Annotated in this window: 37 protein-coding genes, 1 tRNA gene and 3 pseudogenes; 18 read left to right on the forward strand and 23 right to left on the reverse strand. The window is 38.9% G+C overall.

What is annotated here, in order from left to right; all coding sequences use genetic code 11:
- The 4 genes from B4U84_RS03660 to B4U84_RS03675 all read left to right on the forward strand — a co-directional run.
- A partial coding sequence (locus B4U84_RS03660; RefSeq protein ID WP_131118702.1) for a CHAT domain-containing protein occupies nt 1-2,526 on the forward strand: 2,526 nt, incomplete at its 5' end.
- Nucleotides 2,527-2,886: 360 nt separating this feature from the next.
- Entirely contained in the window at nt 2,887-3,228 is a 342-nt protein-coding gene (locus tag B4U84_RS03665) for a hypothetical protein (RefSeq protein ID WP_131115601.1), read from the forward strand.
- Between the two features lie 372 nt (nt 3,229-3,600).
- A complete protein-coding gene (locus B4U84_RS03670) occupies nt 3,601-5,001 on the forward strand; it encodes a hypothetical protein (protein ID WP_131115603.1) in 1,401 nt (466 codons plus the stop codon).
- An 11-nt stretch (nt 5,002-5,012) separates the two neighbouring features.
- Nucleotides 5,013-5,687, forward strand: a complete 675-nt coding sequence (locus B4U84_RS03675; protein WP_131115605.1) for a VOC family protein — start codon at nt 5,013-5,015, stop codon at nt 5,685-5,687.
- 6 nt (nt 5,688-5,693) lie between these two features.
- Here the strand turns inward: B4U84_RS03675 and B4U84_RS03680 are convergent, their stop codons facing one another.
- Complete coding sequence (locus tag B4U84_RS03680; RefSeq protein WP_131115607.1) at nt 5,694-6,278, reverse strand: RodZ family helix-turn-helix domain-containing protein; 585 nt, start codon at nt 6,276-6,278, stop codon at nt 5,694-5,696.
- A gap of 501 nt (nt 6,279-6,779) precedes the next feature.
- Between B4U84_RS03680 and B4U84_RS03685 the strand changes: the two genes are divergently transcribed.
- Nucleotides 6,780-9,905: an MFS transporter gene (locus tag B4U84_RS03685; RefSeq protein WP_131115609.1), complete on the forward strand. Its 3,126-nt coding sequence runs from the start codon at nt 6,780-6,782 to the stop codon at nt 9,903-9,905.
- 85 nt (nt 9,906-9,990) lie between these two features.
- Here the strand turns inward: B4U84_RS03685 and rpsU are convergent, their stop codons facing one another.
- The gene (gene rpsU, locus B4U84_RS03690) at nt 9,991-10,185 is read right to left on the reverse strand and encodes a 30S ribosomal protein S21 (RefSeq protein WP_017309722.1); all 195 of its coding nucleotides are present in this window, start codon (nt 10,183-10,185) and stop codon (nt 9,991-9,993) included.
- A gap of 121 nt (nt 10,186-10,306) precedes the next feature.
- Nucleotides 10,307-10,627, reverse strand: coding sequence for an RNA-binding regulator (rbp, locus tag B4U84_RS03695; protein ID WP_017309721.1), 321 nt, complete (start codon nt 10,625-10,627; stop codon nt 10,307-10,309).
- A gap of 437 nt (nt 10,628-11,064) precedes the next feature.
- Between rbp and B4U84_RS03700 the strand changes: the two genes are divergently transcribed.
- On the forward strand, nt 11,065-12,330 hold the full coding sequence (locus B4U84_RS03700) for an HhoA/HhoB/HtrA family serine endopeptidase (protein ID WP_131115610.1): 1,266 nt from the start codon (nt 11,065-11,067) through the stop codon (nt 12,328-12,330).
- Nucleotides 12,331-12,659: 329 nt separating this feature from the next.
- Here the strand turns inward: B4U84_RS03700 and B4U84_RS03705 are convergent, their stop codons facing one another.
- The gene (locus B4U84_RS03705) at nt 12,660-12,935 is read right to left on the reverse strand and encodes a hypothetical protein (protein ID WP_017309719.1); all 276 of its coding nucleotides are present in this window, start codon (nt 12,933-12,935) and stop codon (nt 12,660-12,662) included.
- Nucleotides 12,936-15,707: 2,772 nt separating this feature from the next.
- Between B4U84_RS03705 and B4U84_RS03710 the strand changes: the two genes are divergently transcribed.
- Complete coding sequence (locus tag B4U84_RS03710; RefSeq protein ID WP_131115612.1) at nt 15,708-16,967, forward strand: glycosyltransferase family 4 protein; 1,260 nt, start codon at nt 15,708-15,710, stop codon at nt 16,965-16,967.
- Nucleotides 16,968-17,192: 225 nt separating this feature from the next.
- Here B4U84_RS03710 and B4U84_RS03715 read toward each other — a convergent pair whose 3' ends face one another.
- Entirely contained in the window at nt 17,193-18,464 is a 1,272-nt protein-coding gene (locus tag B4U84_RS03715) for a dihydrolipoamide acetyltransferase family protein (RefSeq protein WP_017309716.1), read from the reverse strand.
- 282 nt (nt 18,465-18,746) lie between these two features.
- Here B4U84_RS03715 and B4U84_RS03720 point away from each other — a divergent pair, with 282 nt between their 5' ends.
- Nucleotides 18,747-19,271: a hypothetical protein gene (locus tag B4U84_RS03720; RefSeq protein ID WP_017309715.1), complete on the forward strand. Its 525-nt coding sequence runs from the start codon at nt 18,747-18,749 to the stop codon at nt 19,269-19,271.
- A gap of 204 nt (nt 19,272-19,475) precedes the next feature.
- Here the strand turns inward: B4U84_RS03720 and B4U84_RS03725 are convergent, their stop codons facing one another.
- Both B4U84_RS03725 and B4U84_RS03730 read right to left on the reverse strand, forming a co-directional pair.
- Entirely contained in the window at nt 19,476-19,925 is a 450-nt protein-coding gene (locus B4U84_RS03725) for a YlqD family protein (RefSeq protein WP_016864476.1), read from the reverse strand.
- 36 nt (nt 19,926-19,961) lie between these two features.
- Nucleotides 19,962-21,941, reverse strand: a complete 1,980-nt coding sequence (locus B4U84_RS03730; protein WP_131115614.1) for an AMP-dependent synthetase/ligase — start codon at nt 21,939-21,941, stop codon at nt 19,962-19,964.
- Nucleotides 21,942-22,215: 274 nt separating this feature from the next.
- Between B4U84_RS03730 and B4U84_RS03735 the strand changes: the two genes are divergently transcribed.
- A complete protein-coding gene (locus B4U84_RS03735; protein WP_072047168.1) occupies nt 22,216-22,461 on the forward strand; it encodes a hypothetical protein in 246 nt (81 codons plus the stop codon).
- Nucleotides 22,462-23,009: 548 nt separating this feature from the next.
- On the forward strand, nt 23,010-23,180 hold the full coding sequence (locus B4U84_RS30305) for a hypothetical protein (protein WP_017309713.1): 171 nt from the start codon (nt 23,010-23,012) through the stop codon (nt 23,178-23,180).
- 96 nt (nt 23,181-23,276) lie between these two features.
- Here the strand turns inward: B4U84_RS30305 and B4U84_RS03740 are convergent, their stop codons facing one another.
- The 4 genes from B4U84_RS03740 to B4U84_RS03755 form a co-directional block, all read right to left on the reverse strand.
- The gene (locus B4U84_RS03740) at nt 23,277-24,017 is read right to left on the reverse strand and encodes an amino acid ABC transporter ATP-binding protein (protein WP_131115616.1); all 741 of its coding nucleotides are present in this window, start codon (nt 24,015-24,017) and stop codon (nt 23,277-23,279) included.
- 1 nt (nt 24,018) lies between these two features.
- The gene (locus B4U84_RS03745) at nt 24,019-25,038 is read right to left on the reverse strand and encodes an amino acid ABC transporter permease (protein ID WP_131115618.1); all 1,020 of its coding nucleotides are present in this window, start codon (nt 25,036-25,038) and stop codon (nt 24,019-24,021) included.
- A 4-nt stretch (nt 25,039-25,042) separates the two neighbouring features.
- Nucleotides 25,043-25,960 (reverse strand): amino acid ABC transporter permease, encoded by a 918-nt coding sequence (locus tag B4U84_RS03750; RefSeq protein WP_131115619.1) that lies wholly within the window; start codon nt 25,958-25,960, stop codon nt 25,043-25,045.
- 67 nt (nt 25,961-26,027) lie between these two features.
- Nucleotides 26,028-27,077 (reverse strand): amino acid ABC transporter substrate-binding protein, encoded by a 1,050-nt coding sequence (locus B4U84_RS03755; RefSeq protein ID WP_131115621.1) that lies wholly within the window; start codon nt 27,075-27,077, stop codon nt 26,028-26,030.
- 39 nt (nt 27,078-27,116) lie between these two features.
- On the opposite strand from B4U84_RS03755, the gene B4U84_RS03760 reads away from it, so the two are divergent.
- The 6 genes from B4U84_RS03760 to B4U84_RS03790 all read left to right on the forward strand — a co-directional run bounded on the left by B4U84_RS03760 (nt 27,117) and on the right by B4U84_RS03790 (nt 32,736).
- Entirely contained in the window at nt 27,117-27,296 is a 180-nt protein-coding gene (locus B4U84_RS03760) for a hypothetical protein (protein WP_131115623.1), read from the forward strand.
- A 170-nt stretch (nt 27,297-27,466) separates the two neighbouring features.
- Nucleotides 27,467-28,108 (forward strand): cysteine dioxygenase family protein, encoded by a 642-nt coding sequence (locus B4U84_RS03765; protein ID WP_131115625.1) that lies wholly within the window; start codon nt 27,467-27,469, stop codon nt 28,106-28,108.
- Between the two features lie 237 nt (nt 28,109-28,345).
- Nucleotides 28,346-29,125 (forward strand): class I SAM-dependent methyltransferase, encoded by a 780-nt coding sequence (locus B4U84_RS03770; protein ID WP_044451630.1) that lies wholly within the window; start codon nt 28,346-28,348, stop codon nt 29,123-29,125.
- Between the two features lie 91 nt (nt 29,126-29,216).
- Nucleotides 29,217-29,948, forward strand: coding sequence for a hypothetical protein (locus B4U84_RS03775; RefSeq protein ID WP_131115627.1), 732 nt, complete (start codon nt 29,217-29,219; stop codon nt 29,946-29,948).
- Between the two features lie 580 nt (nt 29,949-30,528).
- Nucleotides 30,529-31,266 (forward strand): LmeA family phospholipid-binding protein, encoded by a 738-nt coding sequence (locus B4U84_RS03785; protein WP_131115629.1) that lies wholly within the window; start codon nt 30,529-30,531, stop codon nt 31,264-31,266.
- 237 nt (nt 31,267-31,503) lie between these two features.
- Complete coding sequence (locus B4U84_RS03790; protein ID WP_131115631.1) at nt 31,504-32,736, forward strand: DUF4336 domain-containing protein; 1,233 nt, start codon at nt 31,504-31,506, stop codon at nt 32,734-32,736.
- A 78-nt stretch (nt 32,737-32,814) separates the two neighbouring features.
- On the opposite strand, the gene B4U84_RS03795 is transcribed toward B4U84_RS03790, so the two are convergent.
- Nucleotides 32,815-33,321 (reverse strand): hypothetical protein, encoded by a 507-nt coding sequence (locus tag B4U84_RS03795; protein WP_131115633.1) that lies wholly within the window; start codon nt 33,319-33,321, stop codon nt 32,815-32,817.
- A gap of 251 nt (nt 33,322-33,572) precedes the next feature.
- Between B4U84_RS03795 and B4U84_RS03800 the strand changes: the two genes are divergently transcribed.
- On the forward strand, nt 33,573-34,589 hold the full coding sequence (locus B4U84_RS03800) for an SDR family oxidoreductase (protein ID WP_131115635.1): 1,017 nt from the start codon (nt 33,573-33,575) through the stop codon (nt 34,587-34,589).
- A 57-nt stretch (nt 34,590-34,646) separates the two neighbouring features.
- On the opposite strand, the gene B4U84_RS03805 is transcribed toward B4U84_RS03800, so the two are convergent.
- Nucleotides 34,647-34,731: transfer RNA gene (locus B4U84_RS03805), tRNA-Ser, on the reverse strand.
- 225 nt (nt 34,732-34,956) lie between these two features.
- On the opposite strand from B4U84_RS03805, the gene B4U84_RS03810 reads away from it, so the two are divergent.
- Entirely contained in the window at nt 34,957-35,628 is a 672-nt protein-coding gene (locus tag B4U84_RS03810) for a cadmium resistance transporter (RefSeq protein WP_131115637.1), read from the forward strand.
- A 216-nt stretch (nt 35,629-35,844) separates the two neighbouring features.
- Here B4U84_RS03810 and B4U84_RS03815 read toward each other — a convergent pair whose 3' ends face one another.
- The 10 genes and pseudogenes from B4U84_RS03815 to B4U84_RS31100 form a co-directional block, all read right to left on the reverse strand.
- Nucleotides 35,845-36,246 (reverse strand): DUF4112 domain-containing protein, encoded by a 402-nt coding sequence (locus B4U84_RS03815; protein WP_131115639.1) that lies wholly within the window; start codon nt 36,244-36,246, stop codon nt 35,845-35,847.
- 240 nt (nt 36,247-36,486) lie between these two features.
- Complete coding sequence (locus B4U84_RS03825) at nt 36,487-37,809, reverse strand: CO2 hydration protein CupA (RefSeq protein ID WP_131115643.1); 1,323 nt, start codon at nt 37,807-37,809, stop codon at nt 36,487-36,489.
- A gap of 7 nt (nt 37,810-37,816) precedes the next feature.
- On the reverse strand, nt 37,817-39,316 hold the full coding sequence (locus B4U84_RS03830) for an NADH-quinone oxidoreductase subunit M (protein ID WP_131115644.1): 1,500 nt from the start codon (nt 39,314-39,316) through the stop codon (nt 37,817-37,819).
- Nucleotides 39,317-39,598: 282 nt separating this feature from the next.
- The gene (locus B4U84_RS03835; protein WP_131115646.1) at nt 39,599-40,294 is read right to left on the reverse strand and encodes a carbonic anhydrase; all 696 of its coding nucleotides are present in this window, start codon (nt 40,292-40,294) and stop codon (nt 39,599-39,601) included.
- Nucleotides 40,295-40,335: 41 nt separating this feature from the next.
- Nucleotides 40,336-42,195 carry an NAD(P)H-quinone oxidoreductase subunit F gene (locus B4U84_RS03840; RefSeq protein WP_131115648.1) on the reverse strand — a complete coding sequence of 620 codons (1,860 nt, stop codon included), beginning with the start codon at nt 42,193-42,195 and terminating at the stop codon, nt 40,336-40,338.
- A 438-nt stretch (nt 42,196-42,633) separates the two neighbouring features.
- On the reverse strand, nt 42,634-44,298 hold the full coding sequence (locus tag B4U84_RS03845) for a serine/threonine protein kinase (protein ID WP_017309693.1): 1,665 nt from the start codon (nt 44,296-44,298) through the stop codon (nt 42,634-42,636).
- A gap of 534 nt (nt 44,299-44,832) precedes the next feature.
- A complete protein-coding gene (locus tag B4U84_RS03850) occupies nt 44,833-45,330 on the reverse strand; it encodes a pentapeptide repeat-containing protein (RefSeq protein WP_017309692.1) in 498 nt (165 codons plus the stop codon).
- A gap of 122 nt (nt 45,331-45,452) precedes the next feature.
- Nucleotides 45,453-45,692: pseudogene (locus B4U84_RS03855) on the reverse strand (hypothetical protein); the annotation flags it as partial.
- A 66-nt stretch (nt 45,693-45,758) separates the two neighbouring features.
- Nucleotides 45,759-47,606 (reverse strand): annotated as a pseudogene (locus tag B4U84_RS03860) (protein kinase domain-containing protein).
- A 370-nt stretch (nt 47,607-47,976) separates the two neighbouring features.
- Nucleotides 47,977-48,167, reverse strand: a pseudogene (locus B4U84_RS31100) (hypothetical protein); the annotation flags it as partial.

The raw sequence follows: 48,167 nt of genomic DNA on the forward strand, positions 1-48,167 counted from the left end.
ATCGCAGCTTATGAGAGTGCTTTAGAAGTTTATACCCGTGAAGCTTTTCCCCAAGATTGGGCGATGACGCAAAATAATCTGGGGAATGCTTACTTATACAGAATACTAGGAGAGCGAGCCAATAATCTTGAATATGCGATCGCAGCTTATGAGAGTGCTTTAGAAGTAAGAACCCGTGAAGCTTTTCCCCAACAATGGGCGACAACGCAAAATAATCTGGGGAATGCTTACAGTAACAGAATACTAGGAGAGCGAGCCAATAATCTTGAATATGCGATCGCAGCTTATAAAAGTGCTTTAGAAGTTTATACCCGTGAAGCTTTTCCCCAAGATTGGGCGATGACGCAAAATAATCTGGGGACAGCTTACGGTGACAGAATACTAGGAGAGCGAGCCAATAATCTTGAAAGTGCGATCGCAGCTTATAAGAGTGCTTTAGAAGTTTATACCCGTGAAGCTTTTCCCCAAGATTGGGCGATGACGCAAAATAATCTGGGAAATGCTTACTTATACAGAATACTAGGAGAGCGAGCCAATAATCTTGAAAATGCGATCGCAGCTTATAAAAGTGCTTTAGAAGTTTATACCCGTGAAGCTTTTCCCCAACAATGGGCGACAACGCAAAATAATCTGGGGAATGCTTACAGTGATCGAATACTAGGAGAGCGAGCCAATAATCTTGAATATGCGATCGCAGCTTATGAGAGTGCTTTAGAAGTAAGAACCCGTGAAGCTTTTCCGCAAAACCATGCAGAGACTTTATATAATCTGGGTATTCTGTATCAAGCGGAAAAACAGTACACCTCAGCTTACAACACCTTTGAATCAGCTATTGAAACAGTCGAATCTTTGCGGGGGGAAATTGTTTCCGGTGAGGAAAGCAAGCGCAAACAAGCGGAAGAGTGGAATACACTTTATCGCTGTATGGTAGAAGTGTGTTTGGCATTAAAAGAGGATACCCAAGCGGTTGAATTTATTGAACGCAGCAAAACCCGCAATTTAGTCGAACTACTATTTAATGATGAGTGCTACCCCAAAGGCGCAATTCCCGCAGAAGTCAAAAACCGACTGCAAGAGTTACAGCAAAAAATTGAAGTCGAGAAGCGACGTTTAGAAGCAGCACAGAAAAATCAAAACCAGGAAATCAATCGCAGTGAGTTACATAATTTGCGTCAACAGCGCGAACAACTGATGTCGAGAGTCATCGGTTTTCACCCCATCCGGTTTAGCGAGATTCAAAATTTGTTGGATGGCGAGACAGCAATTATCGAATGGTACATTTTTGCTGATTGTTTTCGCGCTTTCATCATCACCAGTGAGCAAGACAAACCAAAAATTTGGTCTTCCCAGGCTGAAGATTTAGAAAAGTTGAGAAAGTGGACTAGTGAATATCTCCAGCTTTACTCCAAAAAGGATAAAAACGGTAAAAATGATAAAGGTGAGTGGCGACATTATCTATATGATCAGCTAACACAACTCGCCGACCATCTACATATAAATGATATAGTCTCCCTTGTTCCCAGCAATTGCCAAAAAATCATTTTAGTTCCCCATCGTTACCTGCACCTGTTACCCCTCCATGCTTTACAGCTTGATTCCGGGGAATATTTAATAGATAAATATCCTGGTGGTGTGAGTTATGCACCCAGTTGTCAACTTTTGCGGTTTGCGAAAAATAAATCTACCCCACCCCCAACCCCTCCCCGCAAGCAGGGAGGGGTGACGCAACAAGACAATATATTCTCTGATCTCTTCGCGATTCAAAATCCTACAAGAGATTTAGAATTCACTGATATCGAAGTCGAGACAATCGCCAATACATTTCACCCACACCAAATTCTCAAACACAGCGCAGCGACAAAAGCAGCATTATTAGCAGAACAAGCAAACGCCGATAATTTCCGCAATGCTTCCTGGCTGCATTTTTCTTGTCACGGTTACTTCAATTTCAAATCTCCCTTAGAATCTGGTTTACAGTTAGCAGATACTCTGATTTCTCCCATTCCGGCTGATCTCGAACCAAGTCGCCTGTTAAAAATACGTGACGACGCGGCGATTAATTTAGATGACTCAGAACCAAATCTGACTTTAAAAAATATATTTAATTTAAGTTTCCCGAACTGTCGTCTTGTGACTATTTCTGCTTGCGAAAGTGGCTTAGTTGACTTTACAAATACCAGCGATGAATATATCGGTTTACCAAGTGGATTTATTCGCGCTGGTGCAGCCAATATAGTTAGCAGTTTATGGGCTGTTGATGATTTTTCGACAGCGATATTAATGATGAGATTTTATGAAAACTTGCAAACTCTAACTCCTAATGTTCCTTATGCGCTCAACCAAACCCAGAAATGGCTTCGCCAAGTTAGTCGAGAGGATTTAATTCTATGGATTGATAGTAAAACCGAGATGGATGCAAAGCATAAATGGAAAATTAGAAAGAGATTGCAGCAAAACTATTTACCAGAACAATTACCATTTAAACATCCGTGTTTTTGGGCGGGGTTTTGTGCAATTGGAGAATAATTTTAGTCCAATGCGCTTGGTGTTAGAGCCAAAAACTTTAACTCACATCTTGCACCAACCTTGTATCCCGCCTCAGAATTAATTCTGGAGGCTAATAGCATAAGTCCGTTAAAACGGACTCAAACATCGCCCTAGTCAGATTTATCTGACTTTAGCTATTAGCCAATAAATTTATTTATTGGCGGGATGAAAAGCTGATGCAAGATATGAGTTAAATTTTGTAGGTTGGGTTGAGGCTTTGCGAAACCCAACAAATACTTGAAAATGTTGGGTTTCCTTCGTCAACCCAACCTACAATTATCCTTAACTTAAGCGCATAGCACAGGCTACACCAACAAAAATAAAATAGGAGAATTAAATATGGAACCTGATAAATTAATTCAAGCTTTTACACAAGTGGTGGAAGAACAAGATTATGTTTTTGATCATGTAGCGGTTGAGGATATTTCAGCATTACGAAAGATTCTTGCTGATTTAAATAATCCCGAAACAGAATCCTTTGCGGAAGCAATTCGCTTGTGGTACATCAATCATGAATCTGTGAGAGATGCGGTATTAATTACGGAACGGGAAATTACGAAAGTTGAAAAAACTAATCCTGCTTCTCAGCAAAATACTTTAACGAATCAGTATCGAGTTATTGATGAGGGGTTGGAAAAGTTGGAAGATAAAAAACGGGGAGGGGAGGGAGATAAAAAATAATGATCATGATTTTGCATCTACCCTATATCTCGCTGAGAATAAATTCTCAGGCTAATAGCATAAGTCCGTTGAAACGGACTCAAAGAGTTTTCTAGTCAGATTTATCTGACTTTAGCTATTAGCCAAGAAATTTATTTATTGGCGGGTTCAAAAGTTGTTGCAAGAGATAAAATATCTTAGCTTGATTACCACTTTATTTGATGGTGCGTTAGGCTGAAGCCATAACGCACCCTACCAATACCCATTCAATTAATGATTGCAACACATCTTTGGTTCAAATTCGAGAGTTTTAGACGCGATGAATCGCGTGTGGTTTGAGTTTTAGACGCGATGAATCGCGTCTCTACAAGATGTATGATGACAAAATAATTTATGAAAATATATGCGCCTAATATTCATTTATTTGCTTTTCAACTTTATAAACCGGCAAATCTTGAGAAAATTAATCCAGATGAGCAAAATAAACTTTGGTACGGTGCAGATGCAATAGTTAAGACTATCCTGCACATAGATTTAAATCTCAGCCAGAATATCAGAGATGTTAGCAAATATTCTGATAGTCCGCGTGTGGATTTGCTCAAGGAATCAGCAGTCAAAGACGGTGATTATTCCCTAGCTTTTGAGAATAAGATTTCTGTTGATCATCAGCAAGATGTAATGATTAAAGGCTTTGCTTATCCTGGGCAATTACATGATAGTTATGGTTTGTGGCTCAATTTACGCCGTCCCGAAAAGGAAGCGGATGGTACACCAAGCGCAGATTTAGATATTAGTTTTCTCAGTAATTTAAATCCTCAGAATTGCCTTACTCTCTCGCCAAATAAACTCTTTCTCGGACAAACTTTATTAATTACGGTTTGGTTAACGGGCGCGAAAGATAAGAAATATTTGTATAAAATCGCCGAATCTTGTTTACAAGCTGTTTTTGCTGATGCTAAACAACGTCCCTCTTTTCATCGTCAGGGAGATTTATTTGGTAGTCCAATTTTTGAATATGGATTGTTTAGCGAATTAGCTAATTATCAGCATGTCCTGATTTGGATATTTGTCGATGAACAAGCAGATGAAAATCTCGGTTTAATCTATTCGGAATTATTAGATTTATTTTTCTTTCGTACTAAGGTTGTCAAAGCTTATCAAGATAGCCGAAAAACTTATAATTCATTAGATGAACAGTATAAAAATATAGAAAGACAACTTGATGATTTATCAAATCAGAAGAGTGATAATTTCAATCAAAAAGATTTAAATCAACTAACAGAAAAATTAAAATACTTAGCCGAATTAGCAGTTAAATACACTCGCTTACTACGAGATCTCGAAGATTATCAAAACACAATTGCGATTAATTCGGAAAATTATCATGACCGCTTACAACAAATTTCTAGTAAAACCCAGCAAGCTGATTTAAGCTTTTTAGAAAGTTTTTATCACAAGAATTCTGCTTTATTCCAAAAACAAATTAATTTCGATTTGGGTTATTTTAAGCACGGTACAGGATTATTAGAGCAAGTAATTTCCTCAATTCGTGGGATAGTAGAAATAGAACAAGCTAAACGCGATCGCTCGTTGGAACAAACAATCCAAATTTTCGGTGTCGCTTTGGGTGGTGGTGCGATTGTCTCTGGTGTGGTGACTCAACATATAGATAAACCCTTTGCACCGATTTCTGTAAAAAATCCACCGCATCCGATGATTTTATCTTTGTTTTGGAGTTTTGTGGCGATCGCTTTCCTGTACTGGGTGGCTAAGTTGTGGATTAAAAGAAACTAGAGGTGCAAGATATGCAACTAGAACTTGATCATGTCTTTATCTGTGTTGCTCCACAAGCACCGGAAGCAGAAGTTCTCAAAGCTTTTGGACTAAAACAAGGAAGAGGTCGCATTCATCACGGTCAGGGTAGTGCAAACGTTTGCTTTTTCTTTCACAATGCTTATTTAGAGTTACTCTGGCTGAATGATCCGAATGAAATTCAGTCTCCAGTTGTTCAACCTACAGGTTTGTGGGAACGCTGTCGTTGGAAAGAAACTCAAGCTTGTCCGTTTGGTATCTCTTTTCGTACAGCAACACTTGCTTCACAACTACCATTCCCAACCTGGGATTATCATGCACCTTTTTTACCAGAGGGAGCTGCTATCCCAATTATTACCAAACAGAACAATTTAGCAGAACCTCTGATTTTTGTTTGGACTGGGACTCAAAAACCTGCAAATTATCCACCAGACAAACGTCAACCTTTGGATCACCAACCTCCATTTAAGGAAATGACAGCAGTGCGAGTTTGTTTACCTGGAGAGCAAAACTTATCTGCTGAAGTGACAAAACTCATTGAGGAAGGATTGATCAATTTTTACTTTGGCTTTGGCGATCGCTACCAAATCGAATTAGAATTCGATCATGCCAAGGAAGGTAAACACCACAGTTTTGACTCAACACTGCCGCTAGTAATCAAATGGTAAATGTATCTATAACACTATATCTTTACCTTGCTCGGTGAAACGAACATCTTTAATTCCCCATTGGGGGTTACTTGTGAGAGTTTTACGCAAACTACCGAATAAAGCAAATTGTTCACAACTCGATAGAGAAGTGATTTGACGTTGGGAATTGGGAGTGAGTCGTAAATCTACTGTAGCGACACCATCTTTAATATTGACTCGATAACCAGAAAAGCTAAAGTCACCGTTATCCCGTTGATCTAAAATTTTACCTACCGCACCTGTCACAGGTTCTTGTGCTGGAACTGTCGTTTTTTGGGGGACGAGTTCTTGACATTGTGCATCGCTGGTGTATAGGGTGACATTTACAGTTTTATCTGTTTTATCTGTGGTAGGTGATCCACTGTTGGGTTGAACGTTAAGTCTAGCTGTACTTTGAGTTGGTGATTGTGTAGGGGTTGCAGTTGTTTGACTGTTTGGAGTTGGCGATGTTGTGATATTTAAGTTAGCTTCATCAGTAGAGTTAGAACTACAACTGCCAAGACTAACAGCGATCGCTACAAATATTACAGATAAAAAATATTTCTTGCTAGTGTCGATAATTTTGTTCATGATTTTTCGCCCTGGTCTCTTTTAGTAAATTCAGCCTGACTAGTAGGAAATCAGCATAAATTTAACAGAATAAACAGGAATTAACAAAGATATTTATCGTTTTTATTACTCTTTGATGAGTCGCGGGTGTTCAGATCCCCGACTTCTCAAAGAAGTCGCAATACGGTTCGGTTAAGGATTTTTCGTCATAATTTTGGTATGTAGAGACGCGAAATTTCGCGTCTCTACAGGGTTTAAATGTTGATCAATTTATCTTATCCGAACCGTATTGAAAGAAGTCGGGGAGCTTAGGAATGCTATAGCAAAAAACATTCACCACTAAATAATAAGTACTAAATTCTTAAAAAAAATAAATATAATCATTTGGAATCATACTTCGGGTAGAAGTGTTTATATCCAGAGGAAGTACCAGTTTAAAAAACTACTGGCTAGGGTGAAGAAGTAATCACATTTCCAGGACAAAAGGAAGTGTGTAATTGAGTGAAAGTGAGGGAAATATTTATGTTTACCATTACAGAATTGGCTCTGAAATGGTGTCCCTTGGATTTTGGATTAGTACCGATTAATTTTGCTCAGGCGGTTGTCATTCCAGAAGAAGCAACTCTTGTTTTTTCTGGGCCAAAGTTTTTGGTAGCATTCCTCGCAGGATTAATCATGGCGTTTGCTTTCCAATTACTATTAACAAACTTTTCTGTAGCTATAGGAATCTCATCGGGAGTAGATTTAAATGCTGATGAATCTGAAAGTTTGGGAGGTGCGATTCGCAAAGTAGAAGCGAAAGTTGGTTGGTGGGCGCTAATAACTGCAACGATTGCATTATTTAGTGCTTCTTTTTTAGCAGTGAAACTGAGTTTTATCAGTAGTGCATTTTTGGGAGCGATTATTGGTGTAGTCATTTGGTCTGCTTATTTTTCAATATTAATGTGGCTCGGTTCAAATGCGGTTGGTTCTTTAATTGGTTCTGTGATCAATACTGTGAATTCTGGTTTACAAGGACTGATGGGTGTAGCAGGTACTGCTATTGGTTCTAACGTGGCAAAAAACCAGATGGTTGCAACTGCGGAAGATATTACAGCTGCTGTCCGTCGAGAATTAACATCAGGTTTTGATCCTGACAGCATCCGCAATACATTACAAACTTCTTTAGCAACTGTACAATTACCACAATTAAATCTCAAAGAAATTCGTGAGCAATTTGACAAGCTGCTACGTGATTCGGATTTACAATCTGTTGCTAATAGTGATTTACTACAAAATATCAATCGTCAGAGTTTTGTCGATTTAATCAGTAACCGCACAGATTTTTCTAAAGCAGATATAAATCAAATTGCAGACCAATTCCAAGCAGCTTGGGAGCAAGTTTTAAATCGCAGAAATCCCACACAACAGGTAATTAATTTACTTAAACAAGCAAGTCCTGAAGAATTGAAATCTGAAAAATTGGGTGAACGACTTCAGGAATTGGTAACAGCAGGTGGAGGTGATGGAAAACAAAGTAATGGTTTAATCAAGCAAGCTATTCAATATGGCTTAACTGCTGCTGTACCTGCTGTGATCAACAGGGTAGATTTTTCCCAAATAGATGTGGATAAAATCAGCCATCAACTGGAAGATTTAAAAGATAAAGTTCAAGAAGTTGATGTTGAGAAAATTACTTCCCAATTAAAACAACTCAGAGATCAAGCAAACGAACAAATAGCTCAAAGATTACCAGGACTACCTTACAATACTATTAAGGCAGATGTAGAAGATTACATTTTGTATTCTTTACCCTGGCATTTCAATCGCATTACGATCGCAGATGAATTCAAAGATGTCATCTATGATCTAAATGCAGATCCTGGAACAGTCCGCCGTGAATTAGAGGAAATTAATCTAGAATATCTGACTAGCTTGCTTTCAAGACGCGATGATATTAGTGAAGCAAGAATTAAGGAAATTTCGGAACAACTGGAAAATATTCGCCAGGAAGTTTTAGAAACAGTCCGTCAAGCAGAACTACGGGAAAAATCCCAGGATGTGCGTACGCGCATTGAAAATTATCTGCGTTCTACGAGTAAAGAAGAACTAAATTCAGAAGCTATTGAGCGAGATTTTACAACGCTGTTGGCAGATCCAGAAGCTGATTTTGAAGAATTAAGTCAGCGCCTTTCCCCATTTAATCGTGATACATTAGTACAGCTACTCCAGCAACGTGAAGATATTAGTGAAGAGGAAGCAAATAATATTGTAGATCAACTCGAAAGTACTCGCGATCGCGTTTTGAATCGAGCTACAGAACTACAAGAACAAGCAAGAACCCAAGCTGATCAACTGCGACAAAGGGTAGAAGAGTATCTGCGAAACACCAACAAAGAGGAACTCAACCCAGAAGGTATCAAGCGCGATTTTAGAACGCTGTTGGAAGATCCGCAAGCCGGAATTTCGGCTTTACGGTCAAGATTATCGCAATTTGACCGCGATACACTAGTAAAATTACTGAGTCAACGGCAAGATTTGAGTGAACAGCAAGTTAATCAAATCTTGGATAATTTGGAACAAGTACGGGATAATATCCTGCAAGCACCGCAAAAATTAGCTGACCAAGCAAAAGAACAATACGCACAAACAGCAACAGCGATCGCCCAATATCTTCGCAATACTAATTTGGAAGAACTCAACCCAGAAAGTATCCAGCGAGATTTAGAAAAATTACTCGAACATCCCCAAGAGGGTGCTTTGGCTTTACGCGATCGCTTCTCGCAGGTAGATCGAGAAACTTTGGTCAAATTGCTGACTCAGCGAGGAGACTTGAGTGAAGAAGATGTGAATCGTATTATCGATCAGGTACAACAAACCATTGGTAATATTATCAGAGCGCCACGCCGCTTGGCAAGCCGCACTACTAAACAAGTTCTAGATTTTGAAGCCAATCTCGAAAACTATTTGCGGAACACTAATAAAGAAGAACTCAACCCAGAGGGTATCAAACGAGATTTACAATTATTGCTGCAAGATCCCCGCACAGGAGTTGGGAGTTTGAGCGATCGCCTAGCCAAATTCGACCGTTCGACACTTGTAGCGCTACTATCCCAACGTGAGGATATTTCAGAAACTGAAGCTAACCAAATTGTCGATCAAATCGAATCTGTTCGCAACTCGCTAGTCGAACAATACCAGCAACTCCAGCAAAGATTGCAATCGGTGATTGATGGAATTTTTGCTAGAGTCCGCAACTATCTTAATTCCCTGGATCGTCCCGAACTAAATTATGAAGCGATTCAGCAAGACTTTGCCAAATTGTTTGATGATCCTCAAGTGGGGTTGGAAGCGTTACGCGATCGCCTCAGTCAATTTGATCGTGATACCCTAGTTGCAATCCTCAGTTCTCGTGAGGATATTTCCCCAGAACAAGCTAATCAGATTATCGACCGCATCGAAGCGACAAGAGATAGCATCCTCCAGCGTGCTGAACGTATCCAACAAGAAGTTAATAAACGTCTTGCTACACTCAAAGAACAAACCAAAAAGCAAGCAACAGAAACGAGAAAAGCTGTAGCAGATGCAGCATGGTGGTTATTTAATACTGCTTTTACTTCCCTAGTTGCTTCTGCGATCGCTGGTGCTTTAGCAGTCACTCAATTTTAGATTTTGGATTTTGGATTGATCTTATTGTTCAGCTCCCCGACTTCTTTAAGAAGTCGGGGAGCTATGACATCTCTACTCAAAAATTTTACCTATGACGAGAACCACCGTTACGGCGTTGTTTGTGTCTTGCAATAGCTTTGCGCTTTTCTTTTTCTAATGGAGTCTCGAAGTGACGCTTTTTCCTCATATCTTGGAATATACCAGCTCTGGAAACTTGGCGCTTGAATCGTCGTAAGGCTGATTCAATCCCTTCATTTTCTCCCAATACTACTTGCGTCATTCTGATTACTCCTCGTATGGGTAGATATTGTACATCAAAAAAGAAAAAACATTCCAGCAGAGTTGAGCAATTTTTTTTGACCTGCTGGAGACTCTAAATTTTAAAATTTTTTATATAAGTATTAGTAACGGCGATTGTTGCGGCCAGTATTACCCCAATTTCCACCACCAGAAGAATAACTTCTTGGACCGCTTTTTTCTGGACGAGGTCTAGCTTTGTTAACTTTTAAATCTCTTCCCATCCATTCAGCACCATCTAATGCTTCAATCGCACGCTCTTCTTCTTCATCTGATTGCATTTCGACAAAAGCAAAACCACGCAGACGTCCGGTTTCACGATCTGTAGGTAGCTGGACTTTCTTAACTGTACCATATTCTGCAAAAACTTCCCTCAAGTCTTCTTCCTTAACCTGATAGGATAAGTTACCGATATAAATAGACATAGGGCATCTCCCAAATCATTTGCTATATAGAGTTAGATTCGGAGAGACACTTCTTCAAAATCAAAACGAAATTCTCAGCCGAAAATAAATCCTGTTACTGGGAGTATAACAAAAAAATTCTATGGTCACATTGCCGAATAAACGAACGTACATCGGCAGAAAAGCTAGATTGGCTTAAGTTAATTTAAGCATATTTATGTGACTTCGGGAAAGGTTTGGTGAGAATTAAGTTTTATACAAGAACGCAAAGATGTAAAAAATATTAGATCAAAGGTCTCATCTTGCTGTTAACATTATCGAAGCTATTGATCTTTTGGCAAAAATATTTATTTGGCTCTGTTCAAAGAAGTTTCACATCAGCGCCACATTTGTGCAACAAAAACTTCACAATGGGTATCTAGATTGGAAGTAGCTTTTAGAAATACTTCCTACGAAAAATGTTACAAGAACCACGCGATCGCGACAATTTATCAAACAACTTTTCCTTGGATTCATCCACCGAAAAACCTCGTCGAATCACACCTTGGCGCAGAGCAGCTGTAAATTTATCGCTAGTATTGCTCGGTTCTGGAATGACCCTTGCTGGCGGATATGTAGCCAATAACCATCAGCAGATGTCCAAGGATGCAAGTAATTTGGCAGTAACTCCAGCGAATGCTGCTCTACCCCTACCAGCAAGCAACGATCCAAACTTTGTCACAAATGTTGTTCAAAAAGTAGGCCCCGCAGTAGTGCGAATTGATTCTGCCAGAACCGTAAGAACTCGCATACCAGAGGAATTTAACGATCCCTTTTTCCGGCGCTTTTTCGGCGGACAACTACCATCATCACCACAACAAAGAGTCGAACGTGGCACTGGTTCAGGTTTTATTATTAGTGGTGATGGTCGCATCCTCACCAATGCTCACGTCGTTGATGGTGCAGATACGGTAAAAGTCTCACTCACAGATGGACGTAGCTTTGACGGAAAGGTATTGGGTAAAGACGAATTGACCGACATCGCAGTTGTTAAAATTCAAGCCAATAATCTGCCAACCTTAACAATGGGCAATTCTGAGCAATTACAACCAGGACAATTAGCGATCGCGATCGGTAATCCCTTGGGATTAGATAATACCGTCACCACAGGAATTATCAGTGCCACCGGACGAAACAGCAGTTTAATCGGTGCTAGTGATAAACGAGTAGACTATATTCAAACAGACGCAGCAATTAACCCTGGGAACTCTGGTGGTCCCTTGTTAAATGATCGTGGTCAAGTAATTGGTATGAATACAGCGATTATTCAAGGAGCGCAAGGAATCGGATTTGCCATTCCCATCAACACAGCTCAACGCATCGCCGATCAACTCATCACCACAGGAAAAGCCCAACATCCTTATTTAGGAATTCAAATGATCGGATTGACACCAGAGTTAAAGCAGAGTCTCAACTCAGACCCCAACAATAATTTAACCGTCAATGAAGATCAAGGTGTACTAGTTGTGAAAGTTATACCTAATTCACCAGCAGCAAAAGCAGGTATACGTGCTGGCGATGTAATTCAAAAACTCAACGGTAAAACTGTCAAAAATCCTAGCAATATCCAAAAAGCAGTAGATGATAGCCAAATCGGTGGAAACTTAAGCATAGAATTACGCCGTCAAGGTCAAACCGTTAATTTAGCCGTACAACCAGGTGCATTTCCCACTGCGATGAATTAATTAAATTTAACGTAGGATCAATCCTTTCAAGGTGTAAACTGGGAAAATGAAAATTTCTTTTCTTGGTGTCTTGGCGTCTTGGTGAGTCCACTTGCCGTCTTGGCGGTTCCCGTCACGTAGACGCGCCAGCGGCTTCTCGTAAGAGTAGGCAAGGTGGCGAACCCGTAGACGCAAAGCGGCTTCTCTTAGAGTAGGGTGGTGAAAAAAGAATATTTGAAACACCAAGACACCAGGACACAAAGAGGAAATACAGCTTTTTCGCTGAGGTAATGCTTCTGTTTCTATCCACCTTGAAAGGTTTATAAACTGACTTACTTAAGGTAGGGGTGCTAGATTATATAAAACACTAATCCAAATGCAGAGATCGCAACCAGCACAGGAACCGCAGTGCTAAATTCAAAGTGTCTTGTTTTGAAGGTTTGTAAACAGTGCATGGGAATTACCAGCGGCCAGGAGAAAATAGCGATCGCCAACATGACTAAAGATAAGAATTTATCTTCGGGGGAATTAGCAGGATGACGTAAATGAAATCTTAACCAGTTCACTGAAAAGTAGCAGGTCATCAATAGGTAGCTAATAACCAAAGCTAATTGAACCTTGTTCATTTCAGATTCTCCTTTATTTATCTTAAAGTCAGCGAAATAAAATTTATTAATTACAGATAGGATTTATATTCTTCGTTCCCCGTTCCCCGTTCCCCGTTCCCTCTGAAAATAGTTTAATTGCCGTTAATTAAAAGTTAGAAAAAATACTGTTATCTTTATCACTTATATTCTAAATTAAAATTTTCTTCGTAGATAAATGTTAATAGAGTTACTCAAATAGATAAATCAGTACTTGTACTGAATTTTGATTTCTATAGATTTTGATTAGAAATGATACTACAGATATCACTATAGAATTGTCAAATATTATGTATAGGTAAAATACTTTTGGATGGGTGGGAGTATGGTATTAGTTAGTAAATCAACCAAGATCAAGTATTTGTCAGACCAAGATTAATGTATGAAAATTTTTAAAAATACAAACATAGTTAACCAGAGATTTGATGTATGTTTTAAGGAATACTACAAATTATCAAGATAGGGACTCAGATTTTTGTAAAAAGTTGAACTTAATATTATATAGTCTTCGATTTAATTTCAACAGGAATTGTTATTTATAACTACTGATTTACCGATTGATAGTAAAAATTTAGTCTAAAATCAGCAATTACTAAGATAATTGTATTTAAAGCTTTGTTAATCTCTGATTTTATTTGAAATACTCAATTTTACTGTGACACAATTACGATAGTTTTTACAAGTTGACAGAGTAGTCATTTAGCTTTCTATTGTGATTGAGCAAAAAAGTTATTTCATAGCAATCTTTAGTAATCATTTCCTCCTCTTTCCCTATCAAAAAAGTAATATCACGGTTGTCTGTTTTGTCATTAGTTATTCATGCTCTCTAGAAATTTTTAAAATGTTGCATATAAGTTTCATTTCAGTTTCATTTAAGTATCTCAATAGCATAATATAAGTAACCAGGGCTATAATAATTCTATATGATTTGTAAGAATTGCAAAGCTCAGATCCTTGACTTTTATTAAAAGTGCTGCATCTTGTCTCTACTAAATAGTCGGTTTTAAACCGACTTTTGCTATTAGCCTCAGAATTGATTATGAAGCGGTCTATATAAGCATGAAATAGTCCCTTCAAAACCCTAGTATTTGATGCCAAGCTGTACTACTAAAGTTCTTGATATTCTCAAGTCATAGCAGAATGTTGCATATGAGTTGCATTTAAGTATCTCAATCGTATAATATACATAACAATCAACTTGATAGGATAAGACTTCAAAGCCTCATGATATCAACTATATTCTTCCTCTTTTTATGTCCTAGGTCTCTATGATATTAAGTGTTAGATATAGTTGCATAAAAGTTGCATATATCTTGCTATTTAGCATATAATATGCTTATCTATCTAACTTGATGAAACAAAAAAAGAATCATAAAAAGCTAAATTTTGCAAGATTAAATCAGAAAAATAAAAATAAATATATCAAATAAATTACATAGAAAATTCTGAATAAAAATCTCTCTTAGTGTAGTTGTGCAATGAAGATAAATTTAAAATTTAATCATAAAAGCCATAATATTTATATTCAATAAAACAAATTTATATTGCTGTTGAGATAAGAAGAGCAGATAAATCCATAAATAATAAATTATTAGCTTGAAACAGCTTGTTTTTCTAGTTTTATTTGATTTCTGTTTTATATAAATAAATAATATCAACTAAGTAAAAACCCTAAATAATATTGAAATTAGAATTGACGAAAATTACTTATTTTTGTCATGGAAATACTTATTGATTTCATCAATGCTTTATTTGAAATATAAAATGTTGATAATTGTTTAGTATAAATTAAGAATATTGTTTTTTTAGCAAAGCTCTGATTTCGAGAAATAATTTTAAACAGTTTAGATAAAAATTGAATTATCATATAAAAATTAGTTTACGTGCGATCGCTTATATTAAATATAACTTTGTGATTGCAATTGATGAAAAGCTTTTGTATATATACTTTTTGTGAAAGCAAAGTAGAAATTTCCAATAAATTTGATTTCAGGTTTGATCAAAAACAATACAAGCTATTTAGACAAAAACACGAGACTCAAAAAAATCGTGGTTCCAATAAGCAGCCAAAGATTTTTATGGTAGTCTTGAAAAGTGTTGATAAATTATTTATATTCCTATAGCAACACATCAAAGACTTAAACATTGCCTACTTTTTGCAAAATAGTTTTCACTATCTACCTTCAGAGTGTGGTGTCTTTAATGTCTACCTAAGTTTTATGCTGCTGACTTAGAATTATTCAAGTTGGCAGTTAATCAAGCCTTGATACCATGAACTTTAATTGATGAATCATCCTTTTTGACAACAGAGGATGCAATTTCAACACATCAAATTAAAGTTTTTGCCTATCACTTATCATTAGATCTCTTGCATGAATACAAAACTTACCCTCATCCCCCAGCCTCTTCTGGTCAATTTTGACCAGAAGGGAAGCTACCCTCACCCTAACCCTCTCCCAAACATGGGAGATGGCAAAGATTCATGCAAGAAGTCTATTTTATCTCCAAAATTTAAAATTTAATGAAATAATCATTTTTTAGCTGGGTTGAGATCGTTTTTACTAATTTAAACCCTTTAAATGTCAATATCTGTGAAGCCTCTGGAGATAAATTGCAGGTAAAAAATGCTGCGAAATTTAAATTTTTTATAAATAACAAACATACAAACTTTGTAATTTCAGATTAGACAAACATTCAGCTATTGATGCAATTTAGCATTTGTTAATTTCCAATTTAGTTGGAGAGTATTAATCAATGAATCTACTGGTAGCACTTGAACATCGCTTTGAGAGGACGCCAGATGGGAAGGTGTGGACACTAACTATGTTTCCATATTCATTCTGGATACGTTATTTAGAAGTATTCGACCACGTGCGTGTGGTAGCCTGCGTAAGGGAAGTTTCATCGGTTCCAACTGGATGGAAACGCGCTGATGGCGAGGGAGTTTCATTTGTAGCTGTACCTTATTATGTAGGCCCAGTGCAGTATCTTTGGCGGATACGACAAGTTCAGCAAGCGATCGCTAATGCGTTGACTCTTAATGATGCTGTCATTCTACGTGTTTCCTCCCAAATGGCCAATCATTTTCTACCTATTTTACGTCGAAATCACTATCCTTACGGTGTCGAAGTTGTTGCCGATCCTTGCGATGCTTTTACCTCTGGTTCAGTTAGACATCTTTTAAAACGCTTTTTGTGTTGGTTGTTTTCCCCTCAGTTACGACGACTTTGTACTGAAGCTTGTGCAGCAGCTTATCTCACTGAACGTACGCTACAACATCGGTATCCACCAGGAATAAAGACTTTTTCAACTTACTTTTCAGATGTTGAACTCCCTAATTCCGCCTTTGTCTGTTTACCTCGCATTCTGACGCCAGCAAAAGATTTTGTGAGCCTCATCTATGTAGGCACAATGGATCAACTTTATAAGGCTCCTGACGTACTGATTGAAGCTGTTGCTAGATGCATCTGGGAGGGACTAAACCTAAAATTGGTCTTAATTGGGGATGGGAAGCATCGACCAGAATTGGAAACAAAAGCTGCGGTTCTGGGTGTGGGAGAGTATGTTAATTTTCTGGGTTGGTTACCTGCTCCTAATGATGTACATACTCAGTTAGATAAAGCAGATCTTTTTATTTTACCATCCCATCAAGAAGGTTTACCTAGAACAATGGTTGAGGCAATGGCCAGAGGACTTCCCTGCATCGGATCTACAGTAGGGGCTATTCCTGAATTGCTTTTGTGTGAAGATTTGGTACCACCCGGAGATGTAATTGCTTTAGCACGTAAAATTCGTGAGGTGGTAACTGATCCACAACGCATGGCTCGGATGTCAGTTCGTAACTTGCAAAAGGCAAAAAAATACATAGATAAAAGATTACGCGAGCAACGAATTGAGTTCTACTGCTACATCCGAGAAACAACCCAGGTTTGGCTGAATGAACAAAAACAAGAGTATTGGCAAGCACTAGATCAGCTGGAAAATAGAGCTTATTCAACGCGATCGCATTGGTAAATTAATTGATTGCTCATGGTATCAGTCGTGGCTTCCAGCCTGAGAATCAAAAAGACTTGGGGCTTTTAATCTCCAAGTCTTTCTTTTGCTGTTATGGCATTTCACGTTAATCGCGATACACATAAATTTTGTACCAGACGCGATATATCGCGTCTCTACGGGTCTGTATTTGTATCAGATTTTTTGTGAAATCGTATTAAAACAGGATTTTCACCTCAATTTTCCTTACATAGTCAACGATTGCGGATTAGTCTCAATCAACTTCGCTAAATCCTGTAAGAACGCCGCAGCATGAGCGCCGTAGATTATACGGTGATCACTAGTCATATTTACCTGCATTTGTTGTTTCACCCCAAACATCCCATCTGCTGTAGCCACGACTTGCGGGCGAGATGCACCGATCGCTAAGATTGAACCTTGTCCGGGCGGTAAAATTGCATCAAATCTATCGACGCCAAACATTCCTAAGTTTGACAGTGTAAATGTGCCGGTGCTGTATTCTTCTGGTTGCAACTTTTTGACTCTTGCTCTTTCTACCAAAGACTTCCAAGTACGGGATAAAGAATAAATATCCATCTGATCAGCGTTTTGCAACACTGGTGTGATCAATCCGCCATCATCCATAGCTACCGCGACAGCTACATTGATACTAGCAGGATAGACAATACCTTGGTCTGAGTAATTGGCATTGATTAGTGGGTGTTTTTGCAGTGTCACCGCTACGGCTTTTGCCAGCAGTGCAGTCATCGTCACACCCTTTGATTTAATTTGTTTATATAACTTGTCGAGGGCATCAGTAGTAATTGTGTAACCTACATGGATGACTGGCACTGATAAGCTAGCAACCATATTGCGTGCCACAGCACTTTGTAAAGTAGTCAAAGGCACTACTTGACCAGGAACTGCGGCAACTGCTGGCGTGGGAACCGCTGTTGGTTTTGTCGCTGGTGCAGTTGCTACTGGTGTCACAACTGTTGGTGGGGTGATAGGAGCCGCCGCCGCAGGTTGGGGACTAGCTTTACCGACTATTGCTTCTACATCTTCAGCAACAATACGACCGTGGGGACCACTACCAGAGATATTATTCAAATCAACTTTGAGTTCTTTGGCCAGTTTGCGGGCGCGGGGTGAAGCTACAACTCGCCCAGAGCGATGGTTGGAGCCGTTTTGAGTCGCCAAGACAGGTGTTAAGGAAGCGGCTGGATCTGCGGTTTTTGTGGAAGCAGTAGTAGCAGCCATTTCAGGTTTTGCAGTGACGCTACCTTGGGCTTGAGACTTGGCTGTTTCAATTTCGGCTTCAGTTTCTGCTAACAGGGCGATCGCAGCTCCTACTGGTGCAGTTTCACCAGCTTGCACAATGATGTTGGCCAGATATCCTTCATAGAAGGATTCCACATCCATATCTGCCTTATCCGACTCGACAACCACCACTGTTTCGCCTTTTTCCACTTTGTCGCCCGGAGATTTGACCCAGGAGACAATTTTTCCTTCGGTCATAGTGGAACTAAGCGCGGGCATGAATACTTCGTAAATGCTCATAATGGGGTTTGGCAAATCGATAAATTATAGACTTTAACAAAATTAATGCCAGATCGAATTGTATCTTGACGACCGACGTGAGGAACTATTCTATTACCTGGGAGTCTATTAATTTGTATTTCTTATCACGGCTGCTTACATCAGAATAATTACTCAAAAGTGAGAGGAAATAGAGTAATCCTTCAATCTAAAATGCAAAAGTGATAGATCAACTGTTTGAAAGTACTTTTTAACTCTTTTATGTCGGCAAAGTTGAAGATTTTGGTAATTTTGGTACTAAGTATCTTCGCCACTGCAATTGCTGGAGTGTATCTCAACAATCGCCAGCAAAATGCACTGTTGATCAATAGCACTAAACCACAGCAGCATTCTGCCGCCGTAGCTGCTGCTCAGGAGATTGTGACTAATCCTGAGCGAGCTAAGTATAAAACCATACCTTTAGACACGATTAAGTCTGTTCTCCAAGGTACTGATCCGGCTGCTCTGGCTCTTGATGCTTTTGATAACAGTGAAGCAGAACAAGCAAGGCGCAAGGTAGAGGTATATTACCCGCAACCGAACCAGGCGTTGGTAACTATCGTCCAAACTGATGATTCTGGCAACACAAAAGTCAGCACTGTCAAGTACCGAGTTGAATTGACCAGCTTCGGGCGATCGCTACTAGCTAGCTCTCCTCCTTTGTGGCAAATTGTTTGGGCTGGTTCCCAAGAGAAATGTTTCTCAAACCAGGGTCAACAAGATTTGATCAAGGTCATTTGTCAGTAGATAGGCTTACACGACAGCAGCGATCACAGAGCAGCAAGCAGTGAGGAGGAACCAAGTGTGGTGTAAGGAGTTTACAGTTACCAGTTTGCTAGAGACGCGATTATACTCTTACGAGAAGCCGCTCTTACGAGCGTCTACGCGTCTGTACAGTTACCTAGGTTGTTTGCTTACTGTTAACTGTTTACTGTTCACTCTTAACTGAGTTTAGACGTCGCCGCGAATTTCTTCTACAACACCATCGCGTAGCACAACTTCGACCTGCATTTTGCTAATTAAGTTATCTCCTGGTTCCACACGGAAAAAGCCTTCCATCTGAAATTGATTGACTTCTTGGTCTAACTCTAAAAGCTGCACTTGCTGGAGATTTTGCAGACTTTGATTTTTTTGCTCTAGCAGTTCGCTTTTCTTTTGGTTGACCTGGTATTGAATGCTCTCAATTTGTTGGAGGGCTTGGGGACCGGGCGGTTGCAGAGTTTGCTTTTGTACTTCTGCTACTGCCCGTTGCCCTTGGATGTCCAACTGTTGCAATTGCTGGTCAATTTGATTAATTTGCGCTTGCAGTTGCTGTTGCACTTCCTCTTTCCACAAGGGAGTGACAATGGCTTTAATGTTGACGACGCGCTTTAAAAGCAGTTGAGGTTTGGAGACATCCATAAAAGAGTTCACGTTTTTTGATAGTTTGCAGTGGACTTATGAGGCAAACATTCCGTTAATAATATCGTGATAATGCTGCATCACGACATGCCGCTTGATTTTCAGAGTTTGGGTCATCATGCCATTTTCCATCGAAAATGGCTCAAGAATCAGCCTGAATGGGCCGATGCGATCGTCTGGTCTGTAACCTGGACGGTTCTGCACTTCCCGATTCAGTTCTTGCCGAAATAAATCCTGGATTATTTTACTCTCCAAGTTTATTTTTTGACTGGTACTCGAAGTAACATTTTCATCCTTTATATCTAGTTGGAGGTTTTGAGAAATTGCCCATTTTTCTAAAGCTTCCAAATTAGGAACAATTAAAGCACCCAGAGATTTACAATCTTGCCCAACCAGCATAATCTGATCAATGTAGGGCGATCGCAAACAAGCATCCTCTATCGGTAGCGGTTCGATATTTTCCCCATTCGTTAATACAATCGTATCTTTTGCTCGTCCGGTCAGAACTAAGTCATTTTCTGGTGTTAACCAACCTAAATCACCGCTATCAAACCAACCTTCTGGATCAATGGCTTTGGCTGTGGCTTCGGGATTTTGGTAATAACCTTGCATGATTTGTGGTCCCCGCAGTAATACTAACCCCCGTTCTCCCGTTGGTAGCTCTTTTCTAGTCTCTGGATCGACTATTTTTGTTTCTGTACCTGGTATAGCTTGCCCAGCTGCACCACGTAAATTCCGCCAGTAACGCCTCGCATGGGTGACTGGGGAAGTTTCTGTCAAACCATAGCCCACCAAAATCTCGACACCAAGAATTTCAAAAAAGTCATCTACATGCTTAGGAAGCGCACCACCGCCGCTAATCATCTGTTTGACTCGTCCCCCAGTTGCTTCCCTGACTTTGCTATAAACTAGTTTTTCTCCCAAGCTATACAGAGGTAATAAAGCAACAACTTGTAAAATAGCTGTTGAGCGATCGCCGATGCCAGGATTAAGATTCTGTAAATTCAATCCCCTTAAAGTCCGTCGCGCTTTAATATATTTCTCGCCTATGCCAAAAAAGAAGTTAATCAACCGTTGACGAGAAGCTGGTTGTTCACGGAACTGTTTTTGCGCTCCTTCATAAATAGATTCTAAAAGACGCGGTACAGCTACCATGTAATGAGGTTTATATTCTTTCAAATCTCCCTTGATGGAGCGGAGGTTGGTATAAACTTGAGTACAACCAACAGAAAGTAGGAAATATTCGCAACTACGCTCATAACTGTGCCAAGTGGGGAGAATACTCAAAACTATATCTCCGGGCTGGGGTTGCACAACTGTTGGTAAAGCTAAGATTTGGTGCATCAAATTACGATGAGTTAGCATCACACCCTTTGGTTTACCCGTTGTTCCAGAGGTATAAATCAGCGTAGCCAGATCATCAGGGTTGCGTTTGACTGGTTGCAAAGAATGCTTCGCACCAATTTCTAGCAACTGCTTAAAGGTATACAACTTTGGGGTTTCGGCTTCTGGTAATGCTTCATTGCTGAGTACAATCACAAATTGAATCGGCAAATCATGCAGGCGAGAGCGTAGTTTGTTAAGTGTTTTGACATCTTCCACTACGATCGCTTTGCTACCACTGTTAGTTAAAATGAAGAGTAATTCTTCTGTTTCGGCTTGGGAACTCCGCACCGCATCCACCGCCCCAGCCGTCATAATTCCCTGATCAGCAATAAACCAACGGGGACTATTATCAGCAATTAGAGAAATGCGATCGCCTGCTTGTACTCCCAAGGCTTGTAACCCAGCTGCAAACTGTTGAATTTGCTGATGTAGTTGAGTATATGTGAACACTGATTTTGGTTTGGCATGAGGATCACGAAGGGCAACAATGTTACCAAATCTTTGTGCTGCTAAAGGCCAAATTTCTGGTAGTGACCCCACACCAGAATAATCTGGTAAATCCTTAATCACTTGGCGTTCTTGTGCAGTGATATTGGCAAGAAAAGTATTTTCTACAAAAGTTTTTGACATCACACTATGGGTTAAGTAATCAGTAGTTTATTTTTCCAGCTTATGCTGCAATCAGGATAAACTGCCCAATCTGAATAGACAGAATTTATTTTGGCTGAAAAATTTTTTGAGGATTTGATGTAGATATATAAAAAAATCTATAGTAGAATTAAATAAGATAAATAAAAAGCAATACCAACTTTGGTTTTTAGTTGGTTGAAATAAGTTTTTTACTAACTAAAAACAATAGACGCCTATTATCCAAGCCCCATGAACAAGGAAGAGGTGATTACCTATGGATCGCATAGATGCTGTATTGCTGACTGTAATTAGCACCACTGTCTGCTTAACATTTCCTCGGCTTTTAAGTATCGTTACCGCTCCAAAAATCAAACCTACCAGACTATTGCAGAAAGCTTCTGAGCCAGGGAAAACTCAACAGAAACTTACTAGCTTTCCTTTTTGTACGTCTTATGCAGTCACAGGTGGTCCATCGTGTAAATTTAGTCCTCGTTTCTGTGCTAGATGCTCTCCAAACTGAATTGATAAGTAAGTTGGTGGGAATAAACCTAACCATGTTAAGAAAAGTGAACAGGACTAAAATCCTTATTAATAGCCAATGACAAGTGACCAATGACGACCCCAATGAGTAGAGACGCGAAATTTCGCGTCTCTACATTTGTGCCGACTTACTTATGTTAATCATTTAATTTTATCTATAAACAATCTTGTCTAATTTGCGAAGATTGAAATATCAAGCTCCCCGACTTTTTTCAGAAATCGGGGAGCTTGTTATTTAGCAAATGATTTAGGAATGCTATCTAGTTTAATGTCTAACTTAAAATTTCAAGTCTAATATTGCTTTTTGTTTTACTTAATGAAATACTAAAAACAACGGCCGCTTCAAATTTACACTATTTTACCGCCTTTTACAATCCCCTAAGATAGAGTTAAAATCTCAACAAAAATTAAAATTAAAAAGAGCTTATATTAACCAAAAGAAATTCAAAACAATATACTCTATCAATCTGAGCAATTTAGTTTAAGAATAGAGTATATAGATACAAATTTAAAAAAGGAGATTTATATATGGGTTTAGTAGATGGCTTATTCCTGACTTTGATTAGTACTGTGATTTGCATTGTCTTCCCCAAGCTTTTGTCTATAATTTTGGCAACAAAGACTAACCGCGCTTCAGCAGCACCAGCAGATAGAAAGATGCAAGAAACCAGCACGGAAGTAGCTACTTTTCCGTCCTAATACCAATTTAATATGAAGACGTATACAAAGACCCCACCCCAAGCGCTTAGGGGTTAAGGGGGTAAGGGTGTGAGGGTGTAGGGGGTCTGATTCCTTTTAAAGAATCTGAGATAAAAACTTGCGGGTACGTTCCTGCTGGGGATTTTGAAAAAATTCTGCGGGTGTAGCGACTTCAACAATTACACCCCCATCCATAAGAATAACTCGGTCAGCTACTTCCCTGGCAAACCCGACCTCGTGGGTGACAACCACCATCGTCATTCCATCCGCAGCTAGAGTTTTGATCACATCCAAAACTTCCCGTACCATTTCTGGGTCGAGTGCGGAAGTTGGTTCATCAAACAGCATAACCTTGGGTTGAATTGCTAAAGCACGGGCGATCGCTACCCGTTGTTGTTGTCCCCCCGAAAGTTGTCCTGGATATTTCTGTGCTTGTTCTAAGATTCCGACTCGTTCTAATAATTGCATTGCTAGTTCTTCGGCTTTGATGCGCGATCGCTTCCGTACCCAAATTGGCGCTAAACTTATATTTTGCAGTACTGTTAAATGTGGAAATAAGTTGAACTGCTGAAACACCATCCCTACTTCTCGGCGAATTGCTTCAATATTGCGTAAATCATCCGTTAAAGCAATTCCGTCTATTTCTATGCGTCCTTGTTGATAATCTTCTAGGGCGTTAAAAGTGCGAATAAAAGTCGATTTACCGGAACCAGAAGGCCCCATAATCACCACCACTTCCCCCCGGTTTACCGTCAGACTAGCACCCTGTAAAACATGGAATTTGCCATACCATTTATGTACATCTTGGGCAATAATAATCGGCTGTTGTATATTCATTTCACCTTTTCCCAATCCCCAATTGCTTTTCTAATCGCTGCGAAGCTAAGGACATTGCATAACAAAATACCCAATAAAGCAAGCCAATAAATAAATAAACTTCTGCATAACGATTCAAATACTGTGGTTGTGCCAAAATTGAACGGGAAATACCAGTTAATTCTAATAATCCCACTATTGATAATAAGGAAGTATCTTTAAATAAACCTATAAATTGCCCAACCAAAGCCGGAATTACTGCTCGTAAAGCTTGCGGTAAAATAATGAATAACATCATCAAAAGAGTATTCAATCCTAAAGCTCTGGCTGCTTCATATTGTCCAATTGAAATTGATTGTAATCCCCCACGTACATTTTCTGCTAAATAGGCAGCACTAAAAAGAGTTAAACCTGCAATCCCTCTGACGACTCTATCTAAACGAAATTCTATTGGTAAAAATAAAGGTAGCATCACCTGAGCTAAAAATAAAATACCAATTAATGGTAATCCGCGCACAATTTCGATATAAAGAATCGAAAAATTTCTGATCACAAATAATTTACTCTGACGCCCTAATGCTAAAAGAACACCTAAAGGGAAAGAAATCACTATACTTGTCACAGCAGTCACTAGAGTCAGTAGTAAACCATTCCATAAATTAGTATCTACAGGCTGTAACCCCAATCCACCACCAATTAACCACAATACTACTGGAAAAGATAGCGCCCATGCTGTAGGTACAATCAGATTCAAACGGCTAGGAAGACGCTGTGTAAAAACTGCCCATGATACTATTGAGAGACTTAAAATAATAGCTAGTACTAACCATAGTCGCCAGTAAAGTTCAACAGGATAACGACCTACTAAAAATAACGGTAAATTAGCTTGAATTACTGACCATTGTGCTTGGTTCAATATCCAGTTAAAAATATTTGTAATCGCAGTAATTAGCCACCAAACACAAACTATAGTCAGGATGCTGTTGTACCAGGTATTAAAAAGATTTTTCTTGAGCCATTTGCGAATATTGTGATTTGACATTTGCTTATCTTTCCTTGAATTGCACAGTTTGATTGAGCAAATTCATCATGAATGCAATAACTAAACTTATGGTTAAATAGGTAATCATAATTAGCAACATCACTTCTACAGCCCGACCAGTTTGATTAAAAGTCGTAGAAGCCACAAAGTAAATATCAGGATAACCAATCGCGATCGCTAAACTTGAGTTTTTGGCTAAATTCAGATATTGACTTGTTAATGGTGGAATAATGAGCCGCAAAGCTTGAGGAAAAATTACTAAACGCAAGACTAATCCTGATTTCAAACCTAATGCTTTTGCAGCTTCCCATTGTCCTTTTGGGACTGATAAAATTCCGGCTCTAATAATTTCAGCAATAAAAGATCCGGTGTACAAAGTCAAACCAAGAGCTAATGTCGATAATTCAGGAGAGAAGTTAATTCCAAAAGGAAAGGAAACTCCCCGATTACTAATTTCAATTAATCCCCAAAACGAAATTGTCTTTTCTGCTTGTGGTAAGCTTAAAAATACTGCAAAATACCAGAAGAATAATTGCAGCAGTAAAGGCGTGTTACGCAGAACTTCGACGTAGATTAAAGCCAGTTTCCGCACTAACCAATTATCAGATAGTCGCGCGACACCGACAATGATACCAACAACTGTAGCCAGGATAATTCCAAAGATTATCACTCGCACAGAATTAATTAAACCTACTAATAAAGCCCGACGATAGGGGTCAGAAGCTTGATAAGCTATCGGAGTTTCACCAATATCAAAGGAAGCTTGAGAATTGAGAAAATCAAACCCCAATTCAATACCAAGTTGCTGCAAATTATCTGTCAGGTTTATCCATAAAATTAGTGCGATCGCAACTGCAATAAAAACAGCACTGAGTTGAGCAACAATAGCCCAAAACTTACGATTAAACCAAATAGGATTCATTCAAGTTTGGATTTTGGATTTTGGATTTACTTTACTAAAAAATCCACAGTTTTCTGGGATTTTTAAATTATCGAAATGGCGGAGCGTAAATAATACCACCTTTATTCCAAAGTCTGTTTAAACCTCTATCTAGTTTTAAAGCTGAACTTTTACCTAAATTACGCTCGTAAATTTCACCATAATTTCCCACATTTTTAACGATTCTGACAACAAAATCATTTGAAAGACCAGCACCTTTTCCTAAGTCTCCTTCTGTTCCTAAAAGCCGTTTGATTTCTGGGTTAGTACTATTAGTTAATTGATTAACATTTTGCGAACTCACACCTAATTCTTCTGCATTGATCAAACCATACACAGTCCATTTAACAACATCAAACCATTTAGAATCTCCATTAGCAACTGCGGGTGTTAAAGGCTCTTTAGAAAGTACAAAATCCAACACCACATGATCATCAGGTTTTGGGAAGGCGCTACGCCGAGAAACTAGCTGTGAACGGTCGGAAGTGATAGCTTCACAGCGACCTTGTTCATAAGTACCGTAAGCAGTATTTACATCTTCAAATACCAGAGGTTTGTAAGTAATTCCTCTTTGTCGCATTTGATCGCTGAGGTTCTGTTCATTCGTTGTTCCAGTTTGGGTACAGATGGATTTACCTTTGAGATCCTCTAGCTTTTTAATGTTGCTATTTTTACGTACCATGATGCCTTGACCATCATAAAACACTACTGGTGCAAACTCTAAACCTACAGAGGTATCACGGCTGATAGTCCAACTGGTGTTACGACTGAGGATATCTACTTCGCCAGTTTGCACAGCAGTAAAGCGTTCTTTAGCATTTAAGTTGCGAAATTCAACTTTTGTTGGATCATTAAAAATAGCAGCTGCGATCGCTCGACAAATATCTACATCTAATCCTGCATATTCACCATTAGCTTTGACATAGCTAAATCCTGGTAATTGTCCACTAACACCACAAATCAGCTTGCCACGATTTTTGACTGTATCTAAGCGGCTAGTACTACCTCTTGATCTGCTAGTACAAGCAGTCATTGACAAAATCAAGGGAAGAGTAGCCAATAGCAATAAACTCCATTTATACCATTTACGCATCAACATTAATTTGTCATCTCCTTAAATTGGATCGGGGATCGGGGATTGGGGATTGGTTATTCTTTCTACACTCCTAGACGCGATGAATCGCGTCTCTACATTACTCTCCACACTTCCAGACGCGATGAATCGCGTCTCTACATTACTCCCCACACTCCCCAAGCAAGTGAAATTAATTTATATAGTCTGACGTATTTTGCTCAACAAAAAGCACTTGATTTTTGATCGCTACTGATGAAAATATTCTTTATCGGTGATTAATAGTCAATTATCTATCGATTTACCGTTTTTCATAGAAAAAGTAGTATATTGATAGATGAGGTAACAAGGGGTTTGTTAGTTACCCGCAATAGGGCATTATCGCTTCTTTCGTATGATTTTGTTTATTACTTCTTATGATTTACACTACCCCTCTAGAAGCATCGACAGCAGATCAATGGTTTGTTGATAGTCCCCAATTGCTGCAATTCGTTGCGATCGCTCGTGAACTCAGCTTGCACACAGCAGAACACGCAGATACACTCCGCACCTTGGAACCTTATTTTTCAGAATTGCTAAAAACAGAGGGTTGGCTACCAAGCAATTTTGCCCAACCTAATCTTGACAGTAATATGGGCGGTGGCATTGGTCAATGGTTACTGTATCGCTCTCAAGACCGTTCTTTGACTATTTTTAGTTTAGTTATTCCTCCAGCATCTTCTACACCAATTTACGATCATCAAAGTTGGGGGTTAGTTGGTTTGTATAAAGGTAAACAAGAGAAAACGGTTTACCGACGTGTAGATCAAGGGAATATTTCCGGACATGCTCAATTAGAAATGGTTGCAGTACAGCAACTCAAAGCAGGTGACATCTATCAGCTTTTGCCTGCTGACAATGACATTCATACAGTGAAGACTACCACACAATTTGCACCTTCTGTTTCGATTCATGTCCTCAGCAATGATATGGGTTGTAGCTGGCGACATCAATACAACCCAGAAGCGGAAAGTGTGCGATCGTTTCGCTCTGGATATGCCAATATTTCTTGTAAGTAGGCGAACATTCCAAATCTTCAAAAAACTGCGATTTTAATCGCAGTCTCATAGTAAAAGTCTGCTTAAGCAGACTACTTGATTTTATGAAGTCGTATTCATAGGACTTGTGCTATTAGCTAAGGGTTTAAACCCTTTGTAAGCTTGATTTTGTGTAGGTTGGGTTTTGTTTATCAACCCAGCCTACAATTATCCTTAACACCAAGCGTATTGCATCTAAATTTTGATTGATATTATCTAATGCCTATTTATAATTCAATTGGTCAACAATACTCAAAAACTCGCGTCCCTGATGGTCGCATTATTAATAAGTTAATAGAATTACTCAATTTGCCCAAGGGTAGTATCATCGCTGATATTGGGGCTGGAACTGGTGGTTATAGTTTAGGATTAGCTAACCAAGAATTTTTTGTTAATGCTATTGAACCATCTCCAGTTATGCAAAAACAAGCGGTAGAACATCCAAAGGTTAAATGGTTTACTGGCTATGCAGAAGATTTACCTTTACCAAATAACTCTGTTGATGCTGTCATAAGTATCCTGACAATTCATCATTTTTCCGATCTCGCCAAATCCTTTCAGGAAATGCACCGAATAGTTAGAAACGGCGCAATAATTTTGCTAACTTTTGATATTAGATCTGCTCAGGAGATATGGCTTTATGATTATTTTCCCTTTTTGTGGGAAAATGCTCTACGATTTTTTCCACTTAGTGAGTTAATAAATTTGGTGCAAGTTAATACCAAAAGACATGTTGAAGCCATACCTTTTTTATTACCTCATGATTTGTCTGATTTATTTGCAGCAGCAGCTTGGAGGCGTCCAGAATTATATTTACAGCCTGAAGTACGCGCTGGGATATCGTCTTTTCCTTTAGCTGATGTACATTTAGTCGAACAAGGAGTCAAATCACTAGCAGCCGATTTAAGTAGTGGTGAATGGGATGCAAAGTATGGAGATATTCGCAATTTGACAGAAATTGATTTAGGTTATCGTTTTTTACGTGCAACGATGGAATAACCTGGCGATTAGCAGGGATCAGGAGAAATCCTCTAAGGATATTAGAGTATATTTAGTGAGTACTAACTTAGCAACTTAAAACTCTTTTAAAATGCAAGAAAAATTGAGTTTAGAAGATAAAAAAAAGCTTCAGATTTTTGTCAATCAAGCTCAAAGGCTATCCTTATGTAAATTCTTTGAAAATGGAAAACGTAAGAGGCTATTGATGTTAGGTGATCAATCAACTAAGGCAATAGTTGCAGAGCGGCAAGTCCTCATAGAAATGCTTACAATATTACGCCCATTCATTATGCATAAAGAATATATATCTTTCAATACAATTGAGAGTATAGTAAGAAAGTGTATTGCAGATGATACATTAATTCTAGACCGTTTAAACTCAGTTCAGCATGAATTCAAGTTTTACAAGGAAAACAAAAATTCAAATGGATATCAGAAAAAATATTCTAACTATATCTCCCAATCCCCAGATATCACCTGTGATTTTGGAAATAAAACAATTTTTGAAATAATTGATTTAGTAATTAATGGATACTACTTTCATTCTGATTTAGGAAAGCAAAAAGAAATTATTAATTTTGTCAAAGAACAGCAACAGAGATGGTTATATCCCTTAAAAGAAGACGATTTGTCGGAAAAGGACTTGATTCTGAATAATGAAACTATAAGAGAAGCATTTAAGTTTCGCTTTGAAAAATTAGTTGAAGATATAGCAAATTGCATATTCGCTCTTAAGGATTTGATAGAAGAGGTGTTTGGTCTTCCTCTTGATAAAGAATTAGAACAACAATGGCGGATGTTGTATGACTTTTTTGATATTTAGAGAGGATTTATAAGGTAAACCTAGTTGTAGGGTGTGTCAAAGCAGCGCATAACACACTAATACTAGCGATCGCAATCGCTCTCGTGAGATTTGTTTTGCAGTGAGTAGTCAACAGCGATCGCTTTAACCTTAAGCCTTAATGTTGTAACCTTAAGCCTTAATGTTGTAACTGTAAGCCTTAATGTTGTAACCGTAAGTCTTAATGTTGTAACCGTAAGCCTTGATGTTGTAACCGTAAGTCTTAATGTTGTAACTGTAAGTCTTAATGTTGTAACTGTAAGCCTTAATGTTGTAACTGTAAGCCTTAATGTTGTAACCGCAAGAGTCAAGCTTGTAACATTTTGACAAGTGTAGGTTTTTAATAAATCAATGAGTGATGACTGTAAAACTAACGAAATAATCATCGTTTCATAAATTCTTACACCCCTACACCCTAAAATCAGTATTTTTTGGGCAAAGCGTAAAAAACCTACACGTTAAGAGTTCCCCCTTCCCTTATTCATATATATAACTTAATGCAGATACACTCGTAAGTGATGGGCGTTTCAATAAAGCAGAAGACTTTAGAGAAACTTAGCTCATGTCGCAAGAACGAAAAATAGAAGAGAATTTACTATCTCAAGTAGCAGAGAATACCCTGTCTAAGCAGTTGGATGGAGCAGAAAAAATAGATGTAGATGTGCAAACAGATTTGCTAAAAATAGTTCAAGGACAAGCAGATACAGTTTCTTTTGCTGGAGAAGGTTTAGAAATTCAAGAAGTTCGCATACAAGAAATAGAAGTACAAACAGAGAACATTTCTATTAATCCTCTCCTTGCGATTTTTGGTCAAATTGAACTTGAACAACCTGTAAATACTACGGCTCGTATAGTTCTCAAAGAAGCAGATATTAACCATGCCTTGACCTCAGATTTTGTTCGTAGCAAAATCAAACACTTTGATTTGAGTGTGGATGGTGAAACTGTAAGTTTACAACCAGAAAAAATCCAAATTTCTTTACCTGGTGATAACATAATTCAACTAGATGGATTTGTGCAGCTTAAACAACCAGCTAATACTACCAAAGTTGGCTTTAGGGCAATGTTTAGCCCGCGTACTCTAGATAAACCCATCCTGATGAAAAGTTTTCACTGTAATCAAGGAGAGGGGATTTCTCTAAATATTGTCGTGGTATTATTGAACAAGATCAAAGAATTAGTTAATTTGCCATATATAGAAGTTGATAATGTATGGTTTCGGATTATTAATATGGAAGTGCAAAAAGGCAGCTTAGTTTTTTTGATTGAATCGAGAATGAAACAAATACCCACAATTTAGGATAATTTCAAATTAATTTGAAAGATAGAGGAACCCCTACTATCTAATTAAAAAATAGCAGGGGGGTTTTAAAGACCATCAGTGCGTTTACTTATTCTTAATTGTTTCTCACAAATATTATCTCTACCTTTTGATAGGAATAATTTTGATATTGTTTATTGATTGAGTTTGCTTGATATTAAAAAGTTATCTGGAATGTTAGAAATGAAATAGCAGCGCAAACTGGGTGGAATCACAATGAACGCACAGGAATGCAAATTAGGGTTAAAGGCGCACAAACAACATACGCATTTGAGGGATTGGTCATGGCCATTTTGGCCTGCTTTACCACTTTATCCTTATAGCAAACGACAGACACACTGCAATGAAGTCGTTGAGGACACGATCTGGACATTTGACCAGTTGCACGGTATTCTCTACACCATCGTTCCGATTCGGATGACCGTTGTCAGGCTGGAAACTGGTGGTTTGTTGGTCTATGCACCTGTTGCTCCCACCAAAGAGTGTATTGCGATGATCAATGAGTTGGTGGCAAGTTATGGTGATGTTAAGTATATAATTCTGCCCACCAGTTCTGGTTTAGAACACAAAATCTTCGTTGGCCCTTTTGCTAGATGTTTTCCCCAAGCGCAAGTTTTTGTTGCTCCCCATCAGTGGAGTTTTCCCTTCAATTTACCGTTGAGTTGGCTTGGCTTTCCCCCTGGACGCACTCACATTTTGCCAGAAAATCCTAGCCTTGCTCCAATGAGTAGTGAATTTGACTATGCAATCTTGGATATTGACTTGGGACGGGGATCTTTTGCAGAAGTTGCTTTTTTGCACAAGCGATCACGTACTTTACTGGTAACTGATTCTGTAGTGTCCATACCACAAGAACCACCCGCAATTTTTCAATTAGACCCCTATCCCTTATTGTTTCACGCCAGAGACAACGCCTTAGAGGCGATTGAAGATAACGAAGTAAACCGCCGCAAGGGATGGGAACGCATTTCATTATTTGCGATTTATTTCCGTCCCAGTACCTTGGAGACAATTGGATTAGGTCAAGCATTTCGCGATGCACTCAAAGCACCAAATCGTTCTAAAAAAGCATATTTTGGTGTATTTCCATTTCGATGGCAAGAAAATTGGCAACATTCATTTGAAGCTTTACGAAATCAAGGGCGTCCATTTGTTGCACCAATTTTACAAACTCTGATTTTCCCTCAAGACCCCACACAAGTACTCCACTGGGTTGAGCAAGTTGCTAATTGGGATTTTCAGCAAATTATTGCTTGTCACTTTGACTCACCAATTCAAGCTACTCCAGATCAATTTCGGCAAGCATTTGCTTTTCTTGAGCAGAAAGATTCTGTGGGCAAAAATCATTCTTTATCAACAGAAGATACTAAGTTTATCAGGGAACTTGAAGCAAATTTGATCAGATGGGGTATCGCTACACCACCCAAGGAGTTCGATAGATTGCATTAGCTCAACATCTCGCCCTCTCTCGCCCTCAAATAAATTTGCGGCTTATAGCCAAAACCCACTTGAAGTGGGTTAAAGAGTTTACTTAGTGACTTCAGCTTTCTCGACAGAGTTATTATCTACACCCAAAGTTAGCTGGAGAGGAGTATTTGATGGGTATGCTTTAACTACTTGCCGATAAACTTCGTAATTTGTGGGTAAAGTTTTTTGTTGAGAATCTACTGTATACGTGAGCTTATACTCTACAGATTTTAAGATTTCGGGTGTACTTGCTTGTTCTTGAGGTTTTTTTCGTTCTTCTACTTCCGACACTGAAGGTCGTGGTGGTAAAGTCGGCCACCATAAACCTTTGTCATCAGGGCCAATCACTGCTCCAGGAGGCTTGATTCCATTACGATTTAGCAAAGAAGCTGTAGCAAAGGTTTCAAAACGTGGTGATGCTTCATTAGCGAGGTCGTATGCATATTTCACTTGCCACGTATAAGTAGTTAACGCTGTGGCTTCGTACTGATTAGTAGTGAGAGTGCTGCAACTAGTAAGTGTGAGTGCTGTTGCTCCAAGCATCATCGAAAGCAAAAATCTCTTCATCAATTTTTCCAGAGCGATCGCGAACTGCCTAATATAACATCAACGAGACACGGAAAGAGAGTGTGGGGAGTGTGGGGGGAATTATTTAACAACTCTCTTCCCCATGCCCCATGCCCAATGCCCAATGCCCAATGCCCAATGCCCAATGCCCCATGCCCCATGCTCTATGCCCTCGGTGTCACCCTTACGAAAGATGTACCGTCGCTTAATCAAAGTTAATACAGGGAAGGAGAAACAAGAGATGATCAATCATGCAATTAAAGCCCATTAATCAGCAAGTAGTCTCGGTCGTTGGTGCTTCCAGTGGTATCGGTCGATTAACAGCATTGAAGTTTGCCAAACGTGGTGCCAAAGTAGTGGTTGCTGCCCGTAGCGAAGCGGGGCTAAAGTCTTTAGTAGATGAAATTCAAGGTTTTGGTGGTGAGGCTACGTATATAATCGCAGATGTAAGTGATCCTCAACAAGTCAAAGCGATCGCAGACAAAACGGTAGTCGAATATGGACGGTTGGATAGTTGGGTTCATCTTGCTGCTACAGGTATGATCGCCCCTTTTGAAAAAATCACACCAGAGGAATTTGAACGAGTCGTTGATGTTACTTTGATGGGACAGGTATATGGCGCAATGGCAGCATTACCTTATCTGAAAAAAGAGGGACGTGGGGCGTTAATTCATGTATCTTCAATGGAAGGTAGGCGGAGTTTGCCATTGCAAAGTCCCTACTCAACTGCTAAACATGGTTTGGAAGGTTTCTTAGATTCTTTGCGTGTTGAGTTACAGTACGAAAAATGGCCCATCAGTGTGACGTCGATTTTACCTGCAACAATCAATACACCTTTCTACAACAAGGTTGGCACTAAACTAGGGGTAAAGCCAACTGGTATACCACCCTACTACCAACCTGAGATCGTTGCTGATGCTATCCTTTACGCTGCTGAACATCCCATGCGTGATTTTATCGTTGGTGATGCTGGGAAGGCGTTAGATCTTTTACAAAAAATTTCACCTGCTCTTGCAGATACGCTGTTGGCGACGATTGCTTTTGCAGGACAACATACAGCTGAATCCAAGTCAGAAGACGATCCAAATAATGTTTTTGCACCAATTTCAGGCTACGATCGCGTAGAAGGAGACTTTAATCAGCTAGCAATACCCTCTTTCCTAGATTGGTTAGATATGAATCCACCGTTAAAGTGGGGAGTAGTAGCATTAGCCGCATTAGGCGTTGCTGCGTTTGTGGGCGGATGGCATAGTATCCGGGAAATTTGACAATGTAGGTATTGATTAGGCGTTTAGGTGTGGGGAATACATTAAATTTTTGCTTAACGGAGAGGGGGGGATTCGAACCCCCGTTAGGTTGCCCTAAAACGCATTTCGAGTGCGCCGCATTCAACCGCTCTGCCACCTCTCCAAAAGAGACTTATACTTAATTGATAGCTAAACTATAGCTATGCCTCTGCGATGATAGCATCATCTCATTATAGTTTCAATATAAATCACTTATTGACACTCCCACGGCTATCAAAAAATGTAGAGACGTGTCATGGCACGTCTGGTACAAAAAAATATGTTTCACTTTTAAAGGAAATTGGTATGACTTACTTATTGAGTAAATTATGATCAATTATTATTTAGAATGAATAAGATTATTACCACTTTGACTGAGAGCATCATTGCTTTTGCAGCTACTAATATTGACGATATCTTCATCTTATTGCTATTTTTTTCCCAAATAAATAATTCTTTTCGCCGTCGGCATATTTTTTTGGGTCAATATCTTGGTTTTACTCTTATTATTCTTGCTAGTTTACCAGGATTCTTTGGTGGTTTAGTAGTACCACGAGCCTGGATAGGTATATTGGGAATACTACCGATTGCAATTGGAATTAAACAATTATTCAGTCAAGAAACAGAAAGAATAGAGATTCAAACAGTGACAAGTGATTTCACTTCATCTGAAACTAATAACCCTCTGTTATCTTTTATTTCTAGTTTTATCAATCCTCAAACCTATAAAGTTGCTGCAATTACATTTGCTAACGGTGGTGACAATATTGGTATCTATATTCCATTGTTTGCCGGCATTAACTTTAATAGTTTACTAATTACTCTGGCAGTATTTTTTATTATGGTTGGCGTTTGGTGTGTTGTAGCTTATCTATTAGCTCGGCAAGTAACCATAGCCTCTGTTTTAAATCGCTATGGTGCTACTATTGTGCCTTTTGTATTAATTGGTTTAGGTTTTTATATCATGTATGAAAGAGGTACGTTTAGCTTATTAATACCAATTCTTCGTAAAGCTGCATAGAATTTTACACCTCCCCAACCCTCCCTGCGTGCGTGGAGGGTGCGCGTAGCGCGGGTGGGGTTCTTCTGTACCTCACAGGACTTACGCAAGATGTGAGCGAAAACCTTATTCTTGCGTAGCGGTAATTCATGAATTACCGCAAATGCGCGTTATGTTTTGCGTAAGTCCTGCCTCATTAAGATGAAATCTGCTGTAAGTAATCAAGCGAACCTGATATTAAGAATTAATTGAAACCAATTCTTCTAATTCTTCTAGTTCTTCTAGTTCTGGTTCAACTACCATTAAATGTTGCTCTAAAATTGCCAAATTACGAATATTAGACTTATAGAAAGCATCAAACAAATCACCCACTAAAGGCACTGTACCAACAACTGCTTCTAAACCAACATTAAAAATCATTTTGCTTAGATCTTGGCGTGGTATACCAAAGCGAGTAGCTAAATATATAATATAAGCCGAAAATCCTGTACTGATTAAATCGCCAGCACCAGGAACTAGACCAATAATGGGGTCTAATCCAATGCGAAAACCAATCAAAGGAATACGTATAGATGTATCCATCAGTTGGCTAAGTTTACGGATGCGATTGAGAGTAGCAAGGCGTTTCGCAGCGTCCATAATTGACTAAAGATTTACACTACTCTTAGATTGCACCAGTTTGATTCTAATCGTCTTGTATCGTAAGAAAGAGAGAACAGGGAATAGGGCATCGGGGATTGAGCATTGGGCATCGGGCATCGGGCATTGGTTATTCTCCTTTGTCTCCCTGCTCCCTGCTAAGAGCTCCCTGCTTCCTTGTCTCCCCACACTTCCCACACTCCCCACACTTCCTTGTCCTCCTTGTCTGTTTTAACCAAACTATCTATAATCCTGTCGCTGAATTTGGCGTAGACGGGCAGCATCACGCATGTTATATTCAGGGCGACAAAAACGATTTAATTGTGCTTCAAAAAATTCCCGATTTGCTTGTAAATGTTTGGGATTAGGATCATCTAATGGATATAAAAGTGCAGTTCGTAATGCTTGAATGACAGCAGAGGTAACATTGTACATTGATCTTTGGAAAGTAATTCCCAACTGAATCAACATATCATCTTCACCCCGACAATAATTTTTGTAATAATCCAGAAGATATTGGGGCAAGAAATGCAACATATCTTGCATTAAAAGTGTGGGTGGAATGCCAGCAGTTCCTACAGGAAATACATCGGCGTATAAAATACCGTAGTGGAAATCTTCTTGCTTTTCAGGGACTTGTCTGGCTTGAGCATTGTAAGATTTTGTACCTCTAAAGGGAGCGGTACGATAGAAAACAGCTTCTACATAGGGTAATGCTGCCTCATAAAGCCAGGTAAAACCCTTAGATTTGGGGATAATTTCGTAACATTCACCCCTGATATAAACATGATGATAAATGGGACGTCCGGCGATCGCAAAAATTCCATTGACCAAAAAATTCATCGCATCGGGGACACCTTTAAATCCGCCTTCGTCGTAGATGTCGGACATTTCAAAGAATACTGGTGCCATGACTTCCCAGAACAAGCCCAGGTTTGCATAATAAGACATCTGGCGGCACTGTTCCAAAAACATATCTGGAAACAGTTTATAAAGTCCTAGCATTAAGGGATTACCTTGGAAGTATGCCTTAATTGCGCGATCGGCATTGACTTTATATTCTTCACTATCCAGATAAGCATCAAATTGATTTACTGGCGCATACATTTTCCGGTGCCAAAGCATTGCGCGCATACAAGCTTCGGCAAATTCCATATTTACGCGATCATGAAACAAATGATGAAGTAATTTTGGCATTTTTAAGGTTTCACCCTTTTCCATAAATGCCAAAAGTTCGGGATGGGCTGTTGCTTCACCCCGCCAAATTCGCAAGTCAGCATCATCACCAGCATAATGATTATGGCGCTCTAAATACTCCTGAGAAATAAAGTATTTAAAAAAGGGAAAAGGATCTAAAAATACCTGTTCAGCAATATAAAGTAGATCACGCCAGTAGAAATCCATCGGCACTGCATAAGCTTTATAAATGCCGATAATTTGCATGAGGTTTTCTGGGGTATCTGGTAACATTGAACCGCCAGCTTCTAAACGATGAATGATTTCGGCAAATTCATGAGTAGAAGGCGGTAATTTAGTCGCTGGTTTTTCTGGAGTTTTTACCATATCAAGTTTATTTCAGAGCTATTTGTGGCGTAGTGGCTTTTTCGATGGGCGGAATCGTTGCAACCATTGCTGTTGTGGTTGGTTCAGTCCAACGTACTAACCAAGTTGGTTGTAGTCCTAAAAATAAGATCAAGGCTGACAGAATTAGGGCTGGCATTTTTTCGTGCCATTGGACTCGTGGGTAGTAGGCGAGGTTATTGTCGAGTTTACCAAAACAGGTACGGTTGAGGAGGATGACAAAGTAAACAGCTGTTAAACCTGTGGCAACTACACATAGTAGGGTAGAGATGGGGAAGACAGAGAAACTGCCTTGGAAAACGATAAATTCTGCAATGAATCCTGTCATTCCAGGAATACCCGCGCTAGCCATACCGCCTAAAACTAGTAAGGCGCTGATCAGAGGTAAACCGCGTACGGGACTCATTAAGCCATTGAGTTGATCTAACTCGCGGGTTCCCACCTTAGCTTCTACAACTCCGACTAAGTGGAAGAGAATGGCGAGAATAATACCATGGCTAACCATTTGGGCAACACCACCAACCAGGGCGAGGGGCGTACTAGCAGCCGCCGCGAGGAGAATGTAACCCATGTGACCGATGGAACTGTATGCTACCATGCGCTTGATGTCTTTTTGAGCGATCGCGGTTACTGCTCCATACATCGCACTAACGGCGCCCCAAATTGCCAAAGTGGGTGCGATGGTACTCCAAGCATCGGGAAACAACGCCATCCCAAACCGCAATATTCCGTAGGTTCCTAATTTTGCCAACACTCCACCAAGCAGAATGGCGATCGGTGCGGAAGCTTCTACATAAGCATCTGGTAGCCAAGTATGCAAAGGAATCAAGGGAATTTTTATCCCAAAACCGAGTATAATTCCGGCTAAGAGAACAATTTGCATTGCTGCCGATAGTGTCTGAGTAGAAATGGCATCGTAGTTAAAACTAGTAGAACCAGTCAGCCAAACAATACCCAAGAAGGAAGCCAGAATTAATGCGCCGGAAACAGCTGTGTAAATCAGAAACTTGATACCAGCATATGCCCTTCTTTGCCCACCCCAAATGCTAATTAGTAGATAAAAGGGTATTAATTCTAATTCGTAGAATAAGAAGAATAGCAGTAAATTCTCTGCTAAAAAAGCACCTGCTACTCCACCACTCACCAACAAAACTAGAGAGTAAAAAAGTCGAGGACGTTCTGTTTGTTGACTACTACTGTAAATTGCAATCCAAGTGAGCAAGCTATTTAAAACCAGAAGTAAGATAGAAAGTCCATCTACTCCAATCTGATAGCTTAAACCAAGAGTTTCAATCCAAGGAAGATACTCTTGTAACTGCATCCCTGGATTGTTGATATCAAATTTGAGTAAAAGGAAAAGATTCCACAACAGTACTATTCCAGAAGCAAATAATGCTCCTAAACGCACACGATTAGGAGAAAAACTTCCAGGTAATAAGGCGATGATAGCAGCCGCAAAAATCGGGAGCCAAATTAAAACACTGAGCATAATTTGGGATAGTAAAGATATGTTTTCAAACTTTGGTTGCCAATCAATAATTTTTAGGACTTACGCAAACTCTACGAATTCTTGGCGTTCTTGGCCTCTTGGCGGTTCCATAAATTAAGGATTTGGGAAATTTTTGCGTAAGTCCTGATTTTGATCAGATAAAAGCTTCTTTTGTTTGGGGTTAATCAAGAGATCGTAGTGAGGACTTTAGTCGTTTTTGAGCTAAGACAGCGCTCACTACAAACTTCTCAATTTTAGATTGTCAGATCACTATTAAAATTGCTAACTTACCATGGTGACTTTACCAGTATCTAAATCATAGTACCCACCAACAATTTTCAGCTTATTTTCTTTAATTAATTGAGCGAGAACGGTAGATTTTTTCAAATTTTCTACTTGAGCCAAAATGTTAGCTTTACAAGCATTTTCTAACTTGTCTCCAGGCTGATTTTTTGACTGTTCTATACCAGGTTTAATCGCCGCCAGTAAACTACCAATTTGACCAGGAACTTGAGCGCCTTTGATTGTGGCATCTACCGCACCACATCTTTCATGACCCACGACCATAATTACTTTGGAACCTAATACTAAGCTGCCAAATTCAAGACTGCCAGTTTCTTCTGATGTGGCAATATTGCCAGCTACACGACAGACAAATAAATCTCCAAATCCTTGATCAAAAATAATTTCTGAAGGAACACGAGAATCTGCACAACCAAGAATCGAAGCAAACGGTTTTTGACCTTTAGCAACTTCTACTAGACGTGTATAATTATTGCGGCTTTTTTGTTTTCTTTTGACAAATCTTTCATTACCTTCTATGAGTTCTTGTAATGCCTTGTCAGGAGATATATCATTGTTAGCAATTGCTTTTCTTGGAGAAAATAATTCCGAAGCAACTCCAGCTGTTAATACTCCTGTACCTACTGTTCCTGCGCCTAACTTCAGTAAATTTCTTCTGGAAAAAATGCCGCTCATTTAAGATGCTCCAACACCAAAATTAACAAAACAAAGCGAGACTAAAACATCATATCTAAAAACTGATTTCCCCAATAGGGCCAGGTGACGAATATTCCTAAAACCCCGACTCCTAAAAGGACAGTGAAGGCATAAAATTGGGTTTGTCCAGAGGTGCTATATTTGAGACTTTCGCCACCACCAATAGAAGCTAAACCAACTAGGTTAACAATACCATCAACTACAAAACGATCAACAATATCGGCGAGTTTAGAAATGAGGTCAACACTCAAAACAATGCTCATCCGATAGAGTTTGGGAGTGTAAAAATCGTAGGCGATTAAATCTTGTAAACCTTTCCAAGGTAGGCGAATTGGTTTTGGTACATTGCCCAAATAAATTGCACCGCTAATACTGCAACCAAAAATACTTGACCAAATTAAAAGTAGTGCAACATCTTTATTTAGATCAGCCCAACTCGGTAAAAGTGATAAACTTTGCAATATTAAAGGAAGATGTAAGGTAAAGGCCATTAAAATAATCATCGGTAGCGCCATTTGCCAGCTAACTTCGGGCGATCGCTCACTCATTTGCTTGGGTTTACTACCAAAAATCAGACAAAATTCTCTGGTTAAACTAAAAGCTGTCAAAGCATTAACTGCTATGACAATTCCAATCAGCCAAGGTTTTGTTGTCCACAGTCCATCTGCTAATTTCAACAAAGCCCAAAAGCTACCCAAGGGAGGAAAACCAATTAGCCCCAAAATACCGACTACATAGGCTAATCCAGATATTGGGCGACGTGACCATAGTCCACCCAACTGAGTGACATTTTGGGTAATACTGTTCCAGATCACAGCACCTGTACTCATCACCAGCAATGCTGCACTCAAAGCGTGGGTAAGTACTAGCAACAGTGCGGCTTCGTCTTGCTGTGTACCTACGGCGATAAATACCAAACCCAAGTAGGCACTGACAGAATAAGACAAACAGCGTTTAATATCAATTTGAGCGATCGCAATTAAGGAAGCACCGATTGCTGTGATTGCACCGATACCAATCATCGCCATAGAAACTATCGGCGATAAACTAAAAACAGGTTGTAGTTTAATTAGCACCCAAGCACCACTAGCAACTACTACCGAGTTACGCAAAATTGTACTGGGGACAGGGCCTTCCATTGCCTCATCTAACCACAAATGCAAGGGAAATTGAGCGCACTTACCCATTGGCCCAGCAATGAGTGCTAAACCTACTAGTGTAATTAGTGTTGGATCAACCTTAGCATTAGCTGACCACTCGGCTAATTCTGTATAATTCCAAGTTCCTGTTAGAGGCCAAATTGCTAGTACTCCCATCAATAGGAATAAGTCGCCAACCCGCTTGGTTAAGAACGCATCTCTCGCACCAGTGACTACTAAAGGTTGGCTAAACCACAACCCAACTAGTAAGTAGGTTCCTAGAGTCAGGACTTCCAGAATTACATAGCTAAAGAATAAGTTGTTGCACAAAGCAAGAGCGCATAGTCCCGCTTCAAATAATCCCAATAAAGAATAAAAACGTCCCCAACCCCAGTCCATTTCCATGTAGCCAATGGCATAAATCTGTGCTAGCAAATTTAAGCCACAAACTACGATCATTGCGCCAATACTGATCGAAGATATTTCTAAATCAATGGACAGGTTTAAACCCGCAGTATTCAACCAAGGTATAAATACTTGATAAGCTGGTTGGTTCCAAGTTCCAGGGAATGCCAAAGTAGCGTGAATAAAGGCTAAAAATGTCATGATCAAATTGACATAACCTGCTGGTCTTGGCCCTGTACGCCTGATTATTCCCGGCGACCAAGGCACAGCCAAAAGCCCACCTGTTAAGGCATATAAGGGTATCAACCAAACCGTCTCAAGCAGGAATTGAGTCATTAACTCACCTCTAAATTTACAGCAAAACAAAATAGCGGTTGTCAAAACACAACCGTTACTTCCAGGCAACGTCGCTATGGGAATTTAAACAAATTTATATTTGTTTAATCTTGTTAAAAATAGATTATCCTTAATAGCTCTCAAAATGGAATTATTTACCTAGACAATTCAACGATAGTTACTGTAAAAAATTCTTATATATCTTTTTTTAAATAGTTATTATTGATTTAAATCTATGATACGAAATATTACATCAAATCAAAGTTTCTCCTCTGTTTTTCTTTACATACTTTTACCAGGTCTGTTTCAGATAATGTAACAAATGTCAACCATAAAATAAAATAAAATAAAGATACTATGGTAACTATTAATTTTAACTTATAGGTTTGATACTCCCCACCTTCAAGGGCGGGGGAGTAGGGATTAGGGAATAGATTTTCATTCTTGGTGGTGAAATTTTTTCATTGGGACTGCTCTGTGTCCTCTGCGTTTCTTTATAAAGAGATTGAAATATTTACCAAATAACTTAAATAGCCAATATTTAACAATAGATTGTTCTTGCTTGAGCTTTTTTAGTAGCTTATGCAGAATTTGTGGTTTAATCTTTTCATATTCTGTTTTCAAAATAGCTTTGCTTCCTCTAAGCGAAATCAAAGTATTGGAATTTTGGCTATGCTCTAACCACTCTCTGAGTTGCTGACACTGGCTTGCGGTCAGAGTTAAAGTGATAACGTTAACGCAGACTTTGGGATCTTCCAATGCAAAAAAAAGTAGATGATAGTAGCCAGTATTCGCCAAAGTTTGAACGATTTTTTGTCCTTGAGGATCTTTTAAATCTAAAAAATAAGATAACCATCTTGTCAATTGAACTTGATCATCAGATAAAACTGTGACCCATAACACCACTGGGTATAAATTTTTTTGAAAAACAAATTCTGTATAATTATTTTTATCTAAAATTTTATTGATTTCTTTTTGAGATAACATTGCCCAAAAAGTAGGTACATTTCCATGTTGTGTGAGTAGTAAATGTGGAAAACAAATTGGAGCTATTGGTTGATTTTTCGGCCAAGTCTTCTGTAAGCAAATTTTTTCTGATAATGAAGTTACAGGTACTAGCTGTACTAATTCCGGAGTTGGAATATTTTTCTTGTTTTCAACAACAAGATTATTAGATTTATGCTGTAACTGTTCTAGACTTAATAAGATTTGTTTAATATTTGCGGGGCGATTGCTTACTTCTTTGGCCAAGCAACTCATGACTAATTTTTTGAGTTCCTTGGGTATATTCATCTGAGGTACAAACTCTTCAAGCAGAGGCGGTATTTCAAAGCGATGAGCTTGATACCATTCACTGAAAGAATTACTTTTTATCTGGAATGGATGTTTTCCTGTTAACATTTCAAACATCAACACTCCCAAGCTGTAGATATCAGAACGCACATCTAAGAGTTTGTGTCCTTCCATATGTTCTGGAGAACAATAAGCTAAACTGCCAATAAAAGGCTCAGTCAATGTCATACCGGAACGATCAGTCAAAAATTTAGCAATCCCGAAATCTAAAATTTTTACAACCTCATCTTTATTATTTTGGATGATAAATATATTTTCTGGTTTAATATCTCGGTGAATGACTGGACAAATCTCTCCTTTAATGCTTACACCTTGATGAGCGCATTGTAAACCTAAACAAATTTGATAACAAATTTCTAAAAATTTTGAGATTTTGAAAGATTCATTTTTGAGAATTTGTTTGAGATTTTTACCTTGGAGATACTCCATAACATAATAGGGAATTTTATCTTCAGTCACACCATAACTAAATACTCGAATGATGTGTTTACTTTTTCGTCCTAGTTGAGCACCAATGAAAATTTCTTTGGCGAAGCCTTGAGACAATTGTTGATTAGCCAAATTCATTGACAATATCTTAACTGCAACTGATATACCACCTTTTGCAATGTCTTCTGCTAGGTAGACTCTACCCATCCCACCTTTCCCAATTAAATCTCTGATGAGATAACGATTGTTGAGTAGCTTGCCAATGTAATTATCTAATTCTATTTTTTTGATGAGATTATTATTCAGTTTATTTTGCAACATAAAGTAAGTGCTTTTTTAGGTATTAATAAATTTAAAAATAATGTATTCAACTACTAGATTTGTATAAACCCAAAAATTATAGTTATTGAAAATTACTTTTTTAATATGAAACTCAAAATAAATAATGTAAAAGTTAGACAAAAAATCATATCGCAAAAATATGTAAATACTAGTAAGACTGGTTTAACATATTTATGACATGACAACTATGAGAAATTTCACTGAAACTCAACAGCAGTTAACTAATTCTTGCAATAAAATAAGTGGATACACTGAATTAACGTGAGTTCGATGGATTTAATTAGTAGCCTAAAATCGCCCCTCAAATAAATTTGGGATTAATAGCAAAAACCCACTTTAAGTGGGTTAGGGAGTTATTCATTCAGTCTAGTTTTAGTAGGCTTAGTTTATGAGCCGCACAGTTTACTTGCGGGTGATCATATTTATCGAATTTACATTGAATTAATGATCAATGGGTTAATTGTTGGTGTTGATTGTTCCAACAACCAACAATCAATAACCACCAACCAACAACTATGACTTACACTCTAAAGACTCTTTGGTAGACACACCCGTTTTAGAATTTACACCACTTGCTTTAGCACAAAGTTTTTTCAACTCAGAACCATCTAAAACTGCATTAGTGAAATCAGTACCTGTGATGTCAACATTATCAAAAGTGGAATAGAGCAACATTGTGTCTGTAAAAATTGCATCACTTAAATCAGCATTGCGAAAATCAACTAAATAAGCAATGCCATTGGTAAAATCAGCACCATGCAAATTTGCTTTTTCTAAGTATGCACTATTAAAAACAACACCTCGTAAATCAGCATTGCTAAAATTTGCCTGATCCAACTTTACCTTGGCAAACTCCTCGCCAATTAAGGTTTGACCAGAAAAATCGGTGTTACTCATTGGTTTATAGCCTGCAAAACGGCTGCTAGAAAATTTTGCTGCTTCTGCGGATAGGGGAAACAACAGCAGCACCATAGCTAAGATGAAGGGAGCTAATACTCGCCAAGACTTCATAATGTTAACTTAATAAATCTCAACATTTCTACCATTCATTATTAAACATAATGGGTTGAAGATAATTTCTGAACCTACCAAAATCCAGTCTCTCACTAGTAGCGTAGGTGAAGCCCTCTCCATTAGCGATCGCCACCCATTACCCGGCGCCAATTATACCGATTCCACTCGTAAATACCCTGAATTTCATACTCAGCACCGTTATGAAAGCGAACAATGCAATTAATACAAGATCCATTGCCATTTTGAGTTTCATCAACTTAAATGACAATGCAGGGAAACCATTCCCGTGGACAGGGACCATCATCTTGTACCCATTCCCACAGAGCATTGCAGACTTCAATGCGATCGCCTACTTTCACCAAGCCACTACTCTACCTTGAAGCGCAGGGTAATCCAAAATCTAAAATCTAAAATCCAAAATGGTATTACCCCCCTGCTACAGGTGTAATAGGTACAATTATGTTTTCCTGATTTGGCTCTTCATTTAGGGGTGTAGCAGGTACAATYGTYWTTTGCTGATTTGGCTCTTCAKTTWSRGGTGTAGYAGGTACAATYGTYWTTTGCTGATTTGRCTYTKMMTCTTCGGTGCTGGGTGTAGCAGGTACAATCGTTTTTTGCTGATTTGGTTCTTCAGTTTCAGGTATTGTAGGTACAATTGTCATCTGCTGATTTGGCTCTTCAGTTAGGGGTGTAGCAGGTACAATCATCATTTGTTGGTTTGACTCTTCGGTGCTGGGTGTAGTCGGTTGGGGATTACTCTGGATTGGAGATGGAGATGACTGTGATTCAGTTTCAGGTGTTGGAGGTGTAGATGGTTGAATTTCCTCCTGGTTTATAGTTGGAGATGGCTGTGATTCAGTTTCAGGTGTTGGAGGTGTAGATGGTTGAATTTCCTCTTCCTCCTGGGTTGGTGGGGGAGGTGTTTGGGACTCACTTTCGGTTGGAGGTGGAGGAGTAAATGGTTGAATTTCCTCCTTAGCTGGAGTGGGAAATGGTTGTGATTCGCTTTCTGTTGGAGGTGGTGTGAAAAGTTTAATTTCTTCCTTAACAACAGGTGGAGATGATTTTGTGTTGTTTTTGCTTGGGGATGGAGATGAGGTTGGTGTACTTGCAGGCGAATTCAATTCACGCTGCGGTGTGAACATTGATGGTGAAATGGTCGGTGAAGTGGTAAAGAAATTTTTGCTGCGTTTATTCGCTGGTGTTGATGGTGAAGCTTGTGGTTTGTTTTTGATTGTTTCGACTGCTGGATTGGTGGTTTTGGTTGGTTGATTTTCCTGCAAAGAAAATGGTAAAAAACGTTCACCAATAATCACTAAACTAAACCCAACCCCAATCAGACTAAATAACCCCAAAGTTTTAATTCCTTGAGTCTGCGGTTTAGAAGACGATGAACTAGATGAAGTTTTGACTTTAGCTGGCGGTATTTGCTGTATTGTTGATGGTGGTGGCAATGGTGCTTGGAGTGCTTGTAAAACTTCTGCTGCTGTTTGATACCGCTCTTTGAAGTTACAACGCACCATTTTGTTTAAAACATTTGCCAACTCATTGCTAATATTGACCAAATTACGCCAAACCACTTCTCCATCCAAAGGATCAGTAGCTAGCTTACGTGGTTGTACACCTGTTAAAGCTTGAATTCCTAGCATTCCCACTGCATAGATATCGCTACACAGTCTTGGTTTACCATTGGCTTGTTCGTTTGGAATGTAGCCTGGTGTACCGATGACAATGGTTGAGTTTACCTCACCTTCAGTATTGGTTGCTAAACTTTTAATTTCTTTGACGGAACCAAAATCAATCAAGACGATTTTTCCGTCTTGACGACGCATGATATTTTGCAATTTTATATCTCGGTGGATGACGCCATGTTCATGGACAACCACCAAAACTTCTAGTATTTCTTGTAGGAGTTTTAGTACTTGAGCTTCACTGAGCTGTTTACCAGAAATAATCTCTTTAGTTAGGTCATGTCCATCTACAAATTCCTGTACCAAATAAAATTCCTCATTTTCTTCAAAATGAGCTAAAAGTTCCGGAATTTGGTCATGACGCTTACCTAGTCGATACAGAATCTCTGCTTCTTGGTTGAATAGTCTTTTAGCAATCTGCAAGATTTCTGGATTAGGGTTGCGAGTTTTGAGATGCTTAACAACGCATTGGGGATTACCAGGTAAATCCATGTCTTCGGCCAGAAAGGTATCACCAAATCCGCCGCTTCCCAGCTTATTAATGATTCTGTAGCGATTCCGGAGAACTTTGCCGAAGAGCATCTACTTCACCTAAACGGAATTTACATGCCCATTATTGGACGATAACTCTATTAATTTTTACAAAAAAAGTCTTTTTAAGAAACTTATTTTGAGAGGATCTTTAAAAATATTATTTTATGTTCTTAATGGTTAGATTTGAAGCTATTGTTACTAATATACATTGCTGTAAAGCTTATTTTTAAGTATTTTTACTTGATTAAATCTGTAATTTCAGTCTTGATAAATCCCCATTTTCTGAGCATTATTGTGCTAATAATAAACAAAATCAGAGATTTAGAGTGATTTGAGATAAATAGAAAATATATAGTTTTATTTTTTACACATAAAATATTTATACCGCATTAACAAATATCTATATATCTCTTTTTTGTTATACAAATTCTCTATGACATACGATTTCTAAAATAAATATTAAGTATGAAAGCCATTCCAGTGGACGCTTACCCTGCTCAGAATTATCAGTCATCGAGAAAAATTGCCCCATGCCCCATGCCCCATGCCCAATACCCCATGCCCCATGCCCAATGCCCAATGCCCAATGCCCAATGCCCAACACCAGTG

Source organism: Westiellopsis prolifica IICB1 (genome assembly GCF_004323185.1).
Classification (GTDB): domain Bacteria; phylum Cyanobacteriota; class Cyanobacteriia; order Cyanobacteriales; family Nostocaceae; genus Pelatocladus; species Pelatocladus prolificus_A.

What these genes read in the sequence shown, in the direction of transcription:
- B4U84_RS03665 (WP_131115601.1), top strand. Translation starts at nt 2,887, where the DNA reads ATGGAACCTGATAAATTAATTCAAGCTTTTACACAAGTGGTGGAAGAA.
- B4U84_RS03670 (WP_131115603.1), top strand. Translation starts at nt 3,601, where the DNA reads ATGAAAATATATGCGCCTAATATTCATTTATTTGCTTTTCAACTTTAT.
- B4U84_RS03675 (WP_131115605.1), top strand. Translation starts at nt 5,013, where the DNA reads ATGCAACTAGAACTTGATCATGTCTTTATCTGTGTTGCTCCACAAGCA.
- B4U84_RS03680 (WP_131115607.1), bottom strand. Translation starts at nt 6,278, where the DNA reads ATGAACAAAATTATCGACACTAGCAAGAAATATTTTTTATCTGTAATA.
- B4U84_RS03685 (WP_131115609.1), top strand. Translation starts at nt 6,780, where the DNA reads ATGTTTACCATTACAGAATTGGCTCTGAAATGGTGTCCCTTGGATTTT.
- rpsU (WP_017309722.1), bottom strand. Translation starts at nt 10,185, where the DNA reads ATGACGCAAGTAGTATTGGGAGAAAATGAAGGGATTGAATCAGCCTTA.
- rbp (WP_017309721.1), bottom strand. Translation starts at nt 10,627, where the DNA reads ATGTCTATTTATATCGGTAACTTATCCTATCAGGTTAAGGAAGAAGAC.
- B4U84_RS03700 (WP_131115610.1), top strand. Translation starts at nt 11,065, where the DNA reads ATGTTACAAGAACCACGCGATCGCGACAATTTATCAAACAACTTTTCC.
- B4U84_RS03705 (WP_017309719.1), bottom strand. Translation starts at nt 12,935, where the DNA reads ATGAACAAGGTTCAATTAGCTTTGGTTATTAGCTACCTATTGATGACC.
- B4U84_RS03710 (WP_131115612.1), top strand. Translation starts at nt 15,708, where the DNA reads ATGAATCTACTGGTAGCACTTGAACATCGCTTTGAGAGGACGCCAGAT.
- B4U84_RS03715 (WP_017309716.1), bottom strand. Translation starts at nt 18,464, where the DNA reads ATGACCGAAGGAAAAATTGTCTCCTGGGTCAAATCTCCGGGCGACAAA.
- B4U84_RS03720 (WP_017309715.1), top strand. Translation starts at nt 18,747, where the DNA reads ATGTCGGCAAAGTTGAAGATTTTGGTAATTTTGGTACTAAGTATCTTC.
- B4U84_RS03725 (WP_016864476.1), bottom strand. Translation starts at nt 19,925, where the DNA reads ATGGATGTCTCCAAACCTCAACTGCTTTTAAAGCGCGTCGTCAACATT.
- B4U84_RS03730 (WP_131115614.1), bottom strand. Translation starts at nt 21,941, where the DNA reads ATGTCAAAAACTTTTGTAGAAAATACTTTTCTTGCCAATATCACTGCA.
- B4U84_RS03735 (WP_072047168.1), top strand. Translation starts at nt 22,216, where the DNA reads ATGGATCGCATAGATGCTGTATTGCTGACTGTAATTAGCACCACTGTC.
- B4U84_RS30305 (WP_017309713.1), top strand. Translation starts at nt 23,010, where the DNA reads ATGGGTTTAGTAGATGGCTTATTCCTGACTTTGATTAGTACTGTGATT.
- B4U84_RS03740 (WP_131115616.1), bottom strand. Translation starts at nt 24,017, where the DNA reads ATGAATATACAACAGCCGATTATTATTGCCCAAGATGTACATAAATGG.
- B4U84_RS03745 (WP_131115618.1), bottom strand. Translation starts at nt 25,038, where the DNA reads ATGTCAAATCACAATATTCGCAAATGGCTCAAGAAAAATCTTTTTAAT.
- B4U84_RS03750 (WP_131115619.1), bottom strand. Translation starts at nt 25,960, where the DNA reads ATGAATCCTATTTGGTTTAATCGTAAGTTTTGGGCTATTGTTGCTCAA.
- B4U84_RS03755 (WP_131115621.1), bottom strand. Translation starts at nt 27,077, where the DNA reads ATGTTGATGCGTAAATGGTATAAATGGAGTTTATTGCTATTGGCTACT.
- B4U84_RS03765 (WP_131115625.1), top strand. Translation starts at nt 27,467, where the DNA reads ATGATTTACACTACCCCTCTAGAAGCATCGACAGCAGATCAATGGTTT.
- B4U84_RS03770 (WP_044451630.1), top strand. Translation starts at nt 28,346, where the DNA reads ATGCCTATTTATAATTCAATTGGTCAACAATACTCAAAAACTCGCGTC.
- B4U84_RS03775 (WP_131115627.1), top strand. Translation starts at nt 29,217, where the DNA reads ATGCAAGAAAAATTGAGTTTAGAAGATAAAAAAAAGCTTCAGATTTTT.
- B4U84_RS03785 (WP_131115629.1), top strand. Translation starts at nt 30,529, where the DNA reads ATGTCGCAAGAACGAAAAATAGAAGAGAATTTACTATCTCAAGTAGCA.
- B4U84_RS03790 (WP_131115631.1), top strand. Translation starts at nt 31,504, where the DNA reads ATGAACGCACAGGAATGCAAATTAGGGTTAAAGGCGCACAAACAACAT.
- B4U84_RS03795 (WP_131115633.1), bottom strand. Translation starts at nt 33,321, where the DNA reads ATGAAGAGATTTTTGCTTTCGATGATGCTTGGAGCAACAGCACTCACA.
- B4U84_RS03800 (WP_131115635.1), top strand. Translation starts at nt 33,573, where the DNA reads ATGCAATTAAAGCCCATTAATCAGCAAGTAGTCTCGGTCGTTGGTGCT.
- B4U84_RS03810 (WP_131115637.1), top strand. Translation starts at nt 34,957, where the DNA reads ATGAATAAGATTATTACCACTTTGACTGAGAGCATCATTGCTTTTGCA.
- B4U84_RS03815 (WP_131115639.1), bottom strand. Translation starts at nt 36,246, where the DNA reads ATGGACGCTGCGAAACGCCTTGCTACTCTCAATCGCATCCGTAAACTT.
- B4U84_RS03825 (WP_131115643.1), bottom strand. Translation starts at nt 37,809, where the DNA reads ATGGTAAAAACTCCAGAAAAACCAGCGACTAAATTACCGCCTTCTACT.
- B4U84_RS03830 (WP_131115644.1), bottom strand. Translation starts at nt 39,316, where the DNA reads ATGCTCAGTGTTTTAATTTGGCTCCCGATTTTTGCGGCTGCTATCATC.
- B4U84_RS03835 (WP_131115646.1), bottom strand. Translation starts at nt 40,294, where the DNA reads ATGAGCGGCATTTTTTCCAGAAGAAATTTACTGAAGTTAGGCGCAGGA.
- B4U84_RS03840 (WP_131115648.1), bottom strand. Translation starts at nt 42,195, where the DNA reads ATGACTCAATTCCTGCTTGAGACGGTTTGGTTGATACCCTTATATGCC.
- B4U84_RS03845 (WP_017309693.1), bottom strand. Translation starts at nt 44,298, where the DNA reads ATGTTGCAAAATAAACTGAATAATAATCTCATCAAAAAAATAGAATTA.
- B4U84_RS03850 (WP_017309692.1), bottom strand. Translation starts at nt 45,330, where the DNA reads ATGAAGTCTTGGCGAGTATTAGCTCCCTTCATCTTAGCTATGGTGCTG.